The following is a 47,695-nucleotide window of genomic DNA, read 5'->3' on the forward strand; positions in this document are numbered from 1 at the left end:
GCAATTAGTAAGCAGCAATCACCTCTATCTCGACGCTCACATCGCGAGGCAATCGGGCAATCTGAACCGCCGAGCGAGCAGGCTGATCACTGGCAAAAAATTCGCCATAGATTTGGTTCATAGAGGCAAAATCATTCATATCCTTTAAAAAAACCGTTGTCTTGACTACGTTTTGGAAGGTCAGTTTTTCGTGTTCCAGCAAAGCCTTTATGTTATTTAATACCTGGCGGGTCTGCATGTCAATGCCGCCATAAACGACCTGCCCCGTGACAGGATCAAGGGGAATCTGGCCCGATAAGAATAATAAACCACCGGCCTTAACTCCCTGAGAATAAGGGCCGATAGCCTGAGGCGCCCGGTCCGTTTTTATAATGGTTTTCATCAATACAATCCTCCTGCTTGCCGCTTCAGCAAATGCCCAAGCGACCTGATCGTTATAAACCTACTTATAAACTTCTACAAGACAGGAAAAAACCCTTTTTACTGTTTATTTTTTACAGTCTGTCAAGAGCCAATAGCAGCCCGTATAACAATGCCTGAGGCTTAGGCGGGCATCCCGGAACATAAATATCCACCGGAATCAGTCCATCCACCCTGCCCCGCATAGCATAACCGGAACCGAAGGTCTGCCCGCCGGCGGCGCAGGCACCTACTGCCATGACCAGTTTAGGATGAGGCACCGCCTCATAGGTCATCAGCAGCGCCTGGGTCAGATTGCGGGTCACCACGCCGGTAACCATTAACATGTCGGCATGCCGCGGCGAAGCTACAAAATCAATGCCATATTGCTGCAAATCATAAACCGGATTTAACAAAGCCGACATTTCAAAATCACAGGCGTTACAGGAGCCGGCATCCAGATGACGTATATGAAGCGACCGACCGAGAACGGCGCGAATTTTACAGGCCACCTGGGAAGAAACCTCCTCCGGGTCCAGAGAACCGGTCAGAGTTGCCATCTGAAAATGGCCGGTCTGCACCAGTGCTTTTTCCTCACACTGATTTACACATTGGCCGCAAAAAATACAGCTGTTGTGGTCAATCACCGGCTTATCGCCTTCCAACCGCAAGGCCCGTACAGGACAAGCATGTTCGCAGGCCCGGCAACCGGAACAGCCCGTCTGCCTGAAGACTACTTCACCCCGGGAACGCGCCGGCGGGATAGCCTGATCCATAGTCTCGGTTACGGTGCCGGTGTACAAAATTTTATGCAGAATACCAAGCATCGGCAGAACCCTCCTTTTCCCTCTTCTAACGATCCAGACAGGCGTAGCATAACTCAAAACTCTTATTGATCAAGGGAAAATCCGGAATGATATTTTGGGGAACAGCTACAGCTAATGCCGGCCAGTTAGGGTAAGATGCGGAACGCACGAAGAGACGGTAGATCCGGTTTTCAGTTCCGGCCATCACCCAGTGTAGATTGCCGCCCCGGGCTGATTCACTCCAGCCGAAAGCGCTGCGATAAGGTTCCACAGTTCCGATCTCCGCCCGCAGTGGACCCGTCTGGCGAGCCAGTTTCGCCAATACTTCCCGAATGATGCCAATGGACTGAAAAGCCTCCTCAGCCCTGACGCCCAAGCGGGCAGCCACATCACCGGCTTTGTATACAGGCACTTTAAATTCAAATTCAGCATACCCGGAATAGGGAAAATCCCGCCGCATGTCGGTGCTGACCCCGGAGGCCCGGGCCGCTACTCCTACCAGACTCAGATCCAGCGCAACATGCCGAGGGACAATGCCGGTAGTTTCCACCCGATTGCGGAAGGCCTCACTGTCTTTCAGCATCATGATCAGCTCCCGGAAATCGCCTTCCAGCGAACGCAAGACATGATGGATATCCTGGGACAATTCACGGGTAAGATCCATGGCAACCCCGCCGGGCACGATCCAGCCCCGCAAAAAGCGGTTACCGGTCAAAGCTTCATTCAGACGCATCAATTTTTCTTTGAGGCGGGATCCGTGGCTGGTACCTACGGCAAAACCCAAGCCGGCACAAATATTGCCCACATCTCCCACATGGTTATATAACCGTTCCAGCTCAGCAGCCAGAATTCGCAAATACTGAGCCCGGCCGGGCGCCGCCGTCCTAGTGAGAGCCTCCACCGCCTGGCTGTATGACAGGGCATTAGACACCGAACAAGCGCCGCAAATTCTCTCCACCTGAAAAATAGCCTGATCCAGCGGTATCCCTTCCACCGCTTTCTCGATGCCCCGGTGGGTATAAAACAATTTGGCTTCCAGATGGATCATATGCTCGCCGGCCTGGCTAAAACGAAAATGACCCGGCTCAATGATACCGGCATGAATCGGTCCTACCGGCACTTCAAAAACTCCTTCGCCTGTTACCTGAGGCGTAGGATAATCATTTTCCATGGTTAATACGCTTGTATTCACTGGAAAATCCTTACGCAGAGGATACAGGCCGGCAGGCCAGTTTTCATGCAGCACAAGGGGCCTGAGATCAGGATGATCCAAAGGGTTTAGCCCGAATAAATCGTGTATCTCCCGTTCATACCAGGCAGCAGCCGGAATGATGGGCGTCAGGGAGGGAAACTCGGCCGGACCTTCCGCCGGCAGAGTTGCTTTCACTACATGAAAAGACTGAGGCTCGTCCAGGGCTGTAAAAATGCAATAAATCGCAAAGGCCCCCCGAATCTGGCGTTCATCATTGGCAAACATGGCTGAAAGCATCCGCTGCCCGTTTTTATATACAGTATTAGCGGCAACGCGAAAGTTGGCCGCAGTCGCTTCCAATGTATGGACCTGGGTTTCCTGCATCTTGCTCATCAGACTCCCCCCTTCACAATAGCCGCAGCGCGGGTCAGCATCAGATACAACCATTCCGGCAGATAGAACCCGGATACCACCAGGACGGCCAGGGAGAAAATCACTGCCGCTATACTGCTGCCGGCGGCAGGCTGAACATGATGTTTGTAAGTGACCTGTCCGAAAGCCATACGCAGGCAATAATAGATCATGCCGGCGAACACGGCTACCAATAGAACCAAGACGCTGCTGCCGAGAAAGATGTTCCCGCTTTCAAAAGCCGCCCGGAGAATGACAAATTTACTGGTGAATACGCCAAAGGGCGGCGTACCGGTAATCGCCAGCAAGCCCAGGACAAACATCCAGCCTGTAACCGGCATCTCCCTGACTAAACCGGAGATACGCATAATATATTTTGTATGATAGCCCTGGGTAATCATACCGGCCAGATAAAAGAGCGATGATTTAGCCAGAGCGTGATTCAGAACATGGAAAAGCGCCCCGAATATAGCCAGAGGCGTCCCAATCCCCAATCCTAAAGCTACAAGACCCATATGCTCCACACTGGAATAAGCCAGCAGCCGCTTCAGGTCATGCTGCACCAGAACAAACGGAATGGAAACAGCCACACTGATGACGCCAAAAGCCAGCAGCAGCTGCTGGCCGAATAAAGGCCCCAAAGCTCCCTGCACGATAATCATATTGCGAATCAGGGCATACAAAGCGCAGGATAACAAGGCGCCGGACAGCAGGCCGCTGACCGGTGACGGCGCCTGGCTGTGGGCATCAGGCAGCCAGGTGTGCATGGGGGCTAAACCGGCTTTTGTGCCGTAACCCACCAGCAAAAACACAAAAGAGAGTTTGATCAATCCCGGATCCAGCAGGTCGGCATGATCCCGCAAAGATAGCCAGCTCAAGGCATGATCACCGCCGCCCACAGCATTCACCTGAGTATAATACAGCAGAATGGTTCCCAAGAGAGCCAGACAGATTCCCACCGTGCATACCATCACATACTTCCAGGCCGCCTCCAGGGCAGAACGGTTAAAGTAAAAGGCTACCAACAAAGCGCTGGCCAGAGTGGTGGCTTCCACTGCCACCCAGATTAACCCCAGGTTCTCCACCATTAGGACAACCAGCATGGTGAAGATGAATAATTGCAAAAGCGCATAGTAGCGTGACAGCATCCGGGCGGATAAATGTCCATGCTCCAATTCACGCCGCATATAAGAAAGAGAAAACCAGGCAGCTGTGAAGGATAAGGTTCCTATTACCAGCAGCATCGTCGCGTTGAGCGCATCCAGATAAAACATGCCGGTCTGGATCATCCCCCGGGCCGCAACGATATATACCACTCCCCAGACCATAACAAAAGTCAAAGCGCTGCTCCCCAGATTCATCCAGCCCAATCTGCCGGCAGGCATGGACAGCAAAGAGAATCCTCCGGTCAAAAGCGGAATTGCCAGCAGCAAACATAACAGTTCAAATATGACAGGCATAAGCGAGGTTACTATGTCCATTGTAATAAATTTCACCACTTTCGTCCGGCAATCGTTCTCAAACCCGTCTTTAACCTCGAATTTGGGACCGTTCAAAAAGGTTCAGATGCGAGGTGCGACGAGGACGGGCGTGAGACTGTACGTTCGCAGGGTACGTTGATACTAGAGAGATGCGAAGCATCATGAGATCAGGAAGAAAGCAGGTCGCGTTTCGGCGTAGTCACAGCAAAATATCTATTGCCTAGAATCCGAACGGAGACGCTTTCTGACTGAGCCCGCCCGCAGGAGGAAACGACGCAGATGGGCCTTTTTCAACGGTCCCCTAACCCTTTAATTTTTCTAAGATACTAGTATCCGTGGACCAAAACGAAATTTTCAGGCGGTATGTGAGGATCACCAGCACTAATACGGCCACCAGTACATCGACAAAAATACCCAATTCGATAATAAGCGGCAATCCCTTTGTGACAGACAAACCTACCAAATAGAGTCCATTTTCCATGGTAATCAAGCCAATGGTCTGCATCATCGCCTGATGACGGGTCATAATCAACAAGAGACCGATCATCATCAGAGACACGGCCGCAGCTAAGGCATCCCGGCTGAGTATTCCCGGCAGCGCCCGGTCAATCAGGATATAAGAAAAAAAGATCACTGTAGCCGCCGCCAAAGATGCGGCATTCGGGCTCAAAACAGGATTCCTCTCTTTTTCCTGGTGCAGCCTGCGTACCAGCCGCATTAAGGCGTAAGGAATCAGCACCGCCTTGATGGCAAACGTTAAAAACGCGGCAATGAACATGTGTACCTCGCCTGTCTCCCAGCCGATATAAAGACAGGCCAAGGAAATAATGACGGACTGGACCAACAGGATTTCCACGGCGGTTTTTAACTTAATGGCACGAGTCTGCAAAAATGCGCCAAACAGCAAGAAGATGGCAAACACATTCACGGGTTCCACATCCTTTTATTGCGCTACCAGCGCTAGTATCGACAGTAATCCCGAGACAGCCAGAAAACCGGGAACCCGGAATAGACGCATTTTATTGGTGCCGGTCTCCGCTATGCCCAGCAGTGCCGCCGCAAAAAAAAGCTTCAGCAAAAACCAGGCCGCTGTCGGAACCCATCCATGAAACAAAGAAAACTTCCATGGCAGAAAGAACAGGACAAACAAGATTAAAATGATCAGCTGTTTCAGGGAAGCGGCCCAATGGATCAAACCCAGATAACGGCCGGAATACTCCAGGATCATCCCCTCATGGATCATAGTTAACTCCAGATGCGTATCAGGATTGTCAATGGGAACACGGCCGGTTTCAGCAATCATGATTATACAGAAGGCGATCGCAGCAAATATATAGGGCAGTGAAAACGGCGTTTTTTCGGCGATAGCCGCCATCGACAATAAATTCGTGCTGTTGCTGCGCGTAGCCACTGTCAGTAACGTCAGCAATAATAGCGGCTCAATTAAAACCGACAGATACATTTCCCGGGATCCGCCCATGCCGCCAAAGGTACTGCCGGCATCCAGCGAAGCCAGGACCATGAACAGACGGCCTGCCGCCAGGAGATAAATCAGCAGGAAGACATCAAAAGACCGGCTGGCGCTGCCGAACAGGGTAAGGGGCAACATAGCAGCCGCAGTCAGGGTCACGGTAAAGTAAACATAGGGGGATACCGGGAAAATAGCCGATATGGTGGGAGAAAACACGCTGTCTTTTTGCAGTAATTTGGCCAGATCGTAATAACTCTGCAGGAGCTTGGGGCCCCGGCGGTTCTGCAGCCTGGCTTTGACAATCTTTATGAAACCGGATAGCAAAGGGGCCAGCATCAACAACAATAACGCCTGCATTATGATTTCAACATATTCCATACTTACCACCCCGCACTCCAAAGCAGTAGCACCAGCGTAACAGCCATGATATATCCGATGTAAAGCTGCACGTTGCCGGCCTGCATTTTTTTCAGCCTGGTTGACCATTTAACAATTATCTGGCCCAAGGGATGATATAACCGCTCGGTAAATACGTTATACACCGCAGTGTAGTAACTCAAAACTCTCCCGTGGTAGCGTTGAGCATTGCCATCCGCCAGCGTTTCTCTCTGCGGCGGCAACAGACGGCGGAACGCTATCTGCACCGGCTTGGAAAAACCGACGGCCGAATATTCCATGCGGGCGTCAGGCACAATACCGCAGGTCCAGGTCTCCCCTGTCGTTTTGACCGGCCGCCCCCTGAGGCGAAACAGCAGCCAGCCGATACACAGATTCAGCAACAGCAAGGGCAGCAAACCGGGAATATGGCTGCCCGCCGCCAGCGAACCTATTTGCCAGGTTAGTCCTCCCTGCCAGGGGAAGGTCATGGCGGCCTCCTGCATACGGCCGTAGCCGACCAGCATCAATTGCAAAGACGCAAGGATCGGTTGCGGCCAAAGCCCCAGTCCAAGGCAAAAAAGCGCCAATATACCCATAGGAGCCAGCATAAAGGGCGAAACCTCTCTGGCCTTCCGCCCCTGCAGGCTGCGCGGCTTGCCGAGAAAAGCAATGCCATAGGCTTTGGCAAAGGCCGCCAGGGCCAAAGCCCCGCTTAATCCCAGCAAAGCTATAAACACGGCGGCTGTAAGCCGGCCAATTGCCCCCGGTATTACCTGTTCAATGAAAAATAGCGATTGATAAACGAGCCACTCACTCATAAAGCCATTAAAGGGAGGCAGGGCGGTGATACTCACGGCTCCGATCAAACACACGAAAGAGGTATAAGGCATGGACTTAGCCAATCCTCCCATACGCTCCAGTTCATTAGTCCCGGTTGCGCGAATCACAGCGCCTGAGGCCATAAACAATAAAGACTTAAATACGGCATGATTGAAGGCATGCAGCAGAACAGCAGTCCAGGCCAAGGCCGCCAACCCTTCCTGCCCCCTGCCGGAAAACAATAGGGCCGCCCCAATACCCAGCAGCATGATGCCGATATTTTCTACACTGGAATAAGCGAACAGCCGTTTAATGTTATTGGACAGGAGAGCGTATAAAATCCCCATTACGGCTGATACTCCGCCTAAACAAAGCACCATGCCTCCCCACCAGGTTGGTCCTTGTCCCAAAAAGTCAAGAAAAAAGCGAGCCATACCGTATACAGCGGTTTTCATCATGACTCCGGACATCAGAGCGGAAATATGGCTGGGAGCCGCGGTATAAGCCCGGGGCAGCCAGACATGAAAGGGTATCATACCCGCCTTAATACCAAATCCCAGAAAGGCTGTCAGGAAAACCCCGTTGCGGACTGTCTCATTCTTATAAGCTGCTGCCAAAGCCGTAAAATCCATTGTTCCCGCTGCCTGCACCAATAAAAGAAAGGCAATGATCACCAAGGCTGTCCCGATATGGGTCATGATCATGTATATAAATGCGGTCCGGGTTGTCCCCGGCTTCTCATGTTCAAAGTTAACCAGCAGAAATGATATAACCGCCATGACCTCCCAGGCGATTAAAAAAGCCATAGCCTGACTGAGGGTCAATACCAAAGCAATAGACAAAAGAAACGCGTTAAACAACGCTGTCAGAAGAGGCAATTGTCCGGCTTGATACTGCCGGCAGTAACCCACAGCATACAGACTGATACAAAACCCCGCGACACCCATTAACAGCAAAAAATGCGCCGACAACAAATCAACCCGTACTGAGACCGGCCCTAAAATTTCTACTGCCGGCAAAACAATCACTAAACTTTCCGCTATTCCGGAAAAATTAGAGATCATAATAAAGATTGCGCAAAGTCCGGCAGCGAGACACCCCATAGCGGCCAAACCATGCGCAATGATATTCAGTGTGCCCGGGTTTCTTCGGATCACAAGCGGAGACATCGCACCGGCGCCAAACAGTGCCAGCGTCGCCCAAAATAAATAACCAGCAATCATGCCTTTGTTCCCACCTTAATCACTTGATGAAGTGATAATGATAATAACGTTTTCATTCTATCATAAATAGCCGCGAAAAGGTAAAGTGCTGCCAACGGATTTTAGCTTGAAATACCGAATGCCAGCCAACTAAACGATATTAGACAAACATTTGATCGTATGGCGCAATAAAGCGTCAGTTTGGTACCTTATTCAGCGATGTGGCTCATCTGTCTTTCAGAAAAGTCTGCGCCCGCAGGACCACAAAGGAAAAATCCCGCCATATGACGGGATTTTTCTCCTTTGCAGCGAATCGTGACCGCTTTATACCGATGCGCTTGCATCCAACGGTAAAGAACGGTGGGCCATTCCTACCGCTACTTCATTTAAATTAAGCACACCCACACCGCAGTAAATAGCAACGCACAAGTGCTCACCGCAACGGGCGATGCCGATTTTGCCACCCACGTTTAAACCAACCGCCATTGGCATAATCCGTTCCAAAGCCGCCCGGGTCGCTCCGGCAACAGCCCCTTCACCCACATGATTTTCCGGTACCAGTCCTTGACGCTGTGCCGCCACAACCGCACGTTCGATGATTTTTTTTACGGTGGCAATATACTCACCGCCAAAATCCACAGCTACGGCCGCTATTCCCTTACGGCAAAGATTCTGCCGCATTTCCTGCTCTTCCTGGCGAGATTCACTGGCTGCCATCTTTAAGGCCGCCCGCCCAACATCAATACTACTGATATCCTCCACAGGCGCACTCCTTTCGACATGTAAGGATAGCTTTCACGTCCGCATTTACTCCAACAACCTTATACCTTCAGCCATATTATTTTCCGGTGGAAACTGTATCCGGCGCCGGTACGGCAATTCTGTCAGAGTCTATGACCGCAACTGTCAGGAAGGTCGTCAGACATACCAGCCATTCCAAATAAATCGGATGGTCGAATACTCTGACGGCGGGAAAAATCTGCCAGACCAGCAAGGCCACCATCCCAGCCAAGGTGGTGTAGAAAGCTGAATTGCGCCGGCACAGTCCCGGAACAAAAATAGTGGCCAAGAAAATCAATGTAAACGCTGTGGTCAAACTAAGGCCGATTAAGAGAGTTTTAACAATGTTTACGGCATTAAACGCCATCCATAAGGTCATGAGTCCTAATGCCAGAACCGCTAACCGGTTAACGGTTAAATAGTCCCGTTCACTCACAGTGGGACACCAGAACCGTTTCCAGATATCCTGAGAAAACAGCGTACCCGCTCCCAGCAATAAGGTGCAGGCCGTCGATACATCGGCTGCCCAAAGCGCCGCCAGGGTGATACCTGAAACAACCGGGTCCAAGTTCATAATAATCTTCGGCAAGGCCATCGTCGCCTGAATGCCAGGGTAAGCAACTTTGGCCGCCACCCCCATAAGAGCGCACATGAAACCAATGGGGAAAATAATCACTGCGCCCCATAGAAACCCCCGCTTAGCCACAGACTCATTTTTTGCGCCGCAGGCAATTTGCACCGGTCCCTGGGCCGTAATAGTCTGAGTGATCATTACCACAAACCAGCCAGCAACCGTAGCCAGACTCAATCCGCCAAGGGGACCGAACCAATCGGTACCGGCCGGCAATTGAGCCGCAATAGCGCCAACGCCGCCAAGTTGGCAAAGAGTGATAAGAGTACCGACGATGACGCCGATATAGATCAGGATCACACTTACCACATTGGAAAGCCCTGATGACCATAGACCACCGATGAGAGTAATGCCGATAAATACCACGGCGCTGGTAATCATACCGCCCTGCATGGAGAAAACCTCGGGCAGCAGCGAGGAGAGGATTGCTCCTCCAGCCAGGTACTGCAAAGATGTGATGACCAATTGAATCGTAATTAAACCAATGACGCTGATAATCCGCCCTTTTTTATCGTAGAACCGTTCGAATAGTTCGGGAACAGTTGTACACTGCATGCCACGATACTTTCCGGCGGCAACAAGACCCATAACCACAGCACCGGCTGCCCAGGCGGCGTTATACCACCCCGCTGCCAAACCAACCTGAAAGGCGCTTTCGGCAACTCCGATTGTGGAGGCGGCGCCTACGGCCAATCCGGCGATATTCACGGCCACCAGTCCAGTATTTAATTCCCTGCCGGCAAATAAGAAGTTTGCACTGCCTTTAGAAGCCTTCTGTTTAGCATACCAGCTAATCAAAAACAATAGGGCAATGTATAATACCACAATAATTAATTGAATCGACATAAATCCATCCTACCCTTCTACTCTGCCATTCATTAGAGAATCCTTTAAACCCTTCTGCGTCCCACTACAGGACCCTAAAAAATACTTCTGTTCCATCTCCTTTCCAGAATAGGGGAAAAGAAAAACACACACAGGGTGTGTAAGAACAAAAACAGATTGTCCTACTATCCTGCCATTCTACCGAACAAACAAACCTTCCTACGCCAATATCGCATCAGCCATAGCCTATTTGTCAACCGGATTGTTCCTGCAGTTCAGCCGTAAATCCCTGCAATGCAAAGCGTTTTTCCAGCTTGGCAACTTCTGCCCGGCTTAATACCTTGCTGACAAAACAGGTTAAATTTTCGTGCAGATCCTGTTCCTGATTACTCTCCGGCGAACAAAACTGCTTCGCAACATTCATGACAATCCTTACTTTAGGTCTGGTTGGCATATTGCGGTTTACCTGAATCACAACGCCGATTTCGCCATTGTTCAGTTCAACAAAGGCACCAACCGGATACACTGCAATCTGCTGCAGAAATATCTTCAATATTTCAGTGTCGAACTGAGTCCCGGAACCGGCCTGCATGATCTCATACGCTTCATGAGGCAGCATCGCGCTGCGGTAAGACCGGTCAGAGGTCAAAGCGTCATACACATCAGCAATAGACGTGATACGGGCATACTCATGAATTTCCTCTCTGGCAAGTCCACGCGGATACCCTTTCCCATCGCATTTTTCGTGATGCTGATACGCTACATGGACGACCAACATAGAAAGTTCCTGACTGTACCTGCGGAGAATATCAAAGCCATATTCGGGATGACGCTGCATCTCCGTCATTTCTTTAGGGTTCAGCTGTCCCCGTTTGTTCAAAATATCTTTATGAATCAGAGCTTTACCCGTATCGTGCAGCAAAGCGCCCAGGGAAAGTTCATACAGTTCTTTTTCATTATAATCCATCCATACACCGGTCAGTGTGGCCAGGATGCAAGTATTTACGCAATGTCCGAAGGTATAATCGTCGTGAATCCGGATATCATTCAGATGAATCATGGTGTGACGATTCTGGATGACCTCATCCACAATCGATTTCGCCATTTCCTTAAATTGATCAAGGTCTACTCTTTTCCCTGCCCGGAGTCCGTCAAAAGATTTTTGGACCAGCTGAGTCACCATAATCCGGGTTTCTTCCTGCACCAGTTGAGGCACCTTAACATCCGCTGATAAGGGGCTTTGGATATAGAGAGCCGGCAACCCTATTTCATTAAGCCGTTTAATATAATAGTCATTGAACGGGACACCCTCAGCCAATAACAGCCGGCCATCTGCATTGTAAATACTTCGTGCGCTCTTCATCCCTAATTTGGCTTCAGATACAGTAATGCGTTGCACAATTTCACCACCGTTATCATCCAGAATCAGTTTTCATCCGGGTGCTCGCCTGTAGTCTTTTCCCGGAAATATAAGCACCGTGAACCTGATGCCGTCAGAACGTCCAGACTGGGAATCCGTCTTCCTTTAAAACCCAATGCCTTGCAGCCATAAGGGAAAGCACGGTCCCAGGTTATATAGAAAAAAAGGCATTGATAGCAATTAGGATTCGTCCGGCTCGTATCAATGCCTTCTCTTTTCCCTGAGCTATTTCCCTGGTTTTTCATCAGGCATTTTGTAGCCAGTCGCAACATAAAACACCCATTCAGCTATATTGGTTGAACGATCGGCAACCCTCTCAATGTAGCGAATGGCCGTATGCAGTTCCAAAATAGCTTCCAGTGCTTTGGCATCAGCAGTAGCATTAGAAATCAGCTTCACGAACAGGTCTTTGCGGATTCTGTCCACTGCATCATCCCGTCCAATCACTTCTGACGCCAAATCCGGGTCGTTAGTCGCGTAGGCCCGCATAGCATCGCTCAGCATGGTGGCGGCCAAATCCCCCATGGATTTGACGGTAGGAGAAAGCGGGACAATATGTGTCACATCCACTTGGGGGAATTTCTTTTGCACAATTTTAGCGATATTGTTGGCATAATCAGCAATTCGTTCCACTTCAGTAGCTATTTTCATAGTGGCCACAAGAAACCGCAAATCCGTAGCAGCCGGCTGCTGCGTAGCCATCGTGCGGATGCATGTTTCGTCTACAGCCGTGTATATTTTATCAACATCTTTTTCATATTGCCGCGAAGCTGCAGCCATTTCTGAATCCCGTTCGGCCAGAGCGGATGTTGCATTTAGAACAGAAGCTACTGTCTTTTCTCCCATACCTATTACCGTGCTACGAATATTGGCTAATTCATTTAAATACTCTTTTCTGACCAATGATCTCGCCCCCTTTTCTCATCTCTTTAAAGAATTCAATGCCTGGTATCCTATATCCTACTGAAGACAAATATATTCTATGACTGTTCTGTCCCGGGGACGCGCCGTCTCAATGATCACTCAGCCGGACCCGCTCCTCCAGTTCATTTAATCGGTCATAGAGAGTATGCAAAGCCCCGGTGATAGCGTCAATTCCATTGGTTTGACAAATCCGTGTCTCAATCTCACTGGTCAAAGCGCCCCCCAAAAGGGAAGGAAAAGCATCCGCAGACAGATCCGATACATCCTCTGTCAAGGATAACTTGCGGCTAATGAGTAAAAATTCATATGTTAACGCCGTTAACTCTACCATTGCCTGTTCCTTAGAGGTTAATGCGTCCAAGATACCATCCCCTCATCTATGAAATTATCCCGCACCAATTCAAATACTTGTTAAAATATTAAATTCTTTCCTGTTCCCTGGCGCAATTCGAAAAAATCTATTTTTTACCATGATAAGTTCCCTGTCTACCCGGGAAAAACTAAGTTCAGGACTCAATACAACAGACAGCAGGAGGTGATACTGTGTCGGAAAAATCAAAAGACTGCTTCTCTGATAAAAACTGCAACCAAAAAGAAGTTTCCGCCGAATTTTCCTGTGAATTAAGTCCTAAAGCCAAGAATCAGAAAAAAGAAGACAAATCAAAATGCTAATATGCTTCCGGCAGCAACATCAAGAGTGAACTCCCGGTATCGGTAAAAAGGGGATGAAAAATCATCCCCTTTTTCTATTGCTTAATACTAATGAATTACCTCCTATATATCGTAATTTTTTTGTTAGTAATTAAGAGTTCGGTAGAATCTCCCATCATTCCTGCCTGAAAATTTTCATAAATATGACGATGAATTGCTGCTAGCAGATGAATGTACTGTTTTAACAATCTTTTATAAATCATAAAAAAACTATATAAAGTCAGTTGACAAGTTGAGTTAATATGGTTATAATAATTTTTGTCGGTGGAAGCGCCGCTAACTAAATGTGGGGGTATAGCTCAGCTGGGAGAGCGCTTGAATGGCATTCAAGAGGTCAGCGGTTCGATCCCGCTTATCTCCACCAGTAATCAAAACCTTAGGGTGAAACCTAAGGTTTTTTTACGTTTTTTAAACATTTTGAGCAACACTTTTAGCGAATATGCTGCCAGACTTATGCTTACTTTTCCAGGGTATTGACTAAGATGCCGATATTCTCAATTTCCAGTCTCATCTCATCGCCTGGCTGCAAAAACCTGGGCGGATTGAAACCAGCCCCTACGCCTGCCGGGGTGCCTGTTGCAATGATATCGCCCGGCTCAAGGGTAATTATCGAAGAAATCGCCGCAATCAATGCAGGAATATCAAATACCATATCCTTGGTATTTGCATTCTGACGAATTTCACCGTTTATCATAGACTTTATCGATAAGTTATGAGGAGCGGGAATCGCATTTTTATGAACGATGCAGGGACCGAGAGGCGCAAAGGTATCAGGGCTCTTCCCCATTAGCCACTGGCCATGAGCTTTCTGCAGGTCTCTCGCCGAGATGTCGTTCATAATGGTATAGCCAAAGACATAGTCATAGGCCTTATCTTTGGCCGCCTGAGATGCCGTTTTGCCGACAATCACCGCCAGTTCCACTTCATAGTCGATTTTGGACGTCATCTGTTTATGATTTTTGACGATAGCACCAGTACCGATTACACACGTAGGCGGTTTCGAAAAGACCACCGGCACTTTCGGCACAGCTGCACTGACATCCCCTGTTTTGTCCACCTCAAGGGCATGTTCAACATAATTTTTGCCGATACAGAAAATATTTTTCCGCGGCCGGGGAATTGGAGCGAGTAAGCGCACTTCGTCAAGGGCCAGCTTGGGGCAACTGCTATCCGCTCTTTCCAGGATCGTTTGCACGATTTTTACTGCCGCATCTCCCTGTTCGATCAATTCCAGCATCGTATCAGGCAGGGTTGCGCTGTTGCAGCACCCCTGCTCCGCCGCTTGCAAGGGAATTACATATTTCTGATCCGCTGATAAAATGCCAATGCTTACCTTCCCGTCAGCTTCAAAGGTTACAAACTTCATTTTTAATTCCCCCTATTGGGTATATTTTATCTGCTTTTTATTTTACCACAAGCTTATACTCTTTTACCAGTTAGAGGAAATGAGGATTGTTAAAATAATAGGCGGTTGCCTGAAGGGGGCTTTTTGACGCACAGCCCCATACTGCCAGGCCAAAATCAACCCTTGCTTTAAAGCGCATTGCATATCAATAATTATGCTGCTTGGAGTGCGGCTACGCCGCTATTGACAGAGATTTATCCTGACTAATAGTAGCCAAGGGGTTAAGGACAAGCCTTAACCCCTTGGTGCGCGACCATCTAAAGGCGCTAAATCATTCCCACTCAATAGTGGATGGCGGTTTAGAAGTAATGTCATATACGATTCTATTGACATCTTTCACTTCGTTAACAATCCGGCGGGAAATATTGTCCAGGACTTCGTAAGGCAGGCGCACCCAGTCAGCCGTCATGCCATCCTCACTGGATACAATTCTTAATCCTATGGTATAAGCATAAGTCCGCTCGTCGCCCATAACGCCGACACTCTTCATAGCCGGCAGTACGGCGAAAGACTGCCAGACTTTGCGATACAGGCCGGCATTCTTAATTTCCTGATAAACAATGGAATCAGCTTCCCGCAAAATTTCCAGCCGTTCGTGGGTAATTTCACCGATGATCCGGATTGCCAGACCGGGACCGGGGAAAGGCTGACGCCAGACAATGTCATCAGGCAGGCCCAGTTCTTTGCCCAGGGCCCGGACCTCGTCCTTAAACAGGTCACGCAGGGGTTCTACCAGTTGGAACTTCATATCTTCCGGCAGGCCGCCTACATTGTGGTGGCTTTTGATGACCGCCGCCGTGGCAGTGCCGCTTTCGATCACATCGGGGTACAGAGTCCCCTGAACCAGAAAATCAATATCGCCCAATTTAGCCGACTCAGTTTCAAACACCCGGATAAATTCTTCACCGATGATTTTCCGTTTGCTTTCCGGCTCGGTAACACCGGCGATGCGTTTCATAAACCGGTCTACCGCATCCACATACACCAGATTCATGTGAAAGCCGTCCCGGAAGGTTTTGACTACCTGCTCGGGCTCGCCTTTGCGCAAAAAGCCATGATTGACGAACACACAGGTTAGCTGGTCGCCGACCGCTTTATGGACCAGTACTGCCGCTACGGAAGAATCCACGCCGCCGCTTAATGCGCACAGCACCCTCTTATTGCCGACCTGACGGCGGATAGCAGCCATCGCGTGATCCACAAAAGAACCCATATTCCAATCACCTTTGCAGTGACAAATATCAAACAGAAAAGTCCGAAGCATTTTCATGCCTTCCGGAGTATGCACCACTTCCGGATGGAACTGTACGCCGTAAATTTTGCGTGCTTCGTCCACCATGGCCGCCACCGGGGTATTTTCCGTATAGGCGGTTACTTCAAATCCTGCCGGCGCTTTTACGATGAAATCGCCATGACTCATCCACACCTGAGTTTGGGCCGGAACGTTGGCAAAGAAGGCTACGCCGTCTTTAATCGACAATTTAGTATTGCCATATTCCCGGGACTGAGCCCGGCTGACCTCGCCGCCCAGAAGATGCGCCGTCAGTTGCATACCATAACATATGCCGAGTACCGGTATGTTCAGTTTAAATACTTCACTGTCGCACCGAGGAGCTTTTTCAGCATAAACGCTGGACGGGCCGCCAGAAAATACAATTCCTTTGGGGTTCATAGCCCGAATTTTATCAATGGGAGTATTGAAAGGCGTGATTTCACAATATACGCCGCATTCCCGGATACGTCGCGCGATTAATTGACTGTACTGTCCGCCGAAATCCATGACCAGTATCAGTTCCTGTTGATTGACCTGCATGCTGTAGAAAGCCTCCTTCTTCAAATCACCGGAATGTTCTTCCCGTTTTTCCTATATAGGTACAAAATATATCATAGAAGCCCGTCCGCTGTAAATACCTTCGTGTAAAAACATGATAATATTTATATATTTTTTAGTGTTTCTCCGGCATCGCGTCTTTACACCGAGAAAATTACAACAACAGGCATTAAGGGACAACTTCTGATACTATACATGTTCGTGGTGAAATGCCTATCTCCTGCCCAAAAAGAAAACCGGCATTAATGCCGGATCAGCCCGTTTTCACTGCATTTATCTAACAATTCTCCCACCGTCACGATTCTATAGCCCTGTTCCTTAATTTTATCCAGCAGGACCGGCAAGGCCTCTGCCGTCTGCAGCGGAGTATCGGAGGCATGCATGAGAATAATGGCGCCGGGCTTTAACCGCTTTACTACCCGGTCGATAATCACTTCTTTGCCGGGGTTTTTCCAGTCTAAAGAATCCACATTCCAGATAATCGTTTTGTAGCCCATTGTCTCGGCAGCCGTCAAAGATCGCTGACTGTAGTGGCCGTTAGGCGGCCGGATCAGGCTGGGGTCTACTCCGGTTACTTCTTTAATCAGATCATGGGCTTTTTTAATATCGTCCTTCACCCATTCGGCCGGCTTATCGCCATAGTTGTCGTGGCGATAACCATGGCTGGCGATCTGATGACCATCAGCCACCATTCTCTGGGCTACTTCCGGATACTTTTTGGCCCATGGCCCCATGATAAAAAAGGTGCACTGAATATTATTCTGTTTCAGGGTATCCAAAATAGAGGGGGTAAATCTATTTCCCCAGGAATGATCAAAAGTCAGGGCCACCACTTTCTGATCGGTGCGGGTACCGGCAATAGCCATAGGTCCGCTGCTGATAATTTCAGCAACCTGTACATAGAATGCATTGATGGCCAGCAGGCCGATCATACCGTAAAACCAGTACCGGCGGCCGATGATCCGCCTAAGATTCAGTATCACCTGTCCCCGCCTCCTAAAGAGATGCAAAGCATCTCTGAAATCAGACTAGCATCGTCTTGTTTTTTCTTTTTTCGGGTTATTGTAATAATACCTATGCGCCGGCCAGGAGGAATATGCCTATGGTACCTATATACCGCAAAAAAAGAAGTGGCCCAAAAGTTTGATCAACTGATGGACCACTTCTTAATTCTTTATTTTTAGCTACAAATTAGCTACATTGGCGTTATAGACAGTGTCAAAATCCCTTACTTCGTAGGATTTACGACCCTTCTTACATCATGCCGCCCATACCACCCATACCACCCATGCCGCCCATGCCGCCCATGCCGGCGGGAGCAGCAGCTTCTTTTTCCGGTTTATCAGCGACCAGAGATTCGGTGGTGAGCACCATAGCCGCGATGCTGGCGGCATTTTGCAGTGCAGAACGGGTTACTTTCGCCGGGTCAACAATACCAGCTTTGATCATGTCGACATATTCTTCAGTGAGGGCGTTAAAGCCAACGCCTTTACCGGCCTTCTTCACGCCTTCCACGACCACGGAGCCTTCCAGGCCGGCATTGCAGGCGATTTGGCGAACCGGTTCCTCGATGGCGCGTCTGACGATCAGGATACCCGTTTTTACTTCGCCGGTTTCATTCAGCTTATCCAGGGCGTCCTGAATATCCAGGTAGGTGGTGCCGCCGCCGGGTACGATGCCTTCTTCTACAGCAGCGCGGGTAGCGTTCAGGGCGTCCTCGATGCGAAGTTTCTTTTCTTTGAGTTCTACTTCGGTAGCAGCGCCGACTTGAATAACAGCTACGCCGCCGGCCAGTTTGGCCAGACGCTCCTGCAGTTTTTCTTTGTCGAAATCGGAAGTGGTTTCTTCGATCTGAGACCGGATTTGGTTCACACGTGCTTTGATTTCATCAGCCTGACCGGCGCCGTCAACGATAGTAGTCTCTTCTTTTGATACCCGGACCTGACGAGCGCGGCCCAGATCTTCCAGAGTTACGCTGTCCAGTTTGCGGCCCAGTTCTTCGGTGATCACTTTGCCGCCAGTGATGATGGAGATGTCTTCCAGCATGGCTTTACGACGGTCGCCAAAGCCGGGAGCCTTAACAGCGACGGCCCGGAAGGTGCCGCGCAGTTTGTTAACAACCAGAGTAGCCAGAGCTTCGCCTTCCACATCTTCAGCGATGATCAGGAGCTCTTTGCCCTGCTGCACTACTTTTTCCAATACCGGCAACAGGTCAGCGATAGCGCCAATCTTGCGGTCGGTGATCAGAATGTAGGGGTCGCTCAGGACAGCTTCCATTTTGTCGGAATCAGTGATCATGTAGGGGGAGATGTAACCGCGGTCAAACTGCATGCCTTCCACTACATCCAGATCGGTGCCCATGGTTTTTGACTCTTCGACAGTGATAACACCGTCTTTTCCCACTTTTTCCATTGCTTCGGCGATCAGTTTGCCGATTTCGGCATCACCGGCGGAAATCGAAGCAACCTGTGCAATGGCTTCTTTGGTTTCGACCTTTTTAGAGTTCTTCTTAATTTCTTCTACCAGAGTGACAACTGCCTTCTCAATGCCTTTTTTCACGATCATCGGATTAGCGCCGGCAGCAACATTGCGCATGCCTTCACGGATAATGGCCTGAGCCAGGAGAGTAGCGGTAGTGGTGCCATCGCCAGCTACATCGTTGGTCTTGGTGGCGACTTCTTTAACCAGTTGAGCACCCATGTTTTCAAACGGATCTTCCAAATCAATGTCACGGGCAATGGTTACACCGTCATTGGTGATAGCAGGAGCGCCAAATTTTTTATCCAGCACAACATTGCGACCCTTAGGTCCTAAGGTTACTTTTACAGTATTGGCGAGGGCATTTACGCCTTTCTCAAGCGCGCGGCGCGCTTCTTCGTCAAACAGAATTTGCTTTGCCATTTTGTTTTTGCCTCCTTATGTATTCGTGATTCCTTATTCCACGATAGCCAGAACGTCTCTCTCACTGAGGATAAGATATTCTACACCGTCAATTTTTACTTCAGTGCCAGCATATTTGGAGAAAATGACCTTGTCCCCTTCCTTAACATCCAGAGCTACTCTCGTACCGTTCTCAAGCACTTTACCGGTACCGACAGCCACAATCTTACCTTCCTGAGGTTTTTCCTTAGCAGTGTCGGGCAGCACAATACCACTCTTGGTTTTTTCTTCTCTTTCCAGTGCCTTGATAACAACTCTGTCGCCCAATGGCTTAATCATGAACAATGACCTCCTTTATAATTATGCTTTTGCTTTTTAATTGTTAGCACTCACTTAACATGAGTGCTAATTCCAATAACTATAATATAGAATTTGCCGCTAAAAATCAAGGGGTTTTGCAATGAAATTTTTCGTTTTCTTCAAGTGTTTTGGCAGGGAAAGCCAAATCTATGGTTTACTGAGCCAGTACTGTTTATACATCAAAGCAAAAATAAGACACCAAGATGGCGGTGTCTTTTTCGGTGTTTATTGCAAAACTCATCTACAGTCTCGAAACAGATACCGTTCAAAACGGTTCAGATGCTAGGTAAGAGCAACGCCTGCTTTGTCGTACTAGTGAAGAATTTAGGTGACCTTTCAGCTTGTGAGAAATCATCCACTATTACCCATTTCCCGAAAAGCACGAATTTTTCAACGGTCACCCTATTTTTTCTTGGTGGCGGCGCTAATGATCGATTCCGCCACTTCCCGGATGGATTTTCGCTTATTCATGCTATACTGCTGAATGCGACGATATGCTTCAGTCTCGGAGAGCTGATAGGCGTCCATCAGAATGCCTTTAGCCCGGTCCAAAATTTTACGGATCTCCAGAGAGTTTTTTACATCCTCCAGTTCCTTTTCCAAGTCAGTAAGTTCCTGAAAGCGGGACAAGGCAATCTCAATTGCCGGAAACAGATTAGCTTCTTTCACCGGTTTGACCAAATAGGCCAAGACCCCTGAATCTTTCGCCTTTTCCACAATCTCTTTCTGGCTGTAGGCAGTCAACAGCAGTACCGGCGCCAGCCGTTCGTTGGAAATAGTTTTTGCGGCGGTGATGCCGTCCATTTCCGGCATTTTGATATCCATAATGACCAAATCAGGCTGAAATTTTCGCGCCAGTTCTATTGCCTTGGTACCGTTCACCGCCTCGGCAACCACGGTATGACCCGCTTCTTCCAGAAGTTCTTTCAGATCCATACGGATTATTGATTCATTGTCAGCAATAACTATACGCAGTGATTGCATGTTCATCATCCTCCCTCTCCGACTCGGGGAACCGTAATTGAGGCTCGTGTACCACTATCAGAGTATATGCGGAATTGGCCGCCTAAATCATCTTCAATTAATTTTCGCACGATTTGCAGTCCCAAACTGCGCGAATTCTGCGGATTAAAATCAGGCGGCAACCCAATACCGTTATCATAGATATCCACTTGATGAAAGTCCTTAGTGGTTACAATATCGATTCCGATCACACCTTCACTTAACCCCACGAACCCATGCTCCAGGGAGTTTTGGATCAGTTCATTTACGGCCAAAGCCAGGCTTGTAGCCTGCTCGGAGGGCAAGATTACCGTTTGGCCGTTAAAAACCGTTTGGATATTAAAATCCGGTTCCAGCATATTTTGGATCACCAAGTCGAGAATATTCTTGACCACCTCAGCCACATCAATGATCTCTTTATCCTGCTGGGACAAAAATTCATGAACCACCGAAATGCTCAAAATACGGTTAATACTTTCTCTCAGGGCGGCTTTTACCTGCATGGAGTTGCTGCGCCTGGCCTGGAGCCTGAGCAGGCTGGCCACGGTTTGCAGATTGTTCTTCACCCGGTGATGAATTTCCTGAATCACCGCCGACTTAATCAGCAGTTCCTTTTCTTTTTTCTTCAGTTCGGTGACATCAGCAAGAATCACAATAGTCCGTCCAACCTGATCGCCTGTCACAATGGGAATGGCCCGCATAGCCAGAATCATGTTGCCGATTTCCCACTCGGTCTCCTGAGGCTGTTTGACATGGGCGGCCTTTTGCGCCAGGCGTATGTTCAGCTGGCGATCATACATTTTCCGGCCTACGATTTTACCGATGCCCAATATCTTATAAACGTTTACGGTCGCCGCATTGGCGGCTATAATCAGTCCCCGCTCATCGATGATCATAATCCCATCTCGGGCTGTCAAAGGACGATATACTTTTTCCAGTGCCGGCACTTGGCAGGAGATTAGCAATTGATAGGCCGTATGCACTAAAATAGGATGGTCAGTGCTGGTTTCTTCAAAACTGGCTTCAAAACTGGCAACCGCAATGATGGTCCCGGTGTCATCACAAATGGGATATGTGCGCATCTCCAGGGCATCCATCCCCAAAGCCCATTCACGCTGGCCGGATATGTTCTCTCCTGACTCAAACGTCCGCCATACCAGAGGTTCCTCGGAAGCATACACCGTTGTCCCCAGCAGGTTGGGTCTATATTGTATAAAGCCGGTATTAGGCTTAGCCTGGGCAATGATGACCAGATAATGGTCTACATCCGATTTAGCATAAATGGTAATTTGCGCATAAGCGATATCACTCGCCAATTCCAGAATGCTTTCCACAACCTGCAGTTTTTCTATCTGTGAAAGCGATAAACTCGTAGTTTTCCGACAAATTTCTTCTGTGACTCCCATAAGCGCTTTCACCCCTTGCTTATAAAGTGAATATTATTCCACCCTATTGCAAAAAAATCCTCTTATAGCAAAACAATTTCCGTCCCTTTTGTGTCAGTTTCTAAGTAGGACTGTCCAGTCAAGTCCTTTCCAGCTGCATCAAATGATATTTGCGGTATACAGATCAACTGAGGGTTCACATCGGCCAATTTCGCGTCCAGAACGGCCTGATAGTCACTGACCGTCAACAATCCAGCGGCTTGAATCACTCCGCCGAAAAATTCGGCAGGTACGCCGGCGGTTATGACGCCCGGCTCATCTTGCCAAACTTTTTGCCATAAGGGATGGGCTGATTCGGAAGTTAAGAGTAAAGTACGCCCGGCCTGTTTGGACCGGATAGTCGACAGGATTCGGTCAACCAGACTATAGTCAATATCATGATACATAACTAAACCGGGACGTTGATGCTGGGACTGGCTTATTACGGCGGAAAATCGTTGCCCTGACCGCTCCAGTTCAATGCTGACAGGGGAAGTCGCCTGAGATACTGCCTGAAAGGTCTCCACCCGTGAACGAACCGACTGCCCGTTCACAGTCCTGATGACATCGCCCCGCTGAATGCCGGAGACGGCAGCCGGTGAGCCGGCAATCACCCCCGCTACTTCTGGCTGTGTATCCTCCGGTACAAAAGGCTCTATCGTTAAAGGAGTTTGCAGTTCAGCTGCCGTCCGCTGCCCCTGCTGCCGCAGCTCCCCAATAAGGTCCCGGGGGTAGCGGCATGAATCCGGCGCATAGCGGGTATACCCCGGAATAAACAGCCGAATGGTGTCAGCCCGGTTGTCATCCAGATAATGGCAGGTAGCAAATACATCCTCCCAGCCTGCGATATGGGGCATAGCCACTAAACTGCCATGATAGGGGATTCCATACTGATAAAGCAGCTCGGGGCTCTCTAATGCCACCGGCGCTTGACGGTCCTGCATCAGTTTCAGGCGGCCGCATAGTGTGGCGCTGTTCAGGGAGAGATTGATTTCAATCCGGCCAAGGTCAGCCAACTTCCTGACCGTTTCCCGGGTTAAGAGACTGCCGTTGGTGGTCACCTGTATCGGAGTATCAGGCATACGCCATCGCAAATCTTGTAAGATAGCTAAAAATTCAGGATGAGAAAAAGGTTCCCCTTCTTCCAGGCGTGAGATCGACTCGCCAATCACGATGCGGCGTTCCGGGTCGAGAAACCCAGCCAGTTCTCTCACCTCTTCCCGGGACAAAGGAGGAATCCGGTAGGTTTTTACCGCAGCCGGATTGTGCCGGTGACTGCAAAATATACACGCCACATTGCAAACTGAAGTAACCGCCAGGATATTGGCGGAGCTGGCAGAATGGGCCAAAAGATATTTTAAATAACCTGTCATGAGTCTCCGTTTCTTCCGTATGGATTATGCCGATCAACTTGTCCACTCTTTCCCGATGCTTATCCACAATATCCACAGGTTTATCCACAGGATATTCAGGTGTTTTTAGCGATTTCGTGGGATATTTAATCACATTATCCACAAATGTCATTTTATTTTTTTCCACAAAGAGATTCCAGTGAATTTTAACTTTCACCCAACCGCAAACCGGGTATAGCATTGAGATGAAAATTTGAACACAGACCGGCTTGTTGTTTATAATGTGCCCGGCAGGCAATCATGGCGGCATTATCAGTACAAAGAACCGGCGGCGGGTAATAAAACCCAATAGCCCGCTCCTGGCACCTGACTGTCAGCTCTGCCCGCAAACGACTATTAGCGGCCACGCCGCCAGCGAGGCAAACCGTCGAGGCACCTGTCACCTGTACGGCCTGCAATGTTTTCTCCGTCAAGATGTCAATCACCGCCGCCTGGAAACTGGCCGCCACATCCGGGAGGGAAACCGTCTCCCCCTTCTGTTTCACCTGGTTAAGATAGTTGAGCACTGCCGATTTCAGACCGCTGAAACTAAATTCGAAGTTATTCTGTCCGTGCAGGGCCCGGGGAAAGGCAACCGCTGTCGGATCGCCATCCTTTGCCAGCCGGTCGATCTCCGGCCCGCCGGGGTAGGGAAGCCCCATAACCCGGGCGACCTTATCAAAGGCCTCTCCAGCCGCATCATCCCGGGTTTGTCCTAATAGTTGAAATTGGTTATAATCCTTCACATGAACCAGGGAAGTGTGTCCGCCAGATACGACCAGGGCGACAAAAGGAGGGGTCAGGTCCTTATGCGCTAAAAAATTGGCAAAAATGTGACCTTCCAGATGATTGACCCCCAACAGAGGCAGTTCTTTAGCAAAGGCCAGCGTTTTGGCCGCCGCCACCCCTACCAGCAAAGCCCCGACCAAACCCGGACCATAGGTCACGCCGACGCCGTGAATATCATCCAAACCGATGCCGGCTTCCCCCAAAGCCTGATCAATCACTCCCATAACATTTTCGATGTGTTTGCGGGAGGCAATTTCCGGCACCACGCCGCCAAACCGTTGGAAAATCGGCACCTGTGAAGATATCACATTCGAAAGGATAGTTCGCCCGCCTGCTACGACAGAGGCGGAGGTTTCATCGCAGCTAGTCTCAATTCCCAGCACCAACTGCCCTAAAGCAGCCGGCGGCTTTTCATTCGCCATAGTACCTCCCCTGGAACCTTTTATAGTAATCGGCATAACATATAACACAATCACCTTAACAGCCACAAAGTGGCTGTCTCTTTTTTTATAATCTTAACTGCTCAAAGGACTTCAGCCACAGCAACAAAGCGTCTTCTTTCGGCTCAGAGTAATAACCGGGCCGTATGCCATACTCGACAAAACCCATCTTGGCATATAGAGAACGGGCCGTTTGGTTCGACACCCTGACCTCAAGGGTCATGCTTTCGGCTCCCAGGATTTGAGCGCGGCAGATCAAAGCCAGCATCATTCGCCTCCCCCATCCCTTTCCTTGATAGGCCGGAGCAATGGCCACATTCATCACATGAGCCTCATTGCATACCACCCAAATACCGGCATAGCCTACAATATGGCCCTGCCATTCAGCAATCAGATAGTGAGCCAAGTCATTATAATTCAATTCTTCCTCAAATGTCGCCCGGGACCATGGTGTGGAAAAACAGGCCTGCTCCAAGGTCACAATAACATCAATATCATCCAGTCCCATCCAGCGAAAAATCAGTCCTGCCTCGCGTTGCCCTGTCTCTTCTCCCATAATTCCTCCGCCTCGGACCGCCTGATATATTGGGGTTCCAATGTCTTACAATCATGTACAATTCCTTGCTGCAGCATCTTCCGACCCAATAAGGCCACACTGCCGGCCCTTGGCAGGATGCAATGGGGCGGCGCCAGCCATATATCGGCGCCGGCTTGTTGCGCAGTCTGAATTTCCTGCCGAAACATCACGGCGGCTTCGCCCATGGCCACCACTGGCTGCGAAAGCTGTGTCAGCTCCCCCAGCGCCTCGGTAAAGGAACGGACGGTTGGCGGAGTTACTTCTATCAGAGTTTCTCCCTGCCAGCGATAAAGCGCCAAGTAAATATTACCTTTTTGCGCATCCAGCATCGGGGCCAGAATCCCTCCTGGCGCCGGATTGCCATAGGCTAAGGCAGCCAGCGTCGGCACTCCCACAATTGGGATTCGCAAAGCGTAGGCCAGGGCCTTGGCCGTTGCCAGGCCGATTCTCAGGCCGGTAAAAGAACCCGGACCACTGCTGATAGCTACCGCCCCCAGATCTTTTTTATCAACCTCCGCCAATTCCAGGAGCTCTGCTATGTGCGGCAGCAATCGTTCCGAATGGGTCTTTTTTGTCTGTTGCGTTATTTCCGCCAGCAAGGTATCATCGGCGGTCAGAGCCACACTAGATACCAGCGTGGTCGTGTCTAAACCGAGTATCAGCAATGGCTGTCCACTCCTTTAACAATGTCTCGTATCTGCCGCCCTGGGGCTTAAGGGTAATCGATCGGGAGTTTGGCTCCGGGCCGGCATCCAATATAATCCAAAGGTAAGCGTCCGGCAAAGCAGACGGGAACTTATCCGCCCACTCGATCAGGGTAATACTGCCGACGCCGCTGTATTCCTCAAAGCCAATATCCTGTAGCTCCTCCGGAACCGCCAATCGATACCAGTCGTAATGATAAAGTGTATATCTCCCCTGATATACGTCCAGGACAGTAAACGTCGGGCTGGTGATTTCCACCTCAATCCCTAATCCGGCGGCAATGCCCTGCGCCAATAAGGTTTTCCCGGCGCCCAGATCACCCGACAGGCATAGTATATCCCCGTCTTGCAGCAATTGAGCAAATTCCCGCCCAAATGAAAAAGTCTCATCCGAGGTAGAAGTATAATAGCGTAACATAGATAATAAGTACTCCTTTGTGATTCCTACCGATTTTCAGCCTCTAAAATGATTGTAGCCCCGCGGTTCCAACAGTTGGCTCTCACCCTGCCGGTTTAAAAGATATACAGCCGGTCCGGTCCCTGTGACCTCCCCTACTACCGTTAACGGTAATTCAGGATGTGCCGCCCGTAATTTCGTCAGATTGGCAACCGGCATGGTAAATACCAGCTGATAATCTTCACCGCCGAACAATGCATAGTCTAAAACATCCCGGTTAAAGAACCCGGCGGTCATTTCTACCGCCGGCGAAACGGGAACAGCCTCCTGCTGTAAGCAGAGAGCCACGCCGCTGGCTTTAGCGATTTCGTTGGCCTCGCTGGCCAGGCCGTCGCTGATGTCGTTCATGGAGGTGGCGCCGAAACAGGCTGCCAGCTGCCCGATTTGAACCTGAGGTTCCGGCTGCAGGTGAGCCTGGACCAGGGCTGAAATTCGCTCTGCCCCGCCGGCTTTCCGCCAGTCGCCGTAATCCAGCCAAGCCAGCCCTGCCGCCGCATCACCCAGCATGCCGGTTACTATGACTTTGTCGCCTTCCCTGGCGCCCGAGCGCAACACGATCCTCTCGGGAGTCACCTCTCCGGTCAAAGTTACGTTGATTGCCAAATAATCGGGAATGGACACAGTATCACCGCCTATGATGTTCACCCCATAGCGATGACAAATAGCTTTCATTCCCTGGTACAGTTCCTGTATATACTCCACAGAAATCTGGGGGGGAATAGCAATAGAAACCACGGCATGCCGGGGAGCGCCGCCCATGGCCGCAATATCGCTGATATTAACAGCCATGGATTTATACCCCAGCTGCCAGGCTGTCATATAGTGACGTTTAAAATGGATGGTCTCCACCAGCATATCGGTCGTCAATAGTTGAAGACTCCCTGGAGCCGGGCAATAAGCCGCGGCATCGTCGCCGATACCGGTTCGGACCGTTTCAGGCGTAACAATAGTCCCCTCTTTCAGGATATTGATTAAGCCAAATTCACCCACAGTTTTAATCGTTCTAACAGTCATAACCATCACCTGATCTGTTTCATTTTTGTTGCTGCATGATAAAATTTTACCGCGTTCTTCTATCTTTTTGTCTTCTGTTTTCTGGAAGCATTTCCTGCATGGCTAGTATACCACAAGCGAAAAAAAAGTTGTAGAAAATACGGCAGAGAAAAGGATTTCGCCCCCTGACGGTAAACTGTATTATAGACACCGATGTTAGGAGGCGCTATGAACTCCATTCGTTTGAAAATCAGCAATGTAGACCGGATGGGTTTGGTCCTTGACATATCCCGGGTTGTCGCGGCGCATCAGGCCAATATCAGTTCCATGGAAGTGGAGCTGAACACTGTATACCTAGAAATCGGGCAGCTATTGCCGGCGGAAAAAGCGGAAATCATCCAGTCTCTTGCTGCTATTCCGCAGGTTACAGTTGTTACGGAGATCAACCTGATGCCTTACCAGGAACGAACTGAACAAATTCGGGCGGTCATGGCCTCAGTCAGCGATGGCATCATTGCGATTGACTGTCAGGCCAGGATCACCCATTATAACCCTGCTGCCGAACGAATCGTACGTATTCCCGGAGAACAGGTGCTGGGCCAGCCTCTGATCTCATTTTTTCCGCCCGACATGCCTCTGTTGGAGGCGTTGCATTTTGGCGCGGTCTACAACAACCGGGAAATCGTACTGAAGAAAACCAACAGCCATTACCTGGCCAGCGGTCGTCCGATCCTGGACCAGTCCGGACGGATTATTGGAGCAGTAGCTATCCTGAAGGATATTTCCGATGTCCGGGATTTAGTGTATACGGTAACCGGCCAGCTGACCATGTCCTTTCACAGTCTCACCTATGCCAGCGAAAGCATGCAGCGCTTAGTCGCCACTGCCAGAACCGTAGCCAAAGGAAGCTCCACCGTATTAATCCGGGGCGAAACCGGCACCGGCAAAGAACTCCTGGCCAAAGCCATCCACCTGGAATCCGCCAGGACGGATCAGCTGTTTGTGCCGATCAACTGCGCCGCCATTCCCGATACTCTGCTGGAAAGCGAACTGTTTGGCTATGAAGCCGGGGCCTTCACCGGCGCTAACAAAGGCGGTAAGCAGGGTCTATTTGAGTTCGCCCACGGGGGAACTATCTTCCTGGATGAAATCGGGGAATTGTCAACGCAACTGCAAGCCAAGCTACTGCGGGTCCTGCAGGACGGACATATCCGCCGGATTGGCGGCATGCGGGAAATTCCGGTGGACGTCCGAATTTTAGCGGCCACTAACCGCAACCTCGAAGCCATGATCGCCGAACGCAAGTATCGAGAAGATCTATACTACCGTTTAAATGTAATCCCCCTGGTAATCCCGCCGCTGCGGGACCGCAAAGACGATATTCCGCTGTTAGCGCGAATGTTTTTACAACGTTTTGCCGCTAAAATGCAAAAAAATATAAATACTATCAGTGAAACCGCGCTGTATAAGTTAAATCATTATTACTGGCCCGGCAATGTACGGGAACTGGAGAACGTAATGGAGCGCTGCGCCAATATGATACGAGGTTCAATGGTGCTGGCGGAGCATATCTCGTTTGGCTCTGCCTGTACCCTTCCCGATCCGGATAACCCCAAAACACTGCGCGGCTTATCCCAGACAGTTGAGGATGCTGAACGGGAAGTTCTTACCGCCGCCCTCAGGCAATACGCTACTTCCCGTCAATTAGGCGCGGCGTTGGGCCTGTCCCATACCGCCGTTCTTAAGAAATTGCAGAAATACGGACTGAAACTGCCGCCCCGCCCGCCTATGCAGCCAAACAGAAAGGACAAATCATGAGACCAACCTTTGCTCAAATTAATCTGGCGGCTATCCGCCATAACCTGCAACAGGTAAAACAGACAATAGCCCCCGGCGTCCGGATCATCGCCGTGGTAAAATCCAATGCCTATGGGCATGGCGCCGTTCCGGTAAGCCGCGCCTTGTTAGAGGCCGGAGCGGATTCACTGGCAGTAGCCCTCCCGGAAGAAGGAGTACAGCTTCGGGAAGCCGGCATTCAGGCTCCTATCCTGGTACTGGGGATGTTCCTGCCGGAACAGGCCGGCTTGTATGTGGAATACGACCTAACCGCCGCAGTTGTTACCGAGAGATGTTTGACCGCTTTGGCCGAGGCTGCCCGCCGTAAAACATCCTATGCCACTGTCATGGTAAAACTGGACACCGGGATGGGGCGCATCGGCATCTTTCCATCACAGCTTTTATCCTTCCTGGAAATGATCAAGCAGCGTAAAGAGCTTCGTTTAGCAGGTATGTTTACTCACCTGGCCTGCGCCGACGCGGCAAATAAAGATCACGCCTGCAGCCAGTTAGCTATTTTTCAGTCTTCTGTCCAGCAGGCCCGGGAACACAATATCCTCCTTCCGCTTGTAAGCGCGGCCAACAGCGCCACCATCATCGACCTGCCGCCCGGACACTGTTCCGCCGTCCGTCCCGGCATCATCCTGTACGGCCTTCCTCCCTCACACGAAATGCAGCAGCACCTGAACCTCAAACCGGCTATGGAGTTAAAAACCCGGGTGGTGTATGTAAAGCATGTCCCGGCCAACACCTCAGTCAGTTACGGCTACACTTACTCTACCAGTCAGCCTACCTGGCTGGCTACCCTGCCCCTGGGTTACGGCGACGGCTACAACCGGCATCTGTCCAATAAGGCCCAGGTTTTAATCGGCGGCAAACGTCGCCCGGTCGTAGGCAGGGTATGTATGGACCAGATCATAGTTGATATCGGCGACACCTGCGATGTAAAAATAGGTGATGAAGCCGTACTGTTCGGCCGTCAGGGCGCCGAAGAGATCAGCATTGCCGAACTGGCCGACCTAAGCGGCACCATTAGCTATGAGCTGCTGTGCGCTATAAGCGCCAGAGTACCCAGGATATATGTTGACTGATTATACTAAAACCCTTAATGCCGCAAGCATCAAGGGTTTTATCTGTTTTAGCAGGATTCGGGACTTTTTCCGAGGTATTGTCCCACAATTTTCATGGCGCAATAATTGCCGCACATGGAACAGGCTTCGGCGCCGCCAGGGTTTCTGGCTTGGCGATAATTAGCCGCTTTGACTGGATCGATGGCCAGTTTGATTTGCCTATCCCAATCTAAGGCTTTCCTGGCCTTAGACATCTCCAGATCCCATTCCCAGGCGCCTTTTACGCCTTTGATGATATCGGCGGCATGGGCCGCAATACGTGAAGCCATGATACCTTCCCTTACATCGTCAATATTCGGCAATCCCAGATGTTCGGCCGGAGTTACATAGCAGAGGAAGTCGGCGCCGGCAGCTGCGGCCAAAGTACCGCCAATTGCCGCAGTAATGTGATCATAGCCTGGAGCCACATCGGTTACCAAAGGTCCAAGCACGTAAAAGGGAGCGCCTTTGCACAACTGCTTCTGAAGTTTCACGTTGGCTTCAATCTGGTCATAGGGCACATGGCCCGGACCTTCCACCATGACCTGCACCCCTCTGGCCCAGGCCCGGTCCACCAGTTCACCCAGGATTAGCAGTTCCTGGACCTGAGCCCGGTCGGTGGCATCGGCCAAACATCCCGGCCTCAGTCCGTCACCCAGACTCAATGTTACATCATATTTTTCGCAGATCGAGAGAAGATCATCAAACCGCTCATACAAAGGATTCTCCTTGTCGTTATGCAGCATCCAGCCGGTCAAAAAGGAGCCCCCGCGGCTGACAATATCCGCCGTGCGGCCCTGCTGACGCAGACGGGCAATCGTGGCCTGGGTCACACCACAGTGCACCGTCATAAAATCAGCGCCGTCTTTGGCCTGTTTTTCAATCGTAGCCAGCATATCGTCGCCGGTCATGGCAATGATGGATCCCCGGTCGCGAATCGCCTCTACCGTGGCCTGATAAATCGGCACAGTCCCTACCGCGATCGTAGACTTGGCAATAATCGCCCTGCGGGATGCGTCAATGTCATCCCCGGTACTGAGATCCATGACCGCGTCCGCCCCTGCCGCAATAGCTGCCGCCAGTTTATCCAGTTCCGGCGCCAGATCAGGATAGGCGCTGGAAGTGCCGATATTGGCATTAACCTTAGTGCGAAGTCCCAGGCCAAAACCTCGTGGTTCCAGGGTGGCATGGTTAATGTTAGCGCACAGGGCAATTGTGCCCTCGGCCACGCGCTGTCTAATCAGTTCGGTTTCCAGACCCTCGTATTCAGCCACCTGGCGCATAGCATCGGTTATTCTACCGGCCCGGGCCTGCTGCATTTGTGTAGCCATGGTATCTTCCCCCTTATTCATAATTGACAAGAAACAAGCCCGCTTTGCGGAGCTTTTTCCGTCTTGACGAGAAACAAACCCGCTTTGCGGAGCTTTTTCCGTCTTGATAAAAAGACAGCCATTCAACCTAAATTGGTTAAACGGCTGTCTAACATCCAACAGTCTTTTAACCACTTCCCTACGCTGGTATTACCCAGAAATCAGGTTCAAAGAGTCGGCTTTCGCCTCTCAGCATGATGCACCCCTAGTGGTTATATTCAATTTATCTACTTTTTAACCGGCTGTTTAATAATTCCTTCCGACCGGCTAAGCGGCTCACTGATGTCCAAATGGCCTGAAAGTGTCTGTACCACCTTACCATCAATCAGGATTTGCACTTTCTTGATTTCCGGAAATTCCGTAAGAGTATTGACAATCGCCCCGATGGTTAAAATTTCATTAGTCGACCCGCCGGGGTTTTGTTTTTTCAGCTTATCGTTGAAATTCACGTAGGCAATTTTGTCTTTTACCTTAATGCTAATCAGCTTGGCCACCGGCGGTATAACCGGCAGTAGGTCTTTATTTTTCGGACCTGCCATCAAAAGCTCCATCGCCGACTGCACCGGGTTAGCGGGTTTGTCAAGGGTGGCTGTTTCCGGCGCCAGGTATATTGCGTCCTTAGTGGCAAAATATACTGTGATTGTAACCTTATTGTTTGCCGGGGCTTTAGGCTGACTAACGTCCTCTGCTCGCCTGCCTGGTGCATCACTGCCGGCAGGTACGGTGTCCGTACAACCGCCGCCCATTAGCCAGACCATCATCATCAGAATCATCCATACGGCGAGTTTTCTGTATGACATTATTGCCCACCCCCCTGTTTGGCTGCCTGTGCGAAAAATGTTTCCAGCCCCTGTACAATCCCCCGGGCTATCTTCTCTTGAAATTCAGGGGAGGCAAGTAATTTCTCCTCTTGCTTGTTAGAAAGGAAAGCCATTTCAACCAATGCTGCAGGCATCAGTGTATATTTATTTACATAAAAGTTAGTGGCGCTGATCGAGCGATCCGGCAATCCCCCGGCTTTTATCATTTCCTGCTGCAAAGACCGGGCCAGCATAGCATCATAACTCGATTTGGCAAAATAGAATGTCTGGGTTCCTTTAATGGCCGGATTGGGAGCAGCATTAGAGTGAATGCTGATAAATACATCCGCTTTGGCATGATTGGCAATGGCGGTCCTAGCCCTTAATTCATCACGGTCAGTGATACTGGCGCTATAGACGTCCACATCGGTTTCTCTGGTCATGATAACCTTGGCACCGGCTTTCTCCAACATTGCCTTCAGTTGTTTGGCCACAGCCAAATTAGCGGTTTTCTCCTGCAGCCCGGTTACTCCGATCGCACCCGGATCGCTGCCGCCATGGCCGGGATCAATGGCAATAATTTTATTGGCCAGCCCGGACGTAAACTGAAACTTGCCCGGAGGCGTCTTTTTATTGATATCAATCACAACCCGATAGGGTTTAGCGGATTTTGCATCCTCGGGCATAGTAAAAACTTTGTATTCTCCCTCGGTCAAGGCAAAGGGAATATCAATCATCAAACGGCTGTCATCTTTTTCTGATGGCACAATCGTGATTCTATCAGCAATTTTGCCATCAAATTCATATTGCTTCGGAATTTTTTCCAAAGGCGCTCCTTTGGTCCCTTTCAGTTCCACCGTCAAGCGGGGAACAGGCAAAGCACTTATCACTGCGGCAGGTTGAACCGGAGCCGAAAGATCAACCACAATTCGCAGCTTACTTTCCCCGGTTACCGCATCCAGATGGGTAAAAGAACGCACTTGCAAAAGCTGGGCCGGCACTTGCTTTTCAGAAGCCTTGCTCTCTGCCGCCGCCAAGGTCGATGGAACTGCTGCAGTCACCGGTGTTTTTGCATCGCCGGCGTCTGTGGCCGCTGGTTTGCTTTGAGTGCTCGCCCGGGCAGCCTGCGCAGCATCCATATGTACATCCACTACCACACGATAGGGTTTGTCGGCTTGAGCATCATTCGCCAATGTAAATACTTTAATATCCTTAGGAGTGATCTTTTGGTTCAAATCCAGGTTTACCCGGGTACTGGCCCCGTATACGGTAAAACTTGTCTTATCTACCATGGCGTCATCCATTGCCAGGGTGTTCCCATTGGCGGGAACTGCTCCTTTGATCGCTACAACCAACCGTGATGCCGAACTACCGGTTACGACTCCCTGAGCCTCAACAGGGCCTGTCACATCAAAGACATACCGCATGACGTTAATCCCTTTTGCGTCATCCATGAATATCCCTGAGCGGAGTTGCGTGATTTCCGCCCGACTCGGTGCAGCCATCGCAGGGCGATCTGTTGCGGCGACCTGTACCAAAACCAAACTTAAAACCAGTATAAACCAGGAAAGCGTCCGACGCAACAAAATACACCTCCTACATTGCGACGTCAACAGATATCTTCGTTTATATATCGTAAAATTCCTGCAAAAACATTAGTGTAAAATGCTGTAATAAGCATATTAATGTATAAATTTTTTAAAAAATTATTACCCGCCGGGATCACAGCGGGGTAACAAAAAAAGAAGGCCGGTAAACCTTCTTTTATACAGACAATCCATCATTATCTCTATCCGTGTCAGTTGTTCCCTTGGGTTAATTCCTTCAGCAGATCTTCGGCTTCCTTGCGGGCCTTCTCAGTAGACGCTTCATCAAATCCGATATCCATCACCAAATGATCCCCTTCCTGAACGCCTTCCGGTAAAAACTCCCGCAGCCAAACTACCTGTTTTTCTTCCGCTCCTACTAACAGAACGGCTTTTTTCCCTTCCATGCGGTCAATCACGGCTGAGACCTGTTTCGAGCGCTGCATCGGCTACTTCTCCTTTGAAATCTTATAGGACTTGCCGTTGCTGGTGATCGTAACCGTACCATGCTGATCCGTGCGATACACCTTCATGTTGGCGGTCGCATAACGCTTCAGCACTACTTCATGAGGATGCCCATAATCATTATTGGCTCCTGCCGAAACAACCACTGTCTGTGCGCCAACAGCCTTCAAAAAAGCCGGCCGGGAAGAAGTGCGGCTGCCATGATGACCGCCTTTCAGCACCAAGCTTTTCAGCTCATCGCGGGATCGCTGCAGCATCTGCTGTTCCGATTCCTGCTCGGCATCCCCAGTCAGCAGCATAGTAAAATTACCGTATATCAGCTTGGCAACAATAGAATTATTGTTCAGGTCAGCATTCGCACCTTGTTTAATATAGGGCTTAGCCGGCGCCAGTATCCTGAGAACCGCGCCGCCGCCAATGTCAATCTGGTCGCCGGCTGTTACCACCTTAAAGGGAATGTTCTTCTTTTTGACTGTTGTCAGATACTGCCGATACAAATTGGTGGTAGCGGCAACTCCGTTATCGTAAATTTGCTTTATGGCAAAGGATTCAAACAGAGCGGCCATTCCTCCCAAATGGTCGGCATGGCCATGGGTGATAATCACTTTGTCAATGGTCCGAATTCCCTCTTTTTTTATGTATGAGACCAACTTATCCCTGGTTCCTACATCGCCGGTATCCACGAGGACAGCCTGAGTGGGAGTTTTTATTAAAATGGCGTCTCCCTGTCCCACATCCAGCACCTTGACGGTCAGACCGGTCTGAGACGACAGGCCGGCAGCCTGGGTCGTCGCGGTTTGCTGGCTTATCGGCGCAATAGCGCAGCCAGCAAACACAAATAACGACATCGCCAGTGCGATGACGCTTATCGCTTTTGTTATCCGCATATTCAATTACAGCCTCCCCTGATTCCCGGTCCCTGCACAAACTGTTACAGCTGCACCAGGCCTAAACTGATTCGTACTGCTTCATCCACTTTGGACATAGTATCTTCGCTTAAATGAGTGACTTTCTCTTTTAACCGCCGTTTATCAATCGTGCGCAATTGTTCCAATAACAGAACCGAGTCTTTATCCAGATTAAACTCCTTGCCGCTGATCTCCACGTGGGTAGGCAGTTTGGCCTTTGAAATTTGCGAAGTGATCGCTGCCACAATGACAGTCGGACTATATTTATTGCCAACATCATTTTGAAGAATTAGTACAGGACGATGCCCTCCCTGTTCGGACCCTACAACAGGATTTAAATTGGCATAATAAATATCCCCGCGTTTGACAAGCATGTTATTCACGCTCCGTTAACAAGGTCGGCACCATGGCAAATACTTCATCATCTGCAATTAACCCTTCCTCCGCCAATGACAAATTGATGACAGCCATTTCCTGGTATCCTTTTTTCATCATATCCCTTACTGCTTTGCGCTTGCGATCTTCAATATATAGGCGCATCGCATCGCGAATAAACTGGCTGCGGCTTAATTTATCCATCGCAATAATCCCGTCCACTTCTTGCAGCAAGCTATTTGGAATACTGATCATAATCCGTTTTAACTCCGCCACACCCTCACCCCCGTGATCTAAAAAAACATAGTATAGCACAATTATATAATTTTCGATATACAAGTGTCAATGTATTGTCTATCATTTAGAGGCAGTGGTAAATATTATATTCCATTATATATCATTATGATCCGTCTTATTCAGTATACCTAATTTTGCCATGGGTTATTCTTGCGTTATACTTGCCTTTTCTGTGGCAGGCCATATGAATGGCCTGGGGAATCTCCGGCAAGATATCCCCGGCAGTCATGCCGATCATCCGTCCTCTCGCCGCCAGATCGCCGGCCAGCCCGTGGATATAAACACCGGCTACCGCCGCATCATGGCTGGATAACCCTTGGGCAATAAAGCCGGCAATGATACCGGTCAGCACATCGCCGGTGCCGCCGGTGGCCAGACCGGGGTTACCGGTTGTATTCAGAAATATCTCTCCGTCAGGAAAGGCCACCACCGTGCAGGGACCTTTTAAAACAACAATGCTTTGCCAGTCACTGGCAGCCTGCCGGGCAATAAAAATCCGCTCCTGGTTGACTTCCGCCACGCTCAGTCCGGTCAGCCGGGCCATCTCTCCCGAATGGGGCGTTAATACTGCCAAGCCGCCGGTTTCTTTCAGCAAAGCAGTATTGTCCACCATGGCGAACAATGCATCGGCATCAAGAACCAAGGGCTGTTCATTGCTTTTGACGATTTCCCGTACAGCCGTAAGAGTATCTTCATTGCGGCCCAGACCTGGCCCTATGGCTAAGACATCCGTTTGTTTTACCATCTGTTCCACATAGGGAATAGCTTTTACACCGATGGATCCACCCACAGTCTCCGGTAAGGGGCGGGTCATCACTTCGGTCAATTTTACCTCCATAATGTCATGCAGACTGGCGGCTATACCCAGAGTAACCAACCCGGCGCCTGCCCTTATGGCGCCGGTTGCCGCCAAGGCGGCCGCACCGGTCATGCCCTGGGAACCGGCAATCAGAAGAACCCGGCCGCAGTCCCCCTTATGAGCCGTTACCGGCCTGACAGGCAAAATCCGCTGGATGTGCCCGGGCGTGGTAATATTCTGCCGTATCTCAGAACTTTCCATCAAATGCCTCGGTATCCCAATATCGATGACTGAAATCTGTCCGGCATAAGCAGCACCCGGATGAATATACAGTCCCTGCTTGGGCAGACCGAATGTAACCGTATAGGCCGCCTTAACTGCCTTGCCGCTGATTTGCCCGGTATCGGCGTCCATACCGGTGGGAATGTCTACGGCAATCACCGTTTTTGCGGCGGCATTGATCAGGTCCACTGCCAGATTCATCTCTTCGCTCAACGGGCCATGAAAACCTGTTCCCAGCAAAGCATCCACCAGGCAATCAGCAAATGTGACGGCAATGCCGGCCTTATCCCAATCCCGTTCGCCGGCTAATTCCAGAACATCAATTTCCATGCGCTGAATGGTCTCGAAATGCACCAAAGCATCACCGGTCAAGGTTTCTTTTTTTCCGACCAGACAAACCTTGACCTGGGCGCCCTGATTGACCAAGTGTCTGGCCGCCACAAAGCCGTCGCCGCCGTTATTGCCTTTGCCGGCGAAGATACAGATGCTTCTGTCTCTCACCGGCGAAATCCGCAGGGCAATCTGCCGGGCCAGTTCCCGTCCGGCATTTTCCATTAGGACCACACCGGGTATCCCGAATTCTGTTATAGCAGTCTGATCAATCAGACGCATTTCACTAGCCGTTACTGCCTTCATCTGCAACACCTCCCCATAGTACGGCCTGCGCCGCCGCGTATTCCCTGGCGTGAGTCAAGGAAAGATGAATCTTGCTCACTCTCTGCTTTGCGGCCAGGGCTGCGAAAAAACCATGCAAGGAAATGACAGGCCTGCCATGAGGGTCTGACACGACCTCTACCTCAAGCCAGGTACCACCGCCGGACATGCCGGTTCCCAATGCCTTGAGCACCGCCTCCTTAGCAGCAAAACGGGCTGCGTAGGAAGCCGCCTTCTGAACTCCCCGGCCTTCGCAATACCTTTGTTCCTGTTCCGTAAAAATCCGTTTCACAAAAGCGTCCCGCCGGATGGCTGAATCCATCCGGTCAACTTCCACTATATCAATTCCGATCCCCAGGATCACATTTTCACCTCAAACCCCTAGAAATATCTTTATTTCCTTAATCATAATCTATTTCGGCACTCGTGGCAAATCCCCTTGTCGCAAAGCCGCGACAAAAAAGTCTGCTTTGCAGAGCTTCTTTCTGTAAAAAAACTAGAGAGAACCTTGCGTGCCGCAAGGTTCTCTCTAGTATCGTCCAACTATTTCCTACGGTTGTTTATACTGGCGCATAATCAATATTTCCACACGCCGGTTTCTGGCCCGGCCTTCCGCTGTCGAATTATTGGATTCGGGACGGTACTCGCCATAACCGGTGGCGTTGAAGCGGGCAGGCTCCAGTTTCGCCTGCTGGGATAGAATATGGCGCATGAAATTCAGAGCACGTTTGGAGCTCAATTCCCAGTTGGAAGGAAATTCCCGGGTATTAATGGGGATCGTATCAGTGTGTCCGGCAATCGTCACTTTTTGGGGCAGCGCCACTAGCATTTTAGCAATCTCAGCGCCCAGCCGCCGTGCTTCCGGCCGAAGATCGGCACTGCCTGACGGAAACAAAGCCGTATCGCGAATGCGCAGCATCAACCCATCCCCGGTTAACATGGTTTTCAAATCTTCACTCAGGTTATTTTCCGTAATATACTGATCCAGATTCTGCTTCAGTTCTAACAGCTGCACAGTTTCCCGCATATACAACCGTTCTTTGGCATCGCCGCCCAGAGGAGCCAGGCTTTCGATTTTACTGGGGGCAGGCATGCCGGGAATAATTTGGGGCCCGGTCCGGGTATGTTCAAAAATAGAATTATTGCCGCCGAACGCCATACCCAACGATTGACTGATAGCGTCCAATTTTTTCTGATCAATCTGTGAGGAAGAATATAAAACGATAAACAATGCCAGCAGCAGAGTCATAATATCGGCGTAAGGGATCAGCCAAGACTCATCCGCATGCTCTTCATGGGGTTCAACATGTTTTTTTCTGGCCATCTCATCACTCCGCTTTCCGCTTCAAAGCACTGCGATCCGCCTGAGGAATGAATACCAGCAATTTCGCCTCAATAGCCATCGGTGAATCGCCTGCCTGCAGTGATAAAATCCCCTCAATCATCATCCGCTTGATTTCCGCTTCCCGTTTCGACATCATTTTGAGTTTATTGGCGAAGGGATTCCATAATACGTAACCGGTAAAAATACCGAGCAAAGTAGCAACAAAGGCTGCGGCAATGGAGTGCCCCAGTACTTCGATATTATCCAGGCTGCCCAAAGCGGCAATCAAGCCGACAACCGCGCCCAAAACCCCCAGGGTCGGAGCGTAAGAACCGGCCTGAGAAAATATCAACGCTCCCAGTCGGTGCCGTTCTTCCATAGCCTGTACTTCGGCATCCAGAACATCATGGACAAATTCCGGATCCATACCGTCAATGACCATGCTCAAACCATTTTTTAAGAAAGTATCTTCCACCTCATTCAGGCGGCCTTCCAAAGCCAGGATTCCTTCACGGCGAGCTGTTTGCGACAATTCAACAAACAAAGGCAGTAATTGTGTCTTGGGAACCAGTTGCTGATCCCTGAATAATTGCTTCATTAGCACTGGGAATTTCATGACTTGTTGCATAGGGAATGCATTTAATATACAAGCGACTGTCCCTGCAATAATAATTAAAAAAGCAGCCGGGTTATTTAAGGCGGACAAGCTCGCTCCCTTTAGTACCATCCCGGTACCAACTGCCCCTACTCCAACGATTACGCCGATTAGTGTTGACTTTTCCAAGCTATAAACCCCCTAGATTTTGCATCTAATAATGTGGGACTATTCCATCGCTTACCGGTCCACTCAATTCTATTCTTAAGTATAGCAGAATTGCCGGTAAAACCCATAGGCACAATGTCCCAAGCAGCTGAGATTTTTGACGCTATTTGCCAAAACAGGAGCATATACTATTTCTATTCTAAAATTCTCCAAAACCTTGCTATATCCTCCCTGATTTGACATATTTCCTCCGAAAGTGATAAAAAATAAAATGTTAACAGTTTATCATCAATATAATTGCGGGTATAAGTCTTGCGCCGCGAGGAAATCATAAGCAGGTAAACCACCGAACATGCGGAGGGATGATTTCATTGGTTAAACGTTTATCTACCTGGATTGTAGGAGGATTATCCGTCGGCGCTGTCATCAGCGTTGTCGGTTGGTATTTCCTGTCTTATCAGTTACAGCTCAATCTGGTGAATTCCCGACAAATCAACGATCAGTCGGCAATTACCTCAATTGTGGAAACCAGCATTCATAATCCCGAAGTACAGACCATCCTGCGCAGCCAGATACTGCGCTATTTAAAATCGCCGGAGGGCAAAGCCAGTTTGGCGGAAATGATGCGATCACCGGAAATGAAGAAAACCCTGGCCGAGAATATTCAGTCGCCGGAAATGCGCCCGGCTATTCTAAATATGCTGCAGGAGCCTGAGTTTAAAGACTCACTGCTGAAGATCATCCAGGATACGCCGGAAATGCGGGTACTAAAACTGCTTAATGCGTCAGTCGAATGGAATGAAGACTATATGGAGAAACGCTGAAGCCTGTTCCGGATTCAAGACAGCAGATAAAAAATACAGCATAGCAGCCAAAAAAGAGCGGCGACCCGCTCTTTTTTTATCTGCCGATATGCCTAACGCACAACCCCTTCCGCCAACAGTTCGATATCCACTTCACTGCCGGATGCTAAGGGAGGAGTACCTGTCGGAATCACAATGAGGCAGTTAGCCCCCATGGCGGATTTCAGCATGCCATTTCCCTGGTAATGTAAAGGTTCCACCAGCATCGCCTTGCCGTCCTGCCACCAGTAAGCCCAGACAAAACGCCGGGCCTCACTGCTTTTGCAAAAATCCCGGGCCAAAGTGGCCCGAATCTTAGGACGCTGCCAGCGCTGCCTCCCCCCCATCTTTAAAAGAACCGGGCGGATTAAGGTTTCAAAAGAAATGCTGGCCGCAGCCGGATTGCCGGATAATCCGATAAACATTTTTCCGGACTTCACCCCGGCCAAAACAGGCATGCCTGGCTTGATGCTGACCTTTTCAAACAAAATGTCAATACCTAAGCGGGCAAACACTTCGCCAATCAGGTCATAGTCGCCCACCGAAGCACCACCGGTTGTAATCGTCATGTCACATGCCGGAGCCGCGGCGATAACACTCGCAATCGCCTCCACCTCATCCCGGGCTTGCCCTAAAAAAGCAGGCCGCCCCCCGGCATTCTCCACCTGGCCGCTTAGCATATAACTGTTGGAGTTGCGGATTTTGCCCGGCGCAAGAGGCATATCAGGCGATACAAGTTCACTGCCGGTTGCCAGCAAGGATACTTTAGGCTTTTTATAAACCAGCGGACAGGCTTTCCCCAAAACAGCCAGCATTCCCATGACCCCGGCGTTAATAACCGTACCCGCCTGAATCACTTCCTCGCCGGCGGCTATCTCTTCCCCGGCGCGGCAAATATTTTGATCGATCCCGCCGCCAGCAAAAATACGCACCATACCATCAGCAAAGTCCGTGTCTTCCACCCTTACGACACCGGTAGCCCCGGATGGCAAGGGCGCACCGGTCATGATCCGGCAAGCCGTGCCGGAGGTTATGACAGCGCGGGATACGCTTCCCGCAGCAATCATATCGATTTGCCGCAAAACGACGGGTGAATCCGGCCGTGCCGCTTGCACATCCGCCGCAATCACAGCATATCCGTCCAGAGGCGACCGGTCAAAGGGCGGAAAATTCAGCTCCGCTGTAACTGTCTCCGCTAAAACCCTTTGTGAACACTGCGCCAGCGGCAATACTTCGGTTCCCAGCGTTTGTACCATATCCAACAGCATTTTTTGCGCAGCTTCCAATTGTATCGTCACAAGAAACCTCTCCTTCAACCGCAGCAAGCCATTTACTACATATACTATGGCTATTCGCCTGCAAGCTGGAGAATCCTGCCGGTCTCTTTCCACCAGGCGGTATTATGTGTGAATGCCGGCCAGCAGCCGTTCTAAATCTCTCACACTGGTAACCGGCCGCTGACAGGAAAATTTATGGCAAACATACGCCGTCGCCAATCCGTCCAACCGGTCTCTGCCCGTAACATGAGGCGCTGTATGCCGTAAAGTTTCGGCCTGGTCCGGGCTGTTCAGAACCAGGACAACCTCCGGCATATAATACTTGCGGGCCTGTTTCAAAAGCGACACAGTCGCGATATCGTCCTTCACCCCGGCGATGATGATATTTTGAGGCGGCATTAGATAATAGTCAAAAGCCATCAGAAAAAAGGTGAAAGCCCGCGGCGCCTGGGAGACCTCCCCCGCAAAATATTCAAACAATCTTTCCACAACCGTCAGCAGATCCGCATCTTCGGTAATCCGGGCCAGCCGCAGCAGGGCATAAGCCGCAGCCGAATTACCGGAAGGAGTGGCGCCGTCATAAATTTCTTTTGGCCTGCTAATCAGTTTTTCTGCATCCGATCCGGTAAAAAAGAAACCGCCTTGTTTTTCGTCCCAAAACAGCTCCACCATATTCCCGGCCAGCCCCTTGGCCATTTCCAGATAAGCGGCACTCAAAGTAGTCTCATAGAGTTCGATAACCGCCCAGAGCAGATAGGCATAATCGTCAAGATAAGCCAAATATGCGGATTCCCCGGCCCGGTGCCGGGCCAGCAGCCTGCCGTCCTGTCTGGTAAGATGAATCTCAATGAAATTTAGGGCCTGAGAGGCGGCGAACAGGTACTGCGGTTTATCCAGGACCCGCGCTGCCTTGGCCAAAGCAGCGATCATCAATGCGTTCCAGGAAGTGAGAACTTTGTCATCCTTAAAGGGATGCACCCTCTGATTCCGCAGTTCACGAAGCTTTTCCCGTCCATCCTGCAGCATGGCTTGGAACTCATCCGGTTTCATGCCGACTTTCGCGGCGTATTCGCCAGGCTCTCGCCCGATGGTGTGCAAAATGCTGCTGCCAGCATCAAAATTTCCTTCCGCCGTCACATGGTAATAATCGGCAAAGATCGTCCCCTGGGTCCACCCCAAGGCACGCAGGATTTCTTCTTTCGTCCAGAGATAAAACTTGCCTTCTTCGCCTTCGGAATCGGCGTCTTCCGCCGAATAAAACCCTCCCGCCGGACCGGTCATGTCCCGCTGGACATAAGCGATGATCTCCTCGGCCACTTGGGCGTATTCTTTGTTGCCGGTGGCCTGAAACGCTTCGGCGTAGATATAGCATAACAAGGCATTATCGTAGAGCATTTTTTCAAAATGCGGCACCAGCCACTGATGATCTACCGAATAGCGGGCAAAGCCAAAACCCAGATGATCATAAATCCCGCCCCGTCGCATGGACTGCAGAGTTTTTTCCACCATGTCCATGGCTTTTGCTTCACCGGTATGCCGCCAATACCGCATCAAAAACAACAGATTGTGAGGAGTCGGAAACTTAGGAGCCGAGCTGAATCCCCCATACTCACTGTCAAAATAACGGGCTAGTCCATGAAAAGCCGCATGAACCTGCTCTTCACTCAGCAGACTGTAGGGCGATCCGGGTTCCCGTGCGTCGATTGACTTTAGAATCTCCTCAGCATAATCATTCAGGCTATCCCGCTGCTGCCGCCACTGCTGGCTCAGAGCCGTCAGAATTGCCATTAATCCCGGCCTGCCCCATTTACTATTCTTGGGAAAATAAGTCCCGGCAAAAAAGGGGCTTTTATCCGGCGTCATCATAATCGTCAGCGGCCATCCGCCTTGCCCGGTCAGGGCTTGGCACACTTGCATGTATATATGGTCTACATCAGGACGCTCTTCCCGGTCGACTTTGATGGCGATGTAATCCTGATTGAGCAAATCCGCTACTTCCTGATCCTCAAAGGACTCCCGCTCCATAACATGGCACCAATGGCAAGTTCATCAATGCAAGTCGTCAGCTATACCCAACAGAGAGGAATATCGGCTTATCCTCGGCCTTTGCTCTTGCAAAGGCATCTGAGCCCCACGGGTACCAATCCACAGGATTATAAGCGTGTTGCAGCAGATAAGGCGATTTCTCGTTTACCAATCTATTGGGTATTTTATCTAATAACATGCACGACCACCCCCTCTCCTTATTTGAAATCTATTTTTACATCGATAGTGTTTCCCTCACGCAGGTAAACAATGCTTTCAATAACGGTCTTATATAGGTCGTTACGCTGCACATGATCGGTCATTGTCCTGATATTTTTAAGAAAAATTATCAGGTTTTGCTTACGTTCCTCATCGGTTACACTTCGATCGGATTGGTAAATTTTCCCCATTTCGTATAATTCATTTTCGGTTTGACCAATAAGCTTTTGCCATTTTCTTTTTCTTGTTTGCCATTCTTCACGATTATAATCTCCAAGTTCATAAGCATCATTAACTGTTTCCAGTGCTTTTTTATATTTTTGAAGCAGGTTTTCAAGTTCGCTGATTTCTACTTTAATACGATCGGACTGTTGGGAGTCTACAGGTTCACTGCTATTTATAATTTCGCTCTGATACTTTGATATCTCCTTCAAAACAATTTCTTCCAAAGCATCTGACAAAATGCCGCTGTTTTTACATTTATTCCCCAGGGGGTCTGTGTACCAACAGGGTCTAACATATGCATTGCCATCAACTAAATGGAGAGTGAGGATATGTCCACATTTAGCGCACTTGACAAGCCCCGTGAATACATGGGATTGCTTCCGGCTTCTTGTGGGAATCTTTTTTCTGCTGCTTAGGACGGCAACAATACGATCATGTTCTTCTTTAGTTTTCACAGCTTCATGGCAATTCTCAACAATAGTCCATTCACTTTTAGGGATCGCTTCATAATTTTTAGCATTAGGGCGTTTATGTTTGTGTCCACTACCTCTTGTCTTGTTGCTAATAATCTGTCCTAGATGTGTTTCATCAACTAAAAGCCTATATATAGTAATAGCACTCCAATAATTACCCCTTCGGGTAAAAATCCCTCTTTGATTCAGGCTTTCAGCTATTTTCTGAGTTGAAATTCCCGATAATGCTTTTTCTATCATTTCACGATATATGGGTAATCTTTCATCATTAACAACAAGGCCTTTTTCATTATACTTATCACGATAACGCTGATATACATAAGGGAATGCAGGTATGCCATTTGTCCAATCACCACGCCTGGCACCGACGACCTTCCCCTGCCGTAAACGCTTAGTAATCATTTTGTATTCTTGCCTGGCAAAAAAACCTTTTAGGTCAGCATATGTATCATCTATATCGTTATTAAGATCATAAATCTTATCAGGCGTAATAATAAGCGTTTCTGACTTTTGAAATGCTTTTTTAATCCGATCTTGTTCTCCAAGGTCGCCGCGCCCCAGCCTATCGTATTCAACAACACAAACAGCGTCATATATCCCGTCTTCAACCTCTTTTAAAAGCTTGGAGATCTTAGGACGCATATCAATACTATCTGAGGTCCCAACTTCTATATATTCAACGTATTTAAAACCGTTTTTAATACACAATTCGGTGAGTATCATCCGATGCTTTTCCAGATCTTCCATGCTTTCAGCACGAGACTTTCTAAGATAGTTTGCAACATAGCAAATATCATATCTTCGGTTTTCTAAGATCATCGGATATTCACCACCTATGGTTAAAAGTTGGTGAATCAGTGTATCACTGTATCTGTTTTTAGTATAGATCATCAGTGATACACCTGTCAAGAGTATTTCTTTACATCAGTGCATCAACCTTGCTATAATCTTGATAAGTGGGGTGATAGTAATGGCAACAACAAAACCACGCTTCATGGTTTCCGTAGACGAAAATATGTTTAGGGAAATAGAAGATTTTCGTTTTGAAAAACGCTATCAAACGCGCTCGGAAGCAACTACCGAACTAATTCGTTTAGGCCTAGAAGTCGTCAAAAAACGAAAAATACAAACTGATACCCAAACGAGTAAGGATTAACGCTCATGCTTTCTTCATGCCAGGACAAGAAAGCATGTTTTTCTTACTCTGGATTTCAAATAACTTTCTTCGAAAACTCCGTAGTGCTTGTTCCGACGGAGTATTTGTTATGACTTTTATTTTTAATGCCTTATTATCCATAAACCCCTCTCCCCTCACTGGAATAAAAAGAAAAACTTTGCGGACGGTATCTATACCCACGGGAATTTCACCCCTGCACCTCTATGCAGCCGTACCTTTGCCTGCGACAGTTTTTCTCTGTTCGGACGAGAGCTATACGGGAGTTTCATTATCTTGTATCCGCAAAGTTTATACTGTGCTTTTGCACTTTCTTTTTCAAAGAACATTCTTCTGTTACATGATACGAAATTTTAAGATTCCCGCGATAAGCTTGTTCTGAAGTTCCGTTTTCAGTTCATAATCCACAAGGAAATATAAATTTCCGTACCGGTCATATAACTCTTTGGATGCCAGCCGTGTTATATAGCGTTCATAGTGCGATAATACCTGCCTTAGCGCAGGTTCTTCTCCCCGTATAGCAGCTAAAATAACTTCGTGCGGAATTAATGAGCGCTTTCGGTTAGGCTTTCTCAATTTAGCGTTTTGTTTTTTCTTCATCTGCAAAATCCCCCAAGTACTTCTTTAGTTGCTTTAGTGTAGTACCTCTGCGATATGACACGGTTCGGCGGATAAGATGCAAGCACGCACCAATCTCGCTGTCCGTCATATCCAAAAAGTACGACAGTAAAACAATGGCCCTTCGTTCCTCGGATAATTCTTGTAAAGCTGCGCCAAGAAGTATGTCTTCTACGCTCACATCTATATCCAATACACGAAACACATAAGTATCCTGACAAGGAGTAACAGAAAAGAAACGCTGAAATCTTTTGTCTTCGCAAATATCTTCCGAAAAACATTCTCGTTCTCTGCGGCGACGTAGCACCTGATCGTAATTGCGAGCATGGTTCCGTAAGACGCTTTTACAAAAACTATCAAAACGCTCCTGGCATTCCACCATATCACCCCCCTTCAGCAAAGAGAGACCTATGCGAATGCACGGTTCGTCCTATTTATTTGTGTCCGCAAATTTACTCTCCACATTTTCCCTTCATACAACTAAAACAGTTGACAAAAACATTTGGGCAAATTTTCCTGGAAAATTATTGAAAAATTATAAAAAACTGCCTTAGTCCACTTTCCAGAAGAC

The 47,695-nt window shown here is 49.4% G+C and carries 47 protein-coding genes, 1 tRNA gene and 1 riboswitch; of the genes, 6 read left to right on the forward strand and 42 right to left on the reverse strand.

Features of this window, described 5'->3' with window-relative positions; translation table 11 throughout:
- Positions 1 to 4 precede the first annotated feature (4 nt).
- From ALO_RS08190 to ALO_RS08245, 12 genes are all read right to left on the reverse strand, one after another.
- Entirely contained in the window at positions 5 to 382 is a 378-nt protein-coding gene (locus ALO_RS08190) for a RidA family protein (RefSeq protein ID WP_004094697.1), read from the reverse strand.
- A 112-nt stretch (positions 383 to 494) separates the two neighbouring features.
- Complete coding sequence (nuoB, locus tag ALO_RS08195; RefSeq protein ID WP_004094700.1) at positions 495 to 1,226, reverse strand: NADH-quinone oxidoreductase subunit NuoB; 732 nt, start codon at positions 1,224 to 1,226, stop codon at positions 495 to 497.
- Positions 1,227 to 1,251: 25 nt separating this feature from the next.
- Entirely contained in the window at positions 1,252 to 2,790 is a 1,539-nt protein-coding gene (locus tag ALO_RS08200) for a hydrogenase large subunit (RefSeq protein ID WP_004094701.1), read from the reverse strand.
- Positions 2,790 to 4,304 (reverse strand): hydrogenase 4 subunit F, encoded by a 1,515-nt coding sequence (locus ALO_RS08205; RefSeq protein ID WP_202945759.1) that lies wholly within the window; start codon positions 4,302 to 4,304, stop codon positions 2,790 to 2,792. The genes ALO_RS08200 and ALO_RS08205 overlap by 1 nt, the downstream gene beginning before the upstream one ends.
- A gap of 286 nt (positions 4,305 to 4,590) precedes the next feature.
- The gene (locus ALO_RS08210) at positions 4,591 to 5,217 is read right to left on the reverse strand and encodes a hypothetical protein (protein ID WP_004094703.1); all 627 of its coding nucleotides are present in this window, start codon (positions 5,215 to 5,217) and stop codon (positions 4,591 to 4,593) included.
- 15 nt (positions 5,218 to 5,232) lie between these two features.
- On the reverse strand, positions 5,233 to 6,138 hold the full coding sequence (locus tag ALO_RS08215; protein ID WP_004094704.1) for a respiratory chain complex I subunit 1 family protein: 906 nt from the start codon (positions 6,136 to 6,138) through the stop codon (positions 5,233 to 5,235).
- 2 nt (positions 6,139 to 6,140) lie between these two features.
- Positions 6,141 to 8,180 (reverse strand): proton-conducting transporter transmembrane domain-containing protein, encoded by a 2,040-nt coding sequence (locus tag ALO_RS08220; RefSeq protein WP_004094705.1) that lies wholly within the window; start codon positions 8,178 to 8,180, stop codon positions 6,141 to 6,143.
- Between the two features lie 303 nt (positions 8,181 to 8,483).
- Positions 8,484 to 8,921, reverse strand: a complete 438-nt coding sequence (locus ALO_RS08225; RefSeq protein ID WP_004094707.1) for a HutP family protein — start codon at positions 8,919 to 8,921, stop codon at positions 8,484 to 8,486.
- A gap of 76 nt (positions 8,922 to 8,997) precedes the next feature.
- Complete coding sequence (locus ALO_RS08230) at positions 8,998 to 10,416, reverse strand: sodium:solute symporter family protein (RefSeq protein WP_004094708.1); 1,419 nt, start codon at positions 10,414 to 10,416, stop codon at positions 8,998 to 9,000.
- Between the two features lie 232 nt (positions 10,417 to 10,648).
- Positions 10,649 to 11,794 (reverse strand): HD-GYP domain-containing protein, encoded by a 1,146-nt coding sequence (locus ALO_RS08235; RefSeq protein WP_004094709.1) that lies wholly within the window; start codon positions 11,792 to 11,794, stop codon positions 10,649 to 10,651.
- Between the two features lie 246 nt (positions 11,795 to 12,040).
- The gene (phoU, locus tag ALO_RS08240; RefSeq protein ID WP_004094713.1) at positions 12,041 to 12,718 is read right to left on the reverse strand and encodes a phosphate signaling complex protein PhoU; all 678 of its coding nucleotides are present in this window, start codon (positions 12,716 to 12,718) and stop codon (positions 12,041 to 12,043) included.
- Positions 12,719 to 12,827: 109 nt separating this feature from the next.
- Complete coding sequence (locus tag ALO_RS08245) at positions 12,828 to 13,100, reverse strand: hypothetical protein (protein ID WP_004094715.1); 273 nt, start codon at positions 13,098 to 13,100, stop codon at positions 12,828 to 12,830.
- A 182-nt stretch (positions 13,101 to 13,282) separates the two neighbouring features.
- On the opposite strand from ALO_RS08245, the gene ALO_RS23455 reads away from it, so the two are divergent.
- On the forward strand, positions 13,283 to 13,411 hold the full coding sequence (locus tag ALO_RS23455; RefSeq protein ID WP_004094716.1) for a hypothetical protein: 129 nt from the start codon (positions 13,283 to 13,285) through the stop codon (positions 13,409 to 13,411).
- Between the two features lie 327 nt (positions 13,412 to 13,738).
- Positions 13,739 to 13,814 (forward strand) — tRNA-Ala (locus ALO_RS08250).
- 93 nt (positions 13,815 to 13,907) lie between these two features.
- Here the strand turns inward: ALO_RS08250 and ALO_RS08255 are convergent.
- The 13 genes from ALO_RS08255 to thiL form a co-directional block, all read right to left on the reverse strand.
- Positions 13,908 to 14,816 carry a fumarylacetoacetate hydrolase family protein gene (locus ALO_RS08255; RefSeq protein WP_004094717.1) on the reverse strand — a complete coding sequence of 303 codons (909 nt, stop codon included), beginning with the start codon at positions 14,814 to 14,816 and terminating at the stop codon, positions 13,908 to 13,910.
- A gap of 310 nt (positions 14,817 to 15,126) precedes the next feature.
- Positions 15,127 to 16,668, reverse strand: coding sequence for a glutamine-hydrolyzing GMP synthase (gene guaA, locus ALO_RS08260; RefSeq protein ID WP_004094719.1), 1,542 nt, complete (start codon positions 16,666 to 16,668; stop codon positions 15,127 to 15,129).
- 260 nt (positions 16,669 to 16,928) lie between these two features.
- Positions 16,929 to 17,669, reverse strand: a complete 741-nt coding sequence (pdaB, locus tag ALO_RS08265) for a polysaccharide deacetylase family sporulation protein PdaB (RefSeq protein ID WP_004094720.1) — start codon at positions 17,667 to 17,669, stop codon at positions 16,929 to 16,931.
- Positions 17,670 to 17,940: 271 nt separating this feature from the next.
- Complete coding sequence (groL, locus tag ALO_RS08270) at positions 17,941 to 19,587, reverse strand: chaperonin GroEL (RefSeq protein ID WP_004094726.1); 1,647 nt, start codon at positions 19,585 to 19,587, stop codon at positions 17,941 to 17,943.
- Positions 19,588 to 19,620: 33 nt separating this feature from the next.
- Positions 19,621 to 19,905, reverse strand: coding sequence for a co-chaperone GroES (gene groES / locus ALO_RS08275; protein ID WP_004094727.1), 285 nt, complete (start codon positions 19,903 to 19,905; stop codon positions 19,621 to 19,623).
- 423 nt (positions 19,906 to 20,328) lie between these two features.
- Positions 20,329 to 20,910, reverse strand: a complete 582-nt coding sequence (locus ALO_RS08280; protein WP_040292991.1) for an ANTAR domain-containing response regulator — start codon at positions 20,908 to 20,910, stop codon at positions 20,329 to 20,331.
- 5 nt (positions 20,911 to 20,915) lie between these two features.
- Positions 20,916 to 22,334, reverse strand: coding sequence for a sensor histidine kinase (locus tag ALO_RS08285; RefSeq protein WP_004094731.1), 1,419 nt, complete (start codon positions 22,332 to 22,334; stop codon positions 20,916 to 20,918).
- Positions 22,335 to 22,396: 62 nt separating this feature from the next.
- Positions 22,397 to 23,725 carry a radical SAM protein gene (locus tag ALO_RS08290; RefSeq protein ID WP_004094734.1) on the reverse strand — a complete coding sequence of 443 codons (1,329 nt, stop codon included), beginning with the start codon at positions 23,723 to 23,725 and terminating at the stop codon, positions 22,397 to 22,399.
- A gap of 185 nt (positions 23,726 to 23,910) precedes the next feature.
- Complete coding sequence (tsaD, locus tag ALO_RS08295) at positions 23,911 to 24,954, reverse strand: tRNA (adenosine(37)-N6)-threonylcarbamoyltransferase complex transferase subunit TsaD (protein ID WP_004094736.1); 1,044 nt, start codon at positions 24,952 to 24,954, stop codon at positions 23,911 to 23,913.
- An 85-nt stretch (positions 24,955 to 25,039) separates the two neighbouring features.
- Positions 25,040 to 25,528, reverse strand: coding sequence for a ribosomal protein S18-alanine N-acetyltransferase (gene rimI, locus ALO_RS08300; RefSeq protein ID WP_004094738.1), 489 nt, complete (start codon positions 25,526 to 25,528; stop codon positions 25,040 to 25,042).
- Positions 25,492 to 26,214: a tRNA (adenosine(37)-N6)-threonylcarbamoyltransferase complex dimerization subunit type 1 TsaB gene (gene tsaB, locus ALO_RS08305; protein WP_040292992.1), complete on the reverse strand. Its 723-nt coding sequence runs from the start codon at positions 26,212 to 26,214 to the stop codon at positions 25,492 to 25,494. The genes rimI and tsaB overlap by 37 nt, the downstream gene beginning before the upstream one ends.
- On the reverse strand, positions 26,174 to 26,671 hold the full coding sequence (gene tsaE, locus ALO_RS08310; protein WP_004094742.1) for a tRNA (adenosine(37)-N6)-threonylcarbamoyltransferase complex ATPase subunit type 1 TsaE: 498 nt from the start codon (positions 26,669 to 26,671) through the stop codon (positions 26,174 to 26,176). Before tsaE ends, tsaB begins: the two co-directional genes overlap by 41 nt.
- Before the next feature lie 36 nt (positions 26,672 to 26,707).
- Positions 26,708 to 27,724: a thiamine-phosphate kinase gene (gene thiL, locus ALO_RS08315; RefSeq protein WP_004094743.1), complete on the reverse strand. Its 1,017-nt coding sequence runs from the start codon at positions 27,722 to 27,724 to the stop codon at positions 26,708 to 26,710.
- A gap of 207 nt (positions 27,725 to 27,931) precedes the next feature.
- Between thiL and ALO_RS08320 the strand changes: the two genes are divergently transcribed.
- Positions 27,932 to 29,521 carry a sigma 54-interacting transcriptional regulator gene (locus ALO_RS08320; protein WP_004094745.1) on the forward strand — a complete coding sequence of 530 codons (1,590 nt, stop codon included), beginning with the start codon at positions 27,932 to 27,934 and terminating at the stop codon, positions 29,519 to 29,521.
- Positions 29,518 to 30,630 (forward strand): alanine racemase, encoded by a 1,113-nt coding sequence (gene alr / locus ALO_RS08325; RefSeq protein WP_004094747.1) that lies wholly within the window; start codon positions 29,518 to 29,520, stop codon positions 30,628 to 30,630. The genes ALO_RS08320 and alr overlap by 4 nt, the downstream gene beginning before the upstream one ends.
- 47 nt (positions 30,631 to 30,677) lie before the next feature.
- Here alr and thiC read toward each other — a convergent pair whose 3' ends face one another.
- The 11 genes from thiC to motA form a co-directional block, all read right to left on the reverse strand.
- Positions 30,678 to 31,979 (reverse strand): phosphomethylpyrimidine synthase ThiC, encoded by a 1,302-nt coding sequence (gene thiC / locus ALO_RS08330; RefSeq protein WP_004094750.1) that lies wholly within the window; start codon positions 31,977 to 31,979, stop codon positions 30,678 to 30,680.
- A gap of 158 nt (positions 31,980 to 32,137) precedes the next feature.
- Positions 32,138 to 32,235: riboswitch (TPP riboswitch) on the reverse strand.
- Positions 32,236 to 32,245: 10 nt separating this feature from the next.
- The gene (locus ALO_RS08335; RefSeq protein WP_004094751.1) at positions 32,246 to 32,818 is read right to left on the reverse strand and encodes a GerMN domain-containing protein; all 573 of its coding nucleotides are present in this window, start codon (positions 32,816 to 32,818) and stop codon (positions 32,246 to 32,248) included.
- Entirely contained in the window at positions 32,818 to 34,404 is a 1,587-nt protein-coding gene (locus ALO_RS20780) for an N-acetylmuramoyl-L-alanine amidase family protein (RefSeq protein WP_050806993.1), read from the reverse strand. The genes ALO_RS08335 and ALO_RS20780 overlap by 1 nt, the downstream gene beginning before the upstream one ends.
- A gap of 212 nt (positions 34,405 to 34,616) precedes the next feature.
- A complete protein-coding gene (locus ALO_RS08345; RefSeq protein WP_004094753.1) occupies positions 34,617 to 34,850 on the reverse strand; it encodes a DUF3006 domain-containing protein in 234 nt (77 codons plus the stop codon).
- 3 nt (positions 34,851 to 34,853) lie between these two features.
- Entirely contained in the window at positions 34,854 to 35,756 is a 903-nt protein-coding gene (locus ALO_RS08350) for a ComEC/Rec2 family competence protein (protein ID WP_004094754.1), read from the reverse strand.
- Between the two features lie 44 nt (positions 35,757 to 35,800).
- Complete coding sequence (locus ALO_RS08355) at positions 35,801 to 36,151, reverse strand: type II toxin-antitoxin system PemK/MazF family toxin (RefSeq protein ID WP_004094755.1); 351 nt, start codon at positions 36,149 to 36,151, stop codon at positions 35,801 to 35,803.
- 1 nt (position 36,152) lies between these two features.
- Positions 36,153 to 36,428, reverse strand: coding sequence for a CopG family ribbon-helix-helix protein (locus ALO_RS08360; protein WP_004094757.1), 276 nt, complete (start codon positions 36,426 to 36,428; stop codon positions 36,153 to 36,155).
- A gap of 136 nt (positions 36,429 to 36,564) precedes the next feature.
- Entirely contained in the window at positions 36,565 to 38,166 is a 1,602-nt protein-coding gene (locus tag ALO_RS08365; RefSeq protein ID WP_004094758.1) for a bifunctional ADP-dependent NAD(P)H-hydrate dehydratase/NAD(P)H-hydrate epimerase, read from the reverse strand.
- Positions 38,147 to 38,548: a holo-ACP synthase gene (gene acpS, locus ALO_RS08370; RefSeq protein WP_004094759.1), complete on the reverse strand. Its 402-nt coding sequence runs from the start codon at positions 38,546 to 38,548 to the stop codon at positions 38,147 to 38,149. Before acpS ends, ALO_RS08365 begins: the two co-directional genes overlap by 20 nt.
- 186 nt (positions 38,549 to 38,734) lie before the next feature.
- A complete protein-coding gene (locus tag ALO_RS08375) occupies positions 38,735 to 39,508 on the reverse strand; it encodes a flagellar motor protein MotB (RefSeq protein WP_004094760.1) in 774 nt (257 codons plus the stop codon).
- Between the two features lie 4 nt (positions 39,509 to 39,512).
- Positions 39,513 to 40,292 carry a flagellar motor stator protein MotA gene (gene motA, locus ALO_RS08380; RefSeq protein WP_004094763.1) on the reverse strand — a complete coding sequence of 260 codons (780 nt, stop codon included), beginning with the start codon at positions 40,290 to 40,292 and terminating at the stop codon, positions 39,513 to 39,515.
- A 350-nt stretch (positions 40,293 to 40,642) separates the two neighbouring features.
- Between motA and ALO_RS08385 the strand changes: the two genes are divergently transcribed.
- Positions 40,643 to 41,095, forward strand: a complete 453-nt coding sequence (locus tag ALO_RS08385; protein ID WP_139025352.1) for a hypothetical protein — start codon at positions 40,643 to 40,645, stop codon at positions 41,093 to 41,095.
- Between the two features lie 92 nt (positions 41,096 to 41,187).
- Here ALO_RS08385 and ALO_RS08390 read toward each other — a convergent pair whose 3' ends face one another.
- The 4 genes from ALO_RS08390 to ALO_RS08400 form a co-directional block, all read right to left on the reverse strand.
- The gene (locus ALO_RS08390; protein ID WP_004094767.1) at positions 41,188 to 42,411 is read right to left on the reverse strand and encodes a molybdopterin molybdotransferase MoeA; all 1,224 of its coding nucleotides are present in this window, start codon (positions 42,409 to 42,411) and stop codon (positions 41,188 to 41,190) included.
- A gap of 102 nt (positions 42,412 to 42,513) precedes the next feature.
- A complete protein-coding gene (locus tag ALO_RS08395; RefSeq protein ID WP_004094769.1) occupies positions 42,514 to 44,415 on the reverse strand; it encodes a thioredoxin domain-containing protein in 1,902 nt (633 codons plus the stop codon).
- Between the two features lie 37 nt (positions 44,416 to 44,452).
- On the reverse strand, positions 44,453 to 44,614 hold the full coding sequence (locus ALO_RS23460) for a DUF255 domain-containing protein (RefSeq protein WP_004094771.1): 162 nt from the start codon (positions 44,612 to 44,614) through the stop codon (positions 44,453 to 44,455).
- A 19-nt stretch (positions 44,615 to 44,633) separates the two neighbouring features.
- Positions 44,634 to 46,223 carry a recombinase family protein gene (locus ALO_RS08400; protein ID WP_004094773.1) on the reverse strand — a complete coding sequence of 530 codons (1,590 nt, stop codon included), beginning with the start codon at positions 46,221 to 46,223 and terminating at the stop codon, positions 44,634 to 44,636.
- Positions 46,224 to 46,302: 79 nt separating this feature from the next.
- Between ALO_RS08400 and ALO_RS08405 the strand changes: the two genes are divergently transcribed.
- Positions 46,303 to 46,488 (forward strand): ribbon-helix-helix domain-containing protein, encoded by a 186-nt coding sequence (locus ALO_RS08405; protein WP_004094775.1) that lies wholly within the window; start codon positions 46,303 to 46,305, stop codon positions 46,486 to 46,488.
- 354 nt (positions 46,489 to 46,842) lie between these two features.
- Here the strand turns inward: ALO_RS08405 and ALO_RS08415 are convergent, their stop codons facing one another.
- Together ALO_RS08415 and ALO_RS08420 are read right to left on the reverse strand one after the other, a co-directional pair.
- A complete protein-coding gene (locus ALO_RS08415) occupies positions 46,843 to 47,106 on the reverse strand; it encodes a helix-turn-helix domain-containing protein (protein ID WP_004094784.1) in 264 nt (87 codons plus the stop codon).
- On the reverse strand, positions 47,084 to 47,506 hold the full coding sequence (locus tag ALO_RS08420) for an RNA polymerase sigma factor (protein ID WP_004094790.1): 423 nt from the start codon (positions 47,504 to 47,506) through the stop codon (positions 47,084 to 47,086). The genes ALO_RS08415 and ALO_RS08420 overlap by 23 nt, the downstream gene beginning before the upstream one ends.
- Positions 47,507 to 47,695: the final 189 nt, after the last annotated feature.

It is taken from the genome of Acetonema longum DSM 6540, from assembly GCF_000219125.1.
Lineage (GTDB): Bacteria > Bacillota > Negativicutes > Sporomusales > Acetonemataceae > Acetonema > Acetonema longum.

Bases quoted from the DNA above. Each gene is read 5' to 3' on its own strand.
- ALO_RS08215 (WP_004094704.1), bottom strand. From the start codon at position 6,138: ATGGAATATGTTGAAATCATAATGCAGGCGTTATTGTTGTTGATGCTG.
- ALO_RS08400 (WP_004094773.1), bottom strand. From the start codon at position 46,223: ATGATCTATACTAAAAACAGATACAGTGATACACTGATTCACCAACTT.
- ALO_RS08280 (WP_040292991.1), bottom strand. From the start codon at position 20,910: ATGCAATCACTGCGTATAGTTATTGCTGACAATGAATCAATAATCCGT.
- ALO_RS08395 (WP_004094769.1), bottom strand. From the start codon at position 44,415: ATGGAGCGGGAGTCCTTTGAGGATCAGGAAGTAGCGGATTTGCTCAAT.
- alr (WP_004094747.1), top strand. From the start codon at position 29,518: ATGAGACCAACCTTTGCTCAAATTAATCTGGCGGCTATCCGCCATAAC.
- ALO_RS08405 (WP_004094775.1), top strand. From the start codon at position 46,303: ATGGCAACAACAAAACCACGCTTCATGGTTTCCGTAGACGAAAATATG.
- guaA (WP_004094719.1), bottom strand. From the start codon at position 16,668: ATGCAGGTCAATCAACAGGAACTGATACTGGTCATGGATTTCGGCGGA.
- groL (WP_004094726.1), bottom strand. From the start codon at position 19,587: ATGGCAAAGCAAATTCTGTTTGACGAAGAAGCGCGCCGCGCGCTTGAG.
- tsaE (WP_004094742.1), bottom strand. From the start codon at position 26,671: ATGTTACGCTATTATACTTCTACCTCGGATGAGACTTTTTCATTTGGG.
- ALO_RS08355 (WP_004094755.1), bottom strand. From the start codon at position 36,151: ATGCTTGTCAAACGCGGGGATATTTATTATGCCAATTTAAATCCTGTT.
- ALO_RS08200 (WP_004094701.1), bottom strand. From the start codon at position 2,790: ATGAGCAAGATGCAGGAAACCCAGGTCCATACATTGGAAGCGACTGCG.
- ALO_RS08345 (WP_004094753.1), bottom strand. From the start codon at position 34,850: ATGCAGCGCTCGAAACAGGTCTCAGCCGTGATTGACCGCATGGAAGGG.
- ALO_RS08255 (WP_004094717.1), bottom strand. From the start codon at position 14,816: ATGAAGTTTGTAACCTTTGAAGCTGACGGGAAGGTAAGCATTGGCATT.
- ALO_RS08285 (WP_004094731.1), bottom strand. From the start codon at position 22,334: ATGGGAGTCACAGAAGAAATTTGTCGGAAAACTACGAGTTTATCGCTT.
- ALO_RS08350 (WP_004094754.1), bottom strand. From the start codon at position 35,756: ATGCGGATAACAAAAGCGATAAGCGTCATCGCACTGGCGATGTCGTTA.
- ALO_RS08320 (WP_004094745.1), top strand. From the start codon at position 27,932: ATGAACTCCATTCGTTTGAAAATCAGCAATGTAGACCGGATGGGTTTG.
- rimI (WP_004094738.1), bottom strand. From the start codon at position 25,528: ATGGGAGAAGAGACAGGGCAACGCGAGGCAGGACTGATTTTTCGCTGG.
- ALO_RS08335 (WP_004094751.1), bottom strand. From the start codon at position 32,818: ATGTCATACAGAAAACTCGCCGTATGGATGATTCTGATGATGATGGTC.
- ALO_RS08220 (WP_004094705.1), bottom strand. From the start codon at position 8,180: ATGATTGCTGGTTATTTATTTTGGGCGACGCTGGCACTGTTTGGCGCC.
- nuoB (WP_004094700.1), bottom strand. From the start codon at position 1,226: ATGCTTGGTATTCTGCATAAAATTTTGTACACCGGCACCGTAACCGAG.
- ALO_RS08230 (WP_004094708.1), bottom strand. From the start codon at position 10,416: ATGTCGATTCAATTAATTATTGTGGTATTATACATTGCCCTATTGTTT.
- thiL (WP_004094743.1), bottom strand. From the start codon at position 27,724: ATGACTGTTAGAACGATTAAAACTGTGGGTGAATTTGGCTTAATCAAT.
- ALO_RS08420 (WP_004094790.1), bottom strand. From the start codon at position 47,506: ATGGTGGAATGCCAGGAGCGTTTTGATAGTTTTTGTAAAAGCGTCTTA.
- ALO_RS23460 (WP_004094771.1), bottom strand. From the start codon at position 44,614: ATGTTATTAGATAAAATACCCAATAGATTGGTAAACGAGAAATCGCCT.
- ALO_RS08415 (WP_004094784.1), bottom strand. From the start codon at position 47,106: ATGAAGAAAAAACAAAACGCTAAATTGAGAAAGCCTAACCGAAAGCGC.
- ALO_RS08365 (WP_004094758.1), bottom strand. From the start codon at position 38,166: ATGAAGGCAGTAACGGCTAGTGAAATGCGTCTGATTGATCAGACTGCT.
- ALO_RS08290 (WP_004094734.1), bottom strand. From the start codon at position 23,725: ATGACAGGTTATTTAAAATATCTTTTGGCCCATTCTGCCAGCTCCGCC.
- ALO_RS08190 (WP_004094697.1), bottom strand. From the start codon at position 382: ATGAAAACCATTATAAAAACGGACCGGGCGCCTCAGGCTATCGGCCCT.
- groES (WP_004094727.1), bottom strand. From the start codon at position 19,905: ATGATTAAGCCATTGGGCGACAGAGTTGTTATCAAGGCACTGGAAAGA.
- ALO_RS08375 (WP_004094760.1), bottom strand. From the start codon at position 39,508: ATGGCCAGAAAAAAACATGTTGAACCCCATGAAGAGCATGCGGATGAG.
- tsaD (WP_004094736.1), bottom strand. From the start codon at position 24,954: ATGGCGAATGAAAAGCCGCCGGCTGCTTTAGGGCAGTTGGTGCTGGGA.
- thiC (WP_004094750.1), bottom strand. From the start codon at position 31,979: ATGGCTACACAAATGCAGCAGGCCCGGGCCGGTAGAATAACCGATGCT.